General features: G+C 41.5%; 45 protein-coding genes, 3 tRNA genes and 1 pseudogene (2 of these 49 running past the window's edge). 18 read left to right on the top strand and 31 right to left on the bottom strand.

From position 1 onward, the window contains the following. The 5 genes from KPY62_RS12715 to uvrB form a co-directional block, all read right to left on the bottom strand. Positions 1-41: the beginning of a hypothetical protein gene (locus tag KPY62_RS12715; RefSeq protein WP_228730693.1), read on the bottom strand. The gene continues 340 nt to the left of window position 1, outside the view; the window shows 41 of its 381 coding nt (coding positions 1-41); the start codon lies at positions 39-41; its stop codon lies off the left edge, out of view. Positions 42-275: 234 nt separating this feature from the next. Next, a complete protein-coding gene (locus KPY62_RS12710) occupies positions 276-1,328 on the bottom strand; it encodes a histidinol-phosphate transaminase (protein WP_324033926.1) in 1,053 nt (350 codons plus the stop codon). Between the two features lie 264 nt (positions 1,329-1,592). Then, complete coding sequence (locus tag KPY62_RS12705) at positions 1,593-2,645, bottom strand: histidinol-phosphate transaminase (RefSeq protein ID WP_324033925.1); 1,053 nt, start codon at positions 2,643-2,645, stop codon at positions 1,593-1,595. A 153-nt stretch (positions 2,646-2,798) separates the two neighbouring features. Continuing rightward, a complete protein-coding gene (locus KPY62_RS12700) occupies positions 2,799-3,284 on the bottom strand; it encodes a hypothetical protein (protein ID WP_216582777.1) in 486 nt (161 codons plus the stop codon). A 106-nt stretch (positions 3,285-3,390) separates the two neighbouring features. Continuing rightward, positions 3,391-5,505 carry an excinuclease ABC subunit UvrB gene (uvrB, locus tag KPY62_RS12695; RefSeq protein WP_216582775.1) on the bottom strand — a complete coding sequence of 705 codons (2,115 nt, stop codon included), beginning with the start codon at positions 5,503-5,505 and terminating at the stop codon, positions 3,391-3,393. A 310-nt stretch (positions 5,506-5,815) separates the two neighbouring features. On the opposite strand from uvrB, the gene KPY62_RS12690 reads away from it, so the two are divergent. Together KPY62_RS12690 and dps are read left to right on the top strand one after the other, a co-directional pair. Beyond that, positions 5,816-6,235 carry a GFA family protein gene (locus KPY62_RS12690; protein WP_216582773.1) on the top strand — a complete coding sequence of 140 codons (420 nt, stop codon included), beginning with the start codon at positions 5,816-5,818 and terminating at the stop codon, positions 6,233-6,235. Between the two features lie 396 nt (positions 6,236-6,631). Continuing rightward, positions 6,632-7,114: a DNA starvation/stationary phase protection protein Dps gene (gene dps / locus KPY62_RS12685; protein ID WP_216582771.1), complete on the top strand. Its 483-nt coding sequence runs from the start codon at positions 6,632-6,634 to the stop codon at positions 7,112-7,114. Between the two features lie 133 nt (positions 7,115-7,247). Here the strand turns inward: dps and KPY62_RS12680 are convergent, their stop codons facing one another. The 10 genes from KPY62_RS12680 to KPY62_RS12635 form a co-directional block, all read right to left on the bottom strand. Further along, positions 7,248-7,820, bottom strand: a complete 573-nt coding sequence (locus KPY62_RS12680; protein WP_216582769.1) for a DUF2059 domain-containing protein — start codon at positions 7,818-7,820, stop codon at positions 7,248-7,250. Between the two features lie 91 nt (positions 7,821-7,911). Continuing rightward, entirely contained in the window at positions 7,912-8,664 is a 753-nt protein-coding gene (locus KPY62_RS12675) for a DUF2059 domain-containing protein (RefSeq protein WP_216582767.1), read from the bottom strand. Between the two features lie 91 nt (positions 8,665-8,755). Beyond that, entirely contained in the window at positions 8,756-9,886 is a 1,131-nt protein-coding gene (locus KPY62_RS12670; protein ID WP_216582765.1) for a cation diffusion facilitator family transporter, read from the bottom strand. Positions 9,887-10,185: 299 nt separating this feature from the next. Beyond that, entirely contained in the window at positions 10,186-10,737 is a 552-nt protein-coding gene (locus KPY62_RS12665) for an acyl-CoA thioesterase (protein WP_216582763.1), read from the bottom strand. 382 nt (positions 10,738-11,119) lie between these two features. Beyond that, on the bottom strand, positions 11,120-11,530 hold the full coding sequence (locus KPY62_RS12660; RefSeq protein ID WP_216582761.1) for a DUF2177 family protein: 411 nt from the start codon (positions 11,528-11,530) through the stop codon (positions 11,120-11,122). 31 nt (positions 11,531-11,561) lie between these two features. Then, complete coding sequence (locus KPY62_RS12655) at positions 11,562-12,980, bottom strand: SAM-dependent methyltransferase (protein ID WP_216582759.1); 1,419 nt, start codon at positions 12,978-12,980, stop codon at positions 11,562-11,564. A gap of 236 nt (positions 12,981-13,216) precedes the next feature. Beyond that, positions 13,217-13,759 carry a GlcG/HbpS family heme-binding protein gene (locus tag KPY62_RS12650; RefSeq protein WP_216582757.1) on the bottom strand — a complete coding sequence of 181 codons (543 nt, stop codon included), beginning with the start codon at positions 13,757-13,759 and terminating at the stop codon, positions 13,217-13,219. Between the two features lie 167 nt (positions 13,760-13,926). Further along, the gene (locus KPY62_RS12645; RefSeq protein WP_216582755.1) at positions 13,927-15,069 is read right to left on the bottom strand and encodes a DUF1365 domain-containing protein; all 1,143 of its coding nucleotides are present in this window, start codon (positions 15,067-15,069) and stop codon (positions 13,927-13,929) included. Between the two features lie 70 nt (positions 15,070-15,139). Continuing rightward, positions 15,140-16,984 carry an NAD(P)/FAD-dependent oxidoreductase gene (locus KPY62_RS12640; protein WP_216582753.1) on the bottom strand — a complete coding sequence of 615 codons (1,845 nt, stop codon included), beginning with the start codon at positions 16,982-16,984 and terminating at the stop codon, positions 15,140-15,142. A gap of 277 nt (positions 16,985-17,261) precedes the next feature. Continuing rightward, positions 17,262-17,999, bottom strand: coding sequence for an SDR family NAD(P)-dependent oxidoreductase (locus tag KPY62_RS12635; protein ID WP_216582748.1), 738 nt, complete (start codon positions 17,997-17,999; stop codon positions 17,262-17,264). Positions 18,000-18,516: 517 nt separating this feature from the next. Here KPY62_RS12635 and KPY62_RS12630 point away from each other — a divergent pair. From KPY62_RS12630 to KPY62_RS12610, 5 genes are all read left to right on the top strand, one after another. Continuing rightward, positions 18,517-19,734, top strand: coding sequence for a pyridoxal phosphate-dependent aminotransferase (locus KPY62_RS12630; RefSeq protein ID WP_216582743.1), 1,218 nt, complete (start codon positions 18,517-18,519; stop codon positions 19,732-19,734). Positions 19,735-19,981: 247 nt separating this feature from the next. Then, positions 19,982-20,057, top strand: a tRNA-Asn gene (locus tag KPY62_RS12625). 369 nt (positions 20,058-20,426) lie between these two features. Continuing rightward, a tRNA-Asn gene (locus tag KPY62_RS12620) sits at positions 20,427-20,502 on the top strand. A gap of 260 nt (positions 20,503-20,762) precedes the next feature. After that, positions 20,763-21,092, top strand: coding sequence for a CopG family transcriptional regulator (locus KPY62_RS12615; protein WP_216582741.1), 330 nt, complete (start codon positions 20,763-20,765; stop codon positions 21,090-21,092). A 406-nt stretch (positions 21,093-21,498) separates the two neighbouring features. Then, positions 21,499-22,242: a hypothetical protein gene (locus tag KPY62_RS12610; protein ID WP_228730692.1), complete on the top strand. Its 744-nt coding sequence runs from the start codon at positions 21,499-21,501 to the stop codon at positions 22,240-22,242. Between the two features lie 102 nt (positions 22,243-22,344). Here KPY62_RS12610 and KPY62_RS12605 read toward each other — a convergent pair. The 3 genes from KPY62_RS12605 to KPY62_RS12595 all read right to left on the bottom strand — a co-directional run bounded on the left by KPY62_RS12605 (position 22,345) and on the right by KPY62_RS12595 (position 25,914). Further along, a tRNA-Ser gene (locus KPY62_RS12605) sits at positions 22,345-22,435 on the bottom strand. Between the two features lie 155 nt (positions 22,436-22,590). Continuing rightward, positions 22,591-23,781, bottom strand: coding sequence for a type I glyceraldehyde-3-phosphate dehydrogenase (locus KPY62_RS12600; RefSeq protein WP_216582739.1), 1,191 nt, complete (start codon positions 23,779-23,781; stop codon positions 22,591-22,593). Between the two features lie 183 nt (positions 23,782-23,964). Further along, the gene (locus tag KPY62_RS12595; protein WP_216582737.1) at positions 23,965-25,914 is read right to left on the bottom strand and encodes an AAA family ATPase; all 1,950 of its coding nucleotides are present in this window, start codon (positions 25,912-25,914) and stop codon (positions 23,965-23,967) included. A 342-nt stretch (positions 25,915-26,256) separates the two neighbouring features. Here KPY62_RS12595 and KPY62_RS12590 point away from each other — a divergent pair, with 342 nt between their 5' ends. The 7 genes and pseudogenes from KPY62_RS12590 to KPY62_RS14050 form a co-directional block, all read left to right on the top strand. Further along, complete coding sequence (locus KPY62_RS12590; protein WP_216582735.1) at positions 26,257-27,783, top strand: aldehyde dehydrogenase family protein; 1,527 nt, start codon at positions 26,257-26,259, stop codon at positions 27,781-27,783. A gap of 97 nt (positions 27,784-27,880) precedes the next feature. Then, a complete protein-coding gene (gene adhP, locus KPY62_RS12585) occupies positions 27,881-28,909 on the top strand; it encodes an alcohol dehydrogenase AdhP (RefSeq protein ID WP_216582733.1) in 1,029 nt (342 codons plus the stop codon). Positions 28,910-29,074: 165 nt separating this feature from the next. Further along, complete coding sequence (locus KPY62_RS12580; RefSeq protein WP_216582731.1) at positions 29,075-29,401, top strand: DUF779 domain-containing protein; 327 nt, start codon at positions 29,075-29,077, stop codon at positions 29,399-29,401. Between the two features lie 143 nt (positions 29,402-29,544). Beyond that, positions 29,545-31,191: a GMC family oxidoreductase gene (locus tag KPY62_RS12575; RefSeq protein ID WP_216582729.1), complete on the top strand. Its 1,647-nt coding sequence runs from the start codon at positions 29,545-29,547 to the stop codon at positions 31,189-31,191. 521 nt (positions 31,192-31,712) lie between these two features. Beyond that, positions 31,713-32,312: a YceI family protein gene (locus KPY62_RS12570; protein ID WP_216582727.1), complete on the top strand. Its 600-nt coding sequence runs from the start codon at positions 31,713-31,715 to the stop codon at positions 32,310-32,312. Positions 32,313-32,471: 159 nt separating this feature from the next. Next, complete coding sequence (locus KPY62_RS12565) at positions 32,472-32,855, top strand: DUF4424 family protein (RefSeq protein WP_216582725.1); 384 nt, start codon at positions 32,472-32,474, stop codon at positions 32,853-32,855. A 14-nt stretch (positions 32,856-32,869) separates the two neighbouring features. Then, positions 32,870-32,932: pseudogene (locus tag KPY62_RS14050) on the top strand (hypothetical protein); the annotation flags it as partial. 285 nt (positions 32,933-33,217) lie between these two features. Here the strand turns inward: KPY62_RS14050 and KPY62_RS12560 are convergent. From KPY62_RS12560 to KPY62_RS12550, 3 genes are all read right to left on the bottom strand, one after another. After that, on the bottom strand, positions 33,218-34,858 hold the full coding sequence (locus KPY62_RS12560; RefSeq protein WP_216582723.1) for a hypothetical protein: 1,641 nt from the start codon (positions 34,856-34,858) through the stop codon (positions 33,218-33,220). Between the two features lie 180 nt (positions 34,859-35,038). Next, on the bottom strand, positions 35,039-35,767 hold the full coding sequence (gene murU, locus KPY62_RS12555; RefSeq protein WP_216582722.1) for an N-acetylmuramate alpha-1-phosphate uridylyltransferase MurU: 729 nt from the start codon (positions 35,765-35,767) through the stop codon (positions 35,039-35,041). Positions 35,768-35,790: 23 nt separating this feature from the next. Beyond that, positions 35,791-36,936, bottom strand: coding sequence for an aminoglycoside phosphotransferase family protein (locus KPY62_RS12550; RefSeq protein WP_216582720.1), 1,146 nt, complete (start codon positions 36,934-36,936; stop codon positions 35,791-35,793). A gap of 497 nt (positions 36,937-37,433) precedes the next feature. Here KPY62_RS12550 and KPY62_RS12545 point away from each other — a divergent pair, with 497 nt between their 5' ends. Together KPY62_RS12545 and KPY62_RS12540 are read left to right on the top strand one after the other, a co-directional pair. After that, complete coding sequence (locus KPY62_RS12545; RefSeq protein ID WP_216582718.1) at positions 37,434-40,484, top strand: LPS-assembly protein LptD; 3,051 nt, start codon at positions 37,434-37,436, stop codon at positions 40,482-40,484. A 247-nt stretch (positions 40,485-40,731) separates the two neighbouring features. Then, the gene (locus tag KPY62_RS12540) at positions 40,732-42,132 is read left to right on the top strand and encodes a peptidylprolyl isomerase (protein WP_216582713.1); all 1,401 of its coding nucleotides are present in this window, start codon (positions 40,732-40,734) and stop codon (positions 42,130-42,132) included. Between the two features lie 490 nt (positions 42,133-42,622). On the opposite strand, the gene KPY62_RS12535 is transcribed toward KPY62_RS12540, so the two are convergent. After that, positions 42,623-43,756, bottom strand: coding sequence for an endonuclease/exonuclease/phosphatase family protein (locus KPY62_RS12535; protein ID WP_216582711.1), 1,134 nt, complete (start codon positions 43,754-43,756; stop codon positions 42,623-42,625). Between the two features lie 307 nt (positions 43,757-44,063). Between KPY62_RS12535 and asd the strand changes: the two genes are divergently transcribed. Beyond that, complete coding sequence (gene asd, locus KPY62_RS12530) at positions 44,064-45,197, top strand: aspartate-semialdehyde dehydrogenase (RefSeq protein ID WP_216582709.1); 1,134 nt, start codon at positions 44,064-44,066, stop codon at positions 45,195-45,197. 182 nt (positions 45,198-45,379) lie between these two features. Here asd and KPY62_RS12525 read toward each other — a convergent pair whose 3' ends face one another. After that, on the bottom strand, positions 45,380-46,063 hold the full coding sequence (locus tag KPY62_RS12525) for an SOUL family heme-binding protein (RefSeq protein WP_216582707.1): 684 nt from the start codon (positions 46,061-46,063) through the stop codon (positions 45,380-45,382). A 265-nt stretch (positions 46,064-46,328) separates the two neighbouring features. On the opposite strand from KPY62_RS12525, the gene tgt reads away from it, so the two are divergent. Continuing rightward, complete coding sequence (tgt, locus tag KPY62_RS12520; protein WP_216582705.1) at positions 46,329-47,480, top strand: tRNA guanosine(34) transglycosylase Tgt; 1,152 nt, start codon at positions 46,329-46,331, stop codon at positions 47,478-47,480. A 136-nt stretch (positions 47,481-47,616) separates the two neighbouring features. Here tgt and KPY62_RS12515 read toward each other — a convergent pair whose 3' ends face one another. The 8 genes from KPY62_RS12515 to ispC all read right to left on the bottom strand — a co-directional run. Then, on the bottom strand, positions 47,617-47,748 hold the full coding sequence (locus tag KPY62_RS12515; protein ID WP_216582699.1) for a methionine/alanine import family NSS transporter small subunit: 132 nt from the start codon (positions 47,746-47,748) through the stop codon (positions 47,617-47,619). A gap of 28 nt (positions 47,749-47,776) precedes the next feature. Next, entirely contained in the window at positions 47,777-49,294 is a 1,518-nt protein-coding gene (locus KPY62_RS12510) for a sodium-dependent transporter (protein ID WP_216582697.1), read from the bottom strand. Between the two features lie 264 nt (positions 49,295-49,558). Beyond that, entirely contained in the window at positions 49,559-50,335 is a 777-nt protein-coding gene (gene lpxA, locus KPY62_RS12505; protein ID WP_216582695.1) for an acyl-ACP--UDP-N-acetylglucosamine O-acyltransferase, read from the bottom strand. Positions 50,336-50,536: 201 nt separating this feature from the next. After that, on the bottom strand, positions 50,537-51,052 hold the full coding sequence (fabZ, locus tag KPY62_RS12500; RefSeq protein ID WP_216582693.1) for a 3-hydroxyacyl-ACP dehydratase FabZ: 516 nt from the start codon (positions 51,050-51,052) through the stop codon (positions 50,537-50,539). 109 nt (positions 51,053-51,161) lie between these two features. Further along, entirely contained in the window at positions 51,162-52,178 is a 1,017-nt protein-coding gene (gene lpxD / locus KPY62_RS12495; protein ID WP_216582691.1) for a UDP-3-O-(3-hydroxymyristoyl)glucosamine N-acyltransferase, read from the bottom strand. Positions 52,179-52,339: 161 nt separating this feature from the next. Continuing rightward, complete coding sequence (gene bamA, locus KPY62_RS12490) at positions 52,340-54,784, bottom strand: outer membrane protein assembly factor BamA (protein WP_216582689.1); 2,445 nt, start codon at positions 54,782-54,784, stop codon at positions 52,340-52,342. Positions 54,785-55,048: 264 nt separating this feature from the next. Further along, the gene (gene rseP, locus KPY62_RS12485; protein WP_216582687.1) at positions 55,049-56,425 is read right to left on the bottom strand and encodes an RIP metalloprotease RseP; all 1,377 of its coding nucleotides are present in this window, start codon (positions 56,423-56,425) and stop codon (positions 55,049-55,051) included. A 45-nt stretch (positions 56,426-56,470) separates the two neighbouring features. Further along, positions 56,471-57,671, bottom strand: partial view of a 1-deoxy-D-xylulose-5-phosphate reductoisomerase gene (gene ispC / locus KPY62_RS12480; RefSeq protein ID WP_216582685.1) — the 3' portion only. It continues 2 nt past the right edge of the window; 1,201 of the gene's 1,203 nt are visible here — the last part of the coding sequence; the start codon is cut by the window's right edge — 1 of its three bases falls inside, at position 57,671; the stop codon is at positions 56,471-56,473.

Below are 57,671 nucleotides of genomic sequence, written 5' to 3'. Positions count from 1 at the left end.
TGTTTCTCTATACCTTTTTTAAATAACGAGGCAACGTCCATTATAGTTATATCCTTATAGTTCAAAATTTAATAGGTTAAATAAGGTCTGATACTTTAAATCAGTTTTAATTAGCACTCATTTACGTCATGAGAGAGTCTGTTATATAGTATTTGAAAGTCTATTATTTTTTAACAGCTAATATGTAAAACTACGTTTATGCTTAGTAAAATATGGCCTGTAGGCTAATGTTGATAGAAATTATTTGTCCTTTGCTAATAGCAGAAAACTTCCAATCAAACCCAGCCTTTTTTACGAAATGACTTTAGCACTTCGATAAATACTTCCATCTCCTCAGGTATGCCAAGCGTCAAGCGATTAAAACCTTTAACAGGAGGAAACTCGCGACCAACCTTGATACCATTTTCTCGCATTCTATCGATATAGGTTTTCAAATCCCCTTTTATTTCATGAAAGATAAAGTTGGCCTGTGAAGGTAAGTAGCGAAGTCCAAGCTCATCCAGTGCGCTTTCAATCATCTGGCGCGATTGATTGGTAGTGCGCAAACTTAGCGCTAAAAACTCTGCATCATTTAACGTTGCAATAGCGGCAATCGCACCTGACAAGTTGGTGTTATCCATCGACATGAAGGCTTCAACATCTTCAATAGCTTGCGGGTTGGAAATCGCATAGCCGACTCGCATACCGGCTAAAGCATATAGCTTTGAGAAAGTATGAATGACAATAAGGTTATCTGACAACTGTTGTTTTACCCACTCAATCCCACTCTCAAAACTTGGGTCTGTCACGTATTCTAAGTAAGCTTGGTCCAATAGAAAGTAGTGGTTATCTGGTGCATTACTTACCCAATCTTTCAGCTTTGCCGTTGATGTAATTGTCCCTGTTGGATTATTAGGGTTGCAAAGATAAAGCAAACTAATCCCGTCAAAATCGTTGGCAGCTTTTTGCAGTCTTTGCAGGTCTAAATCATAATTTTCGGCCGTTAATGGTATTTTGACTACAGGTGCGCCAATAGAGTCTGCATACATTTCTGCGCAATCAAACGTTGGCACAGGAATCACCATTTGAAACTTTCTGCCCTCTTCCAACGCTCTATGTTGCAGCATTTGTAAGATAGCTCGAATATTTTCAGTGGAGCCATTCCCTAGTGAGATCTGATTCTCTGCCACGCCATGGAGAGTAGCAATTTTGCTAATGAGAGCAGCGCTTGGATTATCTGGATACCGAAAACCTGAACCTAAAGAATCTGTAACGGCTCGTTTAGCAGAATCTGCCATGCCTAGTGAGTTTTCATTAGCATTTAGCTCTATGGGATTATTCGTATGCACAATATATGATCCGCCTAATTTGTTATTGGTTTATGAGCTTAACAATATTATTTGATATCATATTAAGCAGCATTTGGTATGAATACAAGTGTTGTATTACCTAAAAATTAGTTATTAATCCTAGAAAGTAAAAACTCATATTTTTCAATTACTTACTAGGCTATAAAAAAGGCGAGCTACAAATATGCAACTCACCTTTGTTAAGTTCTCTTGGCCTTTTTTAACCAGTCAGTCTTTTAAGACAGCCAATTTCTAAAGTAATAATTAAACCCAGCCCTTTTGCCGAAAAGATTGTAATACTTTGACGAATACTTGCATCTCATCAGGAGTGCCAAGTGTCAGGCGGCTGTAGCCAGTAATAGGCAAAAACTCTCGCCCCACTAAGATACCGTTTTCTCTCATTCTATCTATATAGGTTTTTACATCGCCTTTAATTTCATGGAAAATAAAATTGGCTTGTGAAGGCAAATAACGCAGACCTAGCTTCTCTAGCTCAGTCTCAATAATTTGACGCGATTGATTGGTAACCTGCAAACTTAGCTGTAAGAAAGCTTGGTCCTCTAACGTTGCTAACACTGCGACCGCACCGGCTAAATTAGTATTGTCCAACGACACAAATGAGCTGATGGCGGCCGTAGTTTGTACATTGGCAATAGCGTAGCCTATACGCATACCTGCTAGTGCACATAGTTTTGAGAAGGTACGGACTACGATAATATTGTCGGATAGCCCTTGCTTAACCCACTCGATAGCGCTCTCAAAACTTGGGTCAGTAATATATTCTGAGTAAGCTTCATCTAATAAAAAATAGTGATTATCAGGGGCATTCTTCACCCAAGCTTTTAACTCTGCTGTTGCAGTGATAGTGGCGGTTGGATTATTAGGATTGCAAAGATAAAATAGACTAATACCTTCAAATTCTTCGGCAGCTTGTTGTAGATTGTGAAAATCTAATTGGTAATCATCAGCAGTCAGCTGCACTTTTACTACGGCTACTCCTATAGATTCTGCATAGCGCTGTGCACAGTCAAAAGTTGGATCAGGCACCACAACTTGTAACTGCTGAGCTGTATTTAAGGCTTTATCTTGCAGCATATGTACTACAGTGCCAACGTTTTCGATTGAGCCATTACCCAAAGACACTTGGTCTTCTGCTACGCCATTTATCTCAGCGATTTTACTAATTAATTTAGCACGCTGATCGTCTGGATAACGAAAGCCGATATCTAAAGAGTCGATGATAGCTTGTCTGGCAGAAGCTGACATGCCTAGTGAGTTCTCATTAGAGTTTAACTCTAGTAAATGATTAGTATGCACGATGAATAATCCGTCTTAGTTTTTGGTAGGTTATGGGATTTAATTTGATTAGGAGCATTGCTGATATAAGGCTAACCTTATCGTAGGCTGACGCTTTAGGCTAGTCGTAGGGTGTGCCGCGCGCACCGAAACAAGCTGTTATAACTTACCACATCAATTCATATATTCTAAAGCAATAGTCTCAAATTCCAAAAAATGTTTGAAAGCAAACTCATGTTTCCTATTCAGTGCAAAATATTTATCTTTCATAAGCTCAGATATTTTTTTGAAGTCATAGTAAAACATTCGGACTAATTGAATTTTAGCGATTTGAAACTCCATAACAGCTTCTTTGTTTTGTGTAATTAGCTCTTTAGTATGAAACAGATAATCCTCGTTGAACTCTACTACCTTTAGCCAAATGTAATTTTGCTGTGTCGATATTTCATCTATTATTAGTCTTACCCCTCTAGGCTCGCCATGCCAATTAAAACTACTTGTTTTATCACCTCTCATTAGCTCAATTAAAGCATCAATACATTCTATAATAGGATCGTTAAAAGAGTGAGTTATCACAATCTTATACCAATCACGATTGGCATATAGCCAACAATAATTCCAACCCTGTTCTTCTAAGAAATAACTGATATTTATATTCACTGTTTTTACTCTTTTAAAATAACGAAATACAGCTGCCAAATAAATAAAGATAGCACAAAAAAGCGGGTCACTTTCGCAACCCGCCCTACTTTTCTAAACTCTAATGCTACTGTATTAAATGCGCTTTAAGCTCAAGCACTTTATCACGAGTCTTCGCCGCATCCTCAAACTTAAGATCACGGGAGAATTGCTTCATCAGCTTCTCAAGGCGATTAATCTCTTTTGCTAGCAAATCAGGGCTGCGTAAGATACTGATATCGACATCAGGCAGATTACTTTTGACCGGAATGGCTTGGTTATCATTGGCATCATGATCATCGCCAGTATCAATCTTATCTGTCACGTTACGACGTGCGCCTCTCGGGGTAATATTATGCTCAAGGTTGAAGGCAACTTGCTTTTCACGGCGACGATCAGTCTCCTCAATCGCCCGCTGCATACTATTAGTGATACGATCTGCATAGAGAATAGCTTTGCCATTGAGATGACGAGCTGCCCGACCAATAGTCTGAATTAAGGCGCGCTCAGAGCGCAAAAAGCCCTCTTTATCGGCATCAAATATCGCTACTAACGACACTTCGGGCATATCTAAACCCTCACGAAGCAAGTTGATACCGACCAGCACATCATGCACACCAGTACGCAACTCGTGGATAATCTGCGTCCGTTCAACCGTATCAATATCTGAATGTAGATAGGCGACTTTGATATCATATTCTTTTAGATAGCTGGTCAAATCCTCTGACATACGCTTAGTCAAAGTGGTAATCAGGACCCGTTCATCTTTTGCACTGCGTTTAGTAATTTCTGATAACACATCATCGACTTGCGTCAATACCGGACGGATCTCAATCTCAGGATCAATCAGACCCGTTGGGCGCACTAACTGCTCGACGATTTGCTCGCTATGCTCAAGCTCATAAACAGCAGGTGTGGCACTGACAAAGATAGTCGTCGGCTTGATACGCTCCCACTCTTCAAACTTCATCGGCCGATTGTCCATCGCACTCGGCAGACGGAAACCATAATTGACCAAGTTCTCTTTACGTGATCTATCGCCTTTATACATCGCCCCTACTTGCGATACAGTCACATGCGACTCATCGAGGAACAATAAAGCATCGTCTGGAATATAATCGAACAACGTCGGCGGTGCCTCTCCGGGTGGACGACCCGATAGATGCTGTGAGTAGTTTTCGATACCGTTACAGTAGCCAAGCTGCTGAATCATCTCTAGATCGTATTGGGTACGCTCTTTGAGACGTTGCGCTTCGATTAGCTTATTGTTCTGACGGAAATACTCCAAACGTGGCTCAAGCTCAGCACGAATAGTATGACTGGCAGCCTCCAGCTTATTGCGTGGCGTCACATAATGCGATTTAGGATAGATGGTAATGCGGGGCACGCTACGCACCGTCTTACCAGTGAGCGGATCGAACCAAGATATTTTTTCCACTTCATTATCGAATAAATGCACTCGCACGGCCAATTGTTCAGACTCTGCTGGATAGATATCTAATATCTCTCCGCGCAAACGATAAGTACCGCGGCCAAAGTCCAGCTCATTACGAGTGTACTGCATCTCAACCAGACGCTTAATCATCGCTGTACGATCAATCATATCGCCAACTACGATATGCAGTAGCATTTTTAGATAACTTTCTGGATCACCAAGACCATAAATACAAGATACCGAAGCTACAATGATCGCATCACGGCGCTCTAGCAGGGCGCGCGTCGCCGATAGACGCATCTGATCGATATGATCGTTGATGGCACTGTCTTTTTCGATAAAAGTATCACTAGCCGCCACATAAGCTTCCGGCTGATAGTAATCGTAATAGCTGACGAAATACTCGACAGCATTATTAGGAAAGAACGCCTTAAATTCACCATATAACTGCGCCGCTAACGTCTTGTTATGCGCCATAATGATAGTGGGACGTTGGCACTCAGAGATGACCTTTGCCATCGTAAAGGTTTTACCAGAGCCAGTTACTCCCAGTAATAGCTGCTCTTTCATGCCACTATTAATACCTTTTACCAGCTTTTCAATCGCTTGTGGCTGATCTCCTGCTGGCTCAAAGTCGGTAACCATCTCAAAGGCACGACTCGATATTTGCGTTCCTGACGCATTAACACCAACAATTTCAGCTTCGCCTTGCAACTGAGTGGCTAATTGATTTAACTGACGCGATGAACGCGGTTCGGGCATACGCATAAGGGCTTTCTTCGTCAATAGGTTTATAACAATGTGGGGGCTAAGGCATTATTTTTAAAGGTAGTTTATAGTGTTTATGAGGATTATAAGCATATAAATACCGTACTGTTTAAAGCTTGTTAATAGTGACTAGTAAGGGCGGTTAATGCTAACTTTCAAGCGCTATTGATATTAAGATCAACGTCACTAATATTAAACAATAACTAGGCCGTGCTGCCATTGTATAGGTGCTATATTATAAAAGAAGCGCTTAAAAAGTAAGCTATATTTTAGAGGGCATTGTTATTTAATAACCACCAAGGAATACATTATGAAAGGCCATTGTTTGTGCGGTAGCATCACTGTAGAGTTAGAAGACATCAATACTTTTGAAGCTTGTCATTGTAGTATGTGCCGACGTTGGGGTAGCGGCCCCCTGATGGCTATACATAGTAATTCAGAAGTCACTTTTACCGGTCAAGAGTCGATGACCGTTTATCAATCCTCAGCTTGGGCAGAGCGCGCCTTTTGTAATAAATGTGGTACTAACTTGTATTATCATCAGCTAGGCGCTGAAGGCTATGTATTATCTTTAGGCTTATTCCAAGATCATCCGAACTTCGATTTTGCCAGTCAAATATTTGTCGATCAAAAACCATCCTACTACGAGTTCGCTAACGACACCGAAAACCTAACCCAACAGCAATTGTTTGATAAGTTCGCTGATAAAGGCATTAGACCGCAGGATTAATACCCTCATTGATAGCTAAAATTATTTATAAGTTTAGTGGTTATATATTAAGCCTTATGTATTTTAATTAACCAGCTGTTCTTAGCTGATTTTATTACCTTGATTGGCTTACTTTGATTACATAGTATCTATAAGTTGACCGTCAAATTTACAAAGCTTTTCACGGTTAACAAAGTCATTACACGACCACTAACTAACTCCTAACGCTTAGGGGTTTAATCATCGATACAAGCTGCTATTATCAGTACTGAATTAATCAATGACAACAAAGCATTCTATTACGAGCTGCTTACTGCAATTATAAAAAGTGAGCATTATCTTAGCGTCTTTGTTGAGTTAACACGACAACCTATAATAATTTAAATTCTAATAATCTAATAAATAGTGGAGCTTAAAATGAGAGAACGTTACGCAAGTGGAATAGATGACGCAACTGCAGAAAAAATGATTAACTTATTGAATGCTAACTTAGCCAACTTAATTGACTTAAGTATGGATAGCAAACAATGTCATTGGAATTTGCAAGGTAAGGGTTTTATTGGTGTGCATCAGTTACTAGATGATACTTATAGCCGTTTGACTGAAGCCTTTGATACTGTCGCTGAGCGTATTGTTATTCTAGGCGGTAAGGCCAATGGTATCTCTAAACGTGTGGTTGAAGATTCTATTTTAGAGACTTATCCTACTGATATCACTGACGTTGATCAGCATGTACGTGAACTGACTAATCGTTATAAGCAAGTTGCTAAAACTTTACGTGAAGGTATTGATGCAGCGGGTGATGCTGGTGATGAAGATACTGCTGACTTATTGACTGAAGTTAGTCGTATAGTAGATAAAGACGCTTGGTTCATCGGTGCTAATGCTCCAAAAAAATAACTTTATTTTAATGGGCGCTTATTTCATCAATAACTGACCTAGAATGAAGCGTAGACAATAAAAAAGGTTATCTTAATTGATAACCTTTTTTTGTATTTTATATAATGACTGGCCATAAAACCTACTGGCTTTACTATTTAGCAGTTAGTGCTTTAATATCTGCAGCCATACGCGGCATGATATCCTGAGTTTTTTGTATACTAGTCTTCATAATAGTAGGCATAACTTGGCTAGTTACTTTTGCTAAGTAGTCTTCCATAATAGCTGGCTGTTTGTTAATAATGCTCTGACCTATAGCGCTACTATAAAAAGTAATTTGAGCATCGACTTCTTGTTGATTGAAATGCTGCTTAGCAGAGTCAATATAAAAACCCATAATTTGTTGATTAAAGCTCTGCATGTCAAAGCTACTAGCTATCTCTTTGCTATACTTATTCACAATATTATCGAACTGCTGGCGCTGACTTTCATTCAAATCATCCTTGGGCATCGCTGCTAATAATCCCTGCATAACTTGCTCAGTCACTCTGCTTTCGCTAGTCATATCATCCATCATTTCGACCACTTTAGTGACTTTTATTAGCTTTAATAAAGAGGCTTCGGTTGGGACAGCAGCTTGTGCAGACAGCGTTGGTACTGCCATCACCGTCATCGCACTTACTGTCAATGAGAGAGCGACTGCGCTATTTCTTAGTAAGGACTTCATAGTATTTCCTTGCTTTTATATCTGACTATTATTGGCTGTTAATTCTTAGCTTAGTGCTGTTTTTAGTTAAGCACAAATTAGTTAGCACTTGCTACAGTATATCTTTAATAATCTGCTTCATTTGCGGTATTAATTGACTAAGCTGCTCTTTAGTAGCACTCATATCCATCTCATTCGACAGCGACTGTTGCAAAAATGCAGCCGTTACTTGTGGTTGCTTGGCCAAGATACTTTGGCCGACTGGGGTATCATAAAACTTAATCTGCGCATCGACTTCCGTTTGGCTATAGTGAGCTTTTGCAGCAGTGATATAAGCTTGAGTCATAGTTTCAGAATCAGTGGCCTGATCGATACCCTCGCCCATAATCTTAGTATATTGACCTAAAACTCCTTGAATCTTAGTCTGTAGTTCACGCTGACGTTTATTTAATTTATCACCAGCTGTTGATTGCTTGGCATTAGTAGTTTGGCTATTGATCACATCAATAGCCGCTTGCTGACCATTAATGATGCCGGTTATTTGCTCATCAATATGCATCACTTGCATTAGCTTAATAATAGAAGTGTCTGAGGGCAGTTGCCTATCGCTAACTTGGGGAGCATAAACTTGAGAGCCAATGTTTTGCCCTACGCTATTGATCTTTTGACTGGGCTGATCATAAACAATCAACTCAGCATAGGCTGGGGTCATAACTGCTGTGCTGGCAAAAGCCAACCCTATCGACAGTAGCGACGCTGATCTAAATACTGTTTTTGCTGATGAAAATGAAGTAGTAACAGGACTAGCGACTACTGGCGAATAATCAAGACTAAAGTCTTGTGGCTGCTGAGTTCCATGGCTCATATCACTCTCTCACTTGGATGTTTTAACTAAAATTATTTGCCTGCTTTCAAGCCAATAAACTGACTATTAGTATAAGGAATTATTTTTATCGTTACACCAGCAGTTTATCCTCTTTTGTACATAAAGGCTTAGCGTTGGGTACCGATAAGGTCAAGATCGCCTCTTGAAATAAAGGATTGGCTCGGAATTGGTTTTCTATAGTTTCAAACTTATGAGCGATGCTATCTTCATGCTGATTACCAACAAAGTTTACCGCGGCAACCATAAATATCTTCTTCGGCCCGACCCATTCTAAATGTAAATAAGAGACGCTTTCAACGTCGTCTGACTCTAATAGCTTGTCTAATACATACTGATGAATACTATCTGATACTTTGTAACCGACCAAAAAATCCCGATTACGACTGATCAAAAATATCGCCACTGCTCCTAATAATATACCAACGATAATAGAACCTAAAGCATCCCAAATTGGGCTACCAGTATAAGCGTGCATCCCCATCGCTGCTGCAGCAATCAGCAAACCAATGACTGCCGCTGAATCTTCGAAGAATACCCCACGTAAAGTAGGATTAGAAGTATCGATCACATAATCAATAGCGCTAACGTTTATCGCTGCCCCATGCTCTTTGCTCTGTCGATAAGCTTGCAGCAATGAAAACCCTTCGAGTACAAAGGCGACTGCTAAAATCACGAAAGCGACAGTGTAATTGGTCTCGGTCTCGACCGCATTCCATTCGCTAATACCAGTATAGATAGAGACAATAGAGCCGGCCATAAATACGCCAAAGGCCGCTATCATTGACCAGACATAAGACTCTTTTCCATAGCCTAGGGGATGACTAATATCGGCAGGTTTTACCGCCTTTTTTTCAGCAATAAGTAAAAACACCCCATTACCGGTATCCGCCCATGAGTGTGCCGCTTCGGCAATCATAGAAGCAGAGCCCGTTATAAAAGCGGCAAATGATTTGGCAATAGCGATCAATAAGTTGGCACCAATAGCGATCAATACGGTGATTACTGAGCCTGAATGCCGTTGCTTGTTGCTGTGCGCATCGTTGGGCGCATCGTTGGGCGCATCATTGGACATATTGTCAGCACTGCCGACGTTATCCGACTCTTTATTAGAATCAAGGCCGCCTACGCCACGAGCACTATGGGTTAGTGCTGTATTATTAGCATGCAAATGCGGGTTAGCGACTGATGGTTTTAGACTCATGCTAGACTCAATAAAGTATGGTGATAAGACGAACTAAGCTTTATAGTTGCTTTAGCCTAAAATAAGTGGCAAATTTTATCAGTAACTTTTTAGTGACTCGTAGTTGATGATGCCACTTAAGGGGTCGAGCTAGCACTGTCTATCAGCAAGCATTTATTGCTGAATGCTTATTAGTGTAAGTAGTTAACGGTGAATGCTTAGCTGAATAAGACAAGCTTACACCGCTTGGCTGTTACTAGGCTATTAACTCTCTTAAGATATTAGTGACTATAGGTTTTAGTATTAGACTTATTATTGGACTAATTACCATTTTCATGACTGATAGCTAGTTCACCAACCATACTAGAGATATCACAGCTAGGGCGACTTGAATTTTGCATGTGCAGCTGTTTACGATCTAAGGCCGCATCAAAACGACATTTTTGCATCGGATTCTTAATATCTAGTGGCGGTATAGGGGTAGGCTTACCGTTATCATCGATAGCAACCATAGTGAAATAACAGCTATTAGTATGGCGAATAGTACGCGCTCGCACATCTTCTGACTCTACCCGAATACCTACTTCCATTGAGGTTCTACCGACATAATTGACACTAGCGGCAAAAGTCACTAACTCACCTACATAGATAGGCTCACGGAACATAACTTGATCGACTGATAAGGTAACCACATAACTACCGCTATAGCGGCTGGCACAAGCATAAGCGACCTGATCAAGCATCTTTAGCAAGTCGCCCCCGTGGACATTACCAATGAAGTTAGCCATATCAGGGGTCATTAATACTGACATGTAGAGTTCGTGATTGAGTGGCGCTTTTTTGGCAGTAGATGAGGTGTTGTATTGTGGCATAGCAGTCCTTAGGGAGGTTTAGGTAGGCTCAGATGGGCGCAGTTTAGCTTGGCTTTATTAATAGCTTGCAGCTGATTGAAAACTTAGCAATTTAAACAGTTATTAATTTGACAGCTTTGCAACTTTGGCAATATTGAATAAGGCTAACCATAAACTGCTTGCCAGCAGTGCTGCTATTATCACTAAGCTTTAATTTTACTATCCGCTATAAAACCGGACTAACGTTAGCGCACACTGCATAGAAAAAGCGTAACTCAGTTCCTTGAGCTACGCTTATTTTATTTAAGAGTGTAGTAAAGAATTTCCCATCATACAACTATTTAAGCGCTGCTACCACTGCTTAGCCTGCGCTAAGGACTATATAACTATTAAAAAACACTTTTTAGTTTAACCAATTGAAGTGATAGGCCAACCATGCCACAACTGCACTGACCGTACCCGTTAAGATACCACCCCAAGCAAAGTCTACTAATGCCGTATCGAGAGTGAAGCCTTTATATAGAGCTAAGTTAGTAAAGTCGTATGTACCATAAGCCATCAGTCCAATTAAGCCGCCTAATAAGAAAATATGGCCAATAGAAGCTTGAGCCTTAATCTGAGGATATAAGATGAGGATGCACAGCGCTAGAACATAGAATAGATAGAACACACCAGCAGCCATCATATTAGGCTCATCAGCAAGCAAATGACCAATACGCTGTTCATAGAAAGCACTTTTCATCGTCGTTAACCAAACGAAATCAACGCCCAAAAAGATAGCAACCGCAGCAAGATAAATAAATAAGTAACCCATAATAATATCCTTATATGATGACAACCTAGTGTCAATTATCAGTAGCGGTTAGAGCAAAGAGATGCATAGTGTCAATATTATCAGGTTTGACCGCCGTCACTTGTACCACCCCAATCGTGCGCTCTAAAAACCCTCCTTCGCAGTAACAGAAATAAAACTCCCATAAGCGAATAAAGGCTTCATCATAGCCAAGCGCTTTGATCTCTTGACGCTGATCCATAAAGGCTGCTCGCCAATCACGCAAAGTGTAAGCATAGTCAAAGCCATAGTCATGTAATTGCTTGATGACCATATCAGTCTGTTCAGTAAACTGAGTATTCAGCTCTTGATTCGATAGTAAGCAACCACCAGGGAAGATATGAGTCTGAATAAAATCTACCGAGCCTAAGTACTCTTGATAGTTTTGATCATTAAAGGTAATCGCTTGCAATACCATCAGGCCGGTAGGCTTAAGCAACTCATTACATTTGGCAAAAAACGTAGGTAAATACTCATGCCCTACTGCCTCTATCATCTCAATACTGACTAGCTTGTCATAGTGCCCAGTCAGCTCACGATAGTCTTGCTTGAGTAGAGTCACTTTGTCCTCTAGTCCTGCTAGCTGCACCCGCCGTTGCGCTTCTTGATATTGCGCATCTGAGATAGTAGTAGTCGTTACTTTACAGCCATAGTGCTGCGCGGCATAAATTGCGAAACCGCCCCAGCCAGTACCGATCTCTATCACATGATCGTCAGCACTGAGTTGCAGCCGTTGGCATATCAATGCCAGCTTGTGCTGCTGTGCTTGAGCTAACGAGGTCTCAGGCGTCGAATATACAGCGGAGGAGTACATCATCGTACTATCTAGGAAACGCTCGTACATAGCATTGCCCAAATCATAATGGGCTAAAATATTTGACTTAGAACCTAACTCATCATTATTACGCAGCTGATGTTTAGCCCTCTCAAAAGTCCGGCTAACCCCCGCAAAGCGGCTTTCAAGCTTGTTGAGTACTGCCAAGTTACGAGCGGCTAATCTTATAAGGCCAGTCAGATCTTCAGTATCCCATTCACCATTGATATAGCTGTCCGCTAAAGCAATAGAGCCACCAAATAACAGTTGACGATAGACACTACTATCATGGATCGTCAAGGTCACCTGCAATGGATGGCGGCCAACCGTCGAGCTGTTCAAGGTAGCGACAGTATCAGTTACCGCTTGCGCCTCAGCACTACCGAAATTTTGGTTGCTAGGCACGCCTTGCTCAAAATCTTCGATGAGAGTCAAACTACCAAACTGTAGGTGCTTTAACGCCTGAAATATCGCCTTTCTAGCCAAGTAATTGACACTAAGACTTACCGGCTTCAGCATAGGCTTAAGGACAGCGCTATCATTAACGGTTTGGCTTAAACGGGCATTGAGCTTACCTAGTTTTGAAGTGGGCGTACGATTAGTAGGGCGTGCTGGCATATGACTAGTATCCTGTCTAAGTTTGGCTAGGCATTAAAACAGCTTAGTACAAAGCTATAGTATGCTAAAGGAAGTATGAAAAAATACATATAAAACAAAGGTAATCAATAATTACAAAGGAAGTAAAAATAAGTGGTAACTACCCTAAGAGTAATTACCACTCGTCTATCTTAATCTTTTATAGTGATTCAATTCTGTCTCACCATTGAGCCTATAGGTAATCAGCGCTCGCTTTACTATTTTTGGTTTGGCAGAACTTTTTCGATACCTTGTAAGGCACAGCTTTCATCTTGTACAGCACCGCCAGCGCCACCACCAGCGATAGCGCCGATTACTTCACCACCAAATTTGATCGGTACACCGCCACCAATAAGTAGTAAGTCATGTACCGTATTTAAGTTGCTTGAATCTGGATTAGCACGAGCATTATCAGCCAAAGTACGCGATGGGGTTTTAGTAGATAGAGCAGTATAGGCTTTGCGAATAGCCGCATCAGTATTGTGCGGACCAACATTATCATCACGTTGTAAAGCTATTAGATTACCAGCACGGTCAACGACTGCTACCACAGCAGACTTACCTTCTGCATGACAAGCTTCCATAGTCGCTTCGACCAACTGATTGGCTAAGGCTAATGAAATATTTGACTGTTGTAATACTAATTTAGATTTGGCAACTGTAGTTGTAGTTGCTGCTACCACATTCGTTGCACTAGCTAATACAGCCGCAGCGAATAAAGCTTTAGATAAATGCTTAGGTAGTTTTGATAAAAGGGTCATAAAAATCCTAGGATTATTGCTTATTTATATAAAAGCACAAGTAAATGAGAACGCACTAAAAGGATACCTTATAACTGTTTAGTTTTAATTATCAAAAATGTAACTAAAGTAAGTGCTGCTAACAAATAGCCTGTGCCAGTTACACATAACAGTCGTAGATTTATTGGTTAGCGCTGTTTAGCTTGCTTACTATCGGCCAACTTTTCATCGTAGCCAACATAAGGTACTTTTTTGATAGCATAGAGTTTAAGGGCCTGCCAGTAGATTCGTGTTAGTGAGGTGGCGTTCATTAGGGGGTTTTTAGCCAAACTGGCCCGAACAGCAGGTGCGCTCATCGGTACTCCGATCATCTTGATACCCGTCTTCAATACCTCACCTCGCACATCACTAATATTAATAGCGATACGAACTTGTAAACCACCTAATAGCGACTTATTAGCTTGAGTGTCAATGTTAGTATTGGCCATTGTATTTTTCAGGGTACTGTTTTTAATATCCTCTAAGGTGTGTTTTATAGAAACTTGCCAGCAATACTGCTGATCGATAGGGTTAAAAGGTGACACATGAAAGTTTTTGTCATGACAAAACTCGCTATCTGCACCCTGTAATAAAAATCCATAATAATGACGCTTATCCCATGGAGTATTAGATACTTCAGCCAATAAATGACTCGGTATTTGCTGCTCATCAAAACCTAAATAAAAATTCACTGGGCTAAAGTACAAACCGGCATTGCGACAAACCACTAAGCCGAGCATATCACCTGTAGGGGCACTACCCGTCTGCTCAATAAATGCCGCATTTAAGCGTGCTAATAGCTGCTCATTGGCTGCTTGCAGTTGCACTTTGTTATAATAGCCAGTATGACGCTGAGCTTTACGCTTATCCTTATCTAGCTCGCCTTGCGGTTCTTCGTTGTCTGGTTGATGTAAATAATCGCTAGGACAAAACTGTTGGATAGCGCTGTGCTTTGCTGAAAATAACGCTAATCCGTTTAGTTTGCTATTAGTAAACAGCCGACTGCTTAGTAATTTAGACGTTAAAGAGTCAGGCCTTACTGTTGGCTCAGTGACTGATGTTGAGTCACTCACACTGTATAACCCTACTTCTGGCAATGGCTGTCCTGTTGCCAGAGCGCTGATATTGACCCCCCAATAGCGATACGGATAAGCAAATTTGTGCGCACTAGGTAGTAGCCGACTGTGCCATGTAGTGCCATGAAACAGTAAATGAGGCAAACTAGGAGCCGAGTCTAAGCAGCTGTTATTGTCTAGTAAAGTATCAGAGGTATAAAAGGTATCAGCACACATAAAACTCTCTCTTATAGCGATATTATTAGCTCAGATTCAAAGTAGGCTGACCTTTATTTGGCTAAACCTTTTATCTAGCTAGAGGTTTTTTATTAATAAGGCGGGCCAGCAATCCTCGTTTTTTCTGCTGAATCATCTTATCGGCAGTAGGTTTTAGAGCCGTTATATAGTCATTTAGCTCTTGGTTAGTAGTCGCAGTGACTACTTGACGCTTGCTAAGCTTACGAGCTGACTTGTCTGCCTTGATAGGTAAGTCTTGATAACGAAAAGGCGTGTGAGCGCTTTCGGCATCGGGTAAGTGACTAGCATCTACCTCATCTTCGATAGTAATAGTACTGCCTAGTGACTGGCAGACTCGTAGGCCGCTGCGTACCCCATCCTCATGAAATCCATTAAACCAGTACGCACCACAAAAGTGGCTATGTGAGCCATTGCCAGAGATCTGTGACCATTGTTTTTGCGCCTCGATCATAGGACTATCAAAGACAGGATGGCTATAATCAATACTCTTAATCACTTGCGCCTTATCAATGCCTTTACTTAATGTCGTATTGAAGGCCGCCGGATTAAGCGTCACTAAATAATTGTGCTGCTTCGTTAAGCGCTGCAAGATATTCATATGATAAGTCAGAACTGGCTTAGTAGCTGGTCTGCTAGCTGGCTGGCTGTTTTCATCGGCTGACTTCTCAAGCAGATAGTTCCAGCTCGCCCAAGCTAATGACCTTTTTGGTAATACGCTACTATCGGTATGCAGTACCGCAGTATTGCTAGTAAAACGGAAATGACTCAATATTTCTGACTCGATATTACTAGCATCAACTAACAAGCGTAGCGCTGTATCAGCGTGACAAGCAAAGATCACCTCATCGAATATAAGGGCTTGTGCTTCACTAGTATTAGCAGTAGGACTGTTGGTGTCCTTGTTAGCTTTGACATTAGTACTGGCAGTATGACTTTCCCTATTAGAGACCGTCTTTATAACGATAGCAACTTTACCATCGTGACGAGTGACTGACTGTACTGGGCTGTTGATCCGTACTGTGCCACCGGCTTTTATAAAGCGTGGAATCAGCTTATTAACATACTGTTTAGAGCCCCCTTTTATGGTGAACCACTGTGGACGATTGACCACATCTAACAAGCCATGATTATCGAAGAATTGCGCAAAGAATACTAAAGGAAAGTCGGCTACTTCCTCTAAGCTAGTTGACCAAATCGCTGAAACCATAGGCAATAGGTAGTTATCGGTAAATAGCTTGCCGTAACGTTTACTGGCTAAATAATCGCCGAGGGTTTGCTCAGTATACTGACTAACGTCTTGCCCTGCCATGCGGTCGCTTTCAAAGTCTCTACGTAACTGCTGGACATGCTTATTAAAGTGCAATATATCTTTTATAAAGCGCCAAAAATTAGGGTTCAATACGTTTTTTCGTTGTGACAATAAAGTATTAAGGGTATGACCATTATATTCAAAATTTCGAGCAGTGTTTTTTACTGAAAAGCTCATATCAGTAGCTTGAAACGGCACCTTTAACTCATGCAGTAAACGAAAAAAGTTCGGATACGTGCGCTCATTAAAGACAATAAAACCCGTATCAATTGCACTTTTTTCTACTTGCTTTGACTTCTTGCCTGCTTGCAACTCGACATCGATAGTATTGACATGACCACCGATATAATCGCTAGCTTCAAACAAGGTTACTTCATGCAGCTTAGCCAAATAGTGAGCACAAGTCAGCCCTGAGACCCCAGAGCCAATGATGGCGACTCGCTTTTTTTGGCCAGCATTACTGACTTTATTATTGCTACTAGCTATGGCGCTTGAAGACTTGCCCTGTTTATCTGTCGCTGCTATGGAAGCCGCTTTGTTAAGCTTATTTTTTTTAGAGTTGATTTTACCACCGATAAACGACATACCGACTTTTCCTTAATTGTCTTTAATTTACCACTCTAGCTAAGCTGGCTGGTTTTAACTTACTAAGACTATGGCTATGGCTATGGCTATGGCTATGGCTATGGCTATGGCTATGGCTATGGCTATGGCTATGGCTATGGCTATATTTCGATCCTTTAAAAAACTATAGTTACAGGGTTTTAAAAGACCAAATATAACTGTGAAACTTATTAGCGCATTTATTGGCAGTTAGAGCACTATAGTAATAATGTGAGCTAACAAACTTGTCATCCGCTAGTTACTTCTTATTAAGCTTTTGACTGACTTGTTGCCAAACCATATCAGGCAGTGTGCCTAAAGTTTTTAGTGGGATGGTTAATTTTTTAGGGAACTCAATGACCTCATTGCCTTTGTTAATACCGGCTCGAATAGCTTGACTGGCCTGTTCTGGGGTTTGTAAAAATGGCATTGGGAAATCATTTTGCTTAGTCATAGGCGTTTCTACAAAACCCGGCACTACTAGGCTCACAGCAACATCGTGCGGTGCTAGACTAATCTGCAAGGTTTTCATCAGATAGTGAATGGCGGCCTTTGAGCTACCATAAGCTTCTGCACGCGCAAAAGGCACATAAGCGGAGGCTGAGCCGATACCAACTAAGCGCCCTTTTGAGGCAATAAGCTTCGGTAAAACACCTTCGATAGCATGCGATAATGTGCCCATATTCACCGACATGACCTTCATAAATACTTCACTATCGAAGTTTGGCATATCCAAATACTCACAAGTACCCGCCCCACAAATTGCTAGATCGATTTGCTCAATTTTTGCAAAAGCGGCAATCACCTTCTGGCGATCCATTAAATCTAGAGCAATAGGTACTGCCCCTAAGTCTTTAAGCTCCGCCAAGGCCTCCTCATCACGCCCAACAGCGTAAACTTTATGACCTGAGCTAAGATAGTCTTTTGCTAACTGCTTACCTATGCCAGAAGTGGCACCGGTAATAACGATGTTGAGCTTATTGCGAGAGTCAGTCATTATAATTCTCCTGTTAGTGGGCGGTTAAGACGGTCACGCTATCTTTCGTTAAGGGTCAAGCCGGCAGAGCTAAATAGCTAAATAGTCTCAACCTTTATTTCTAATTTGACTATGGTTTATCATAGCCAATTAATCTCGAGTGAAGGTGTCGTTATTGTAGTCACTTTGCAGGCAATCATGAGCGGCCAATTATTTGGCCTATAGTTTGAATTCATACTATGAATTTCTGTTTTATATTTACTATAAAACTATGACCGTTTGCCGATATATTGCCCAACTTGGCTACATTGTTTTCTGTCAGTAGCAACTTAAGACAGGGTAATATCTACATGCTACAATATGGCGACCTAAAAACTATAGGGTTATTTACAAGGGTTTCGCCTTGGTTAAAAGGCTCATATTATAGTCTGCTAATTCTGCAGCGCGTTTATGATCTTTTGCCAATATCTAAGTCCCTATAAGCCGTATCTACAGCATCCAAATCCATCCACTTTACTGATTTTTACAAGGATTTCTCATGAGCGAATTGCAACTGTCTGACCGTGTTAACAGTATCAAACCATCCCCTACTCTTGCCATCACTAATAAAGCCTCAGAGCTTAAAGCAGCTGGCAAAGATATCATCGGTTTAGGGGCAGGTGAGCCTGATTTTGATACGCCAGAACACGTTAAACAAGCAGCGATTGAAGCAATTAATAGCGGTTTTACTAAATATACGGCAGTTGATGGTACTCCAGGGCTTAAAAAAGCGATCATCGAGAAGTTCAAACGGGATAACGATATCAGCTATGAGCCCAATGAAATCTTAGTATCCGTAGGGGGAAAACAGTCGTTTTTCAACTTAGCCCAAGCTTTTATTAATGCTGGTGACGAAGTTATTATTCCAGCACCGTATTGGGTCAGCTATCCAGATATGGTTATCATCGCCGAAGGCGTGCCAGTCATCGTTAAATGCCCAGAAGAGCAAGATTTCAAAATCACTCCTGAGCAGTTAGAAGAGGCTATCACTGATAAAACTAAAATGTTAGTACTTAACAGTCCTTCTAACCCAACGGGTATGATTTATAGTTTAGAAGAGCTTAAAGCGCTTGCTGAAGTCCTTAAAAAGCATCCGCATGTCTATGTAGTGTCTGATGATATGTACGAGCATATCCGCTGGACTAAGGACAAGTTCTATAACATCTTAAACGCAGCACCTGAGCTTAAAGAGCGCGCTATTATCTTAAATGGGGTCTCTAAAGCTTATGCAATGACTGGTTGGCGTATCGGCTACGCCGGTGGCCCTGCCAAATTGATTGGTGCGATGAAAAAAGTTCAATCACAGTCTACTTCATGCCCAACTTCAATCAGCCAAGTGGCAGCAGAAGCCGCTATCAGTGGGGATCAAAGCGTATTAGAACCTATGATCGAAGCTTTTGAAAAACGCTGCGACTTAGTAGTGAACGGCTTAAATGCTATCAAAGGTATCACTTGCTTACGTCCGGACGGTGCTTTTTATGTTTACCCTAACATCAAGCCGTTAATTAAAGCTGCTGGCTTATCTTCTTGTACTGAATTCTCAGAATGGTTACTAGAAAAAGTAGGCGTTGCGGTAGTTCCTGGTGATGCTTTTGGTCTAGGTGGTTTTATGCGTATCTCTTATGCCACTGATGAGGCGACTTTAAAAGACGCACTAGCCCGTATCGAGAGCGCAGTTGCCGATCTAGACGTTCCTAGCTTTAAAGTTGTTGAATAACTAGTAGTAGGATTTATCAGCTATTACTACGATAATTGTATCAGGACGCCCTAAATGGGGCGTCTTTTTTTGCTGAATATTAAGTCATTAAAATCAATGGATTAACTAGCTAGAGGGATTAATAAATCCTAAAAATATTTAAAAGGGAAAAAAAAGGCTTGACCTATTTTTTATCTTTGCTAGAATACGCCCCACTTAGCAACAACTCATAACAGCGGTTACTAAGCTTAAGGTAATAACCTTTTATTCCTCAATAGCTCAGTTGGTAGAGCGTCGGACTGTTAATCCGTGTGTCCCTGGTTCGAGCCCAGGTTGAGGAGCCAAATTTTAGCAGTTATTTATTAGCTGCATTGAATCATATTTGATTCGATTATGGCATATGCCAAGACCCTCATCACTTTGATGGGGGTTTTTTTATGGCTATTTTTTACAGTTGTTGCTTACCGTTATCTTTTATTAGATATCACCCTGCCTATACAGGCTATTTATTAACTTTAAACTACTCTGCTACCACCTCGCTATTTAAGGTTTTCGCCTTATAAAAGCGAATTATTACCAGCTACAGCTAGTTTTTTATAATTAATGCATTAATAAGGTTGACAGTCTGTGCCTACTTGGCTAAAATGTGCCTCACGTAACGAGGACTAGATCATATTTCTGCGTCTATTAAGTTCTTAGTTATGACCAGTTATTCCTCAATAGCTCAGTTGGTAGAGCGTCGGACTGTTAATCCGTGTGTCCCTGGTTCGAGCCCAGGTTGAGGAGCCATATTATAAAAAACCTTCATCAAACTATGATGAAGGTTTTTTTATGGCTGCTATTTTAGCGGCTGCAGTATTTTTTTGTCTGATTTTGTTGTATGGTAACTAAGAGCTGTTTATTAGCACCTTTATTCATACTGTATATTTTATGGCGCAGTCTCAATATATTTGAGACTACCAATTCAATAGCTGCCTAAAGTATAGTGGTAGCTACCACCATTTTCGCTGAAGATATTTATTCCTACTCATCAATAGTAATGGTTTATTATGATACCTGTACGTATAAAAAATAAGTTCTCTGATCATCCGCAAAAAGTCATGCGCCCTATTAGTATTCGTCTATCTGAGGAGATGATTGAGCTATTGACCGCTACTTCATCAGAGCTTGGTTTTAAACGTATCCAAGGTTTGATTCGCTTGTATATTCGTCAAGGTCTCGATCGTGACCATCAGGACTATACCTTAGCGCATGACGAGGTATTTATTGAGACTCTACGTAAGCGCGGAGTTAGCCAACGTATCATCGATGAAGCTATCGTCATAACTCACAATAACAACATTACTCACCCTCTATCTGAGCTACAAGACTCCAAGTGATAGCTGTAGCTGAGTGTTATCTATTGCTGTCAAATTTAGGCATAGGTATAGGCATACGTACAATTACAATGAGCGTCTCAAAAAGATAAATAATAAGGCTAAGTTTGCTTAATAGTGCTTAGCCTTTTGTTTGTCTATCTTTTGATAAATTTAGCCATTTAAAGCTAGTAGCAAACTAAGGCACCTACCTAGATAATTCAACAAAATATATAGTTACAGCTAAATGCTAAAAACACGGTATATTGAATAGCAGCAGCAAAATATCTAGATGCTACTTATGGTTACTGATTTAAAAGAATTATTGATTTAACTGAATATTGAATATACTTAGCATCATCTTGAACCGCTTAATACCCGTAAATAATAAAGCACTGGCAAAAGCTAATAATAATTTATAAGGAGAGTGATGATGGCGGTCTTAAAACAAGGTTTGGCTACGGCATTACTACTCGCTTGCGGTTTAGCATTAATACCAGCCATCAGTGGCTGCTCGACGTCAGAATCCGATCCTAGCAAACAAACCATTCCTACTGACTCTAATCAGTGGCAAAAAAAGCTCGGCGATACTTTTGAGAAGCTCTCTGAGGCCGATAGAGGTCTGCTTAGCCGCTATATGATACGTATGAAGCTAAGTGATGCTTATGAGTCAGGAGCCATGCCAAGTACGACGATAAAGCAGGCCTTAGTGCAGCAGCGCGAGTATGAGCGTCTGCATCCTAATAATCCAACTGGTAAAAAGAGTCCTGTAGGCGCTAGCCAGACAGTAGCTAAAGTTGATACTCAGATTTATCCTATCGCCCTACTCTCGGTTAAAACTAGTGATAACGATAGCTTAACTCAAGTCAAGCTATCGTTTATGCTATCCAATCATGGCACTGTGCCTATCAAGAGTTTTAAAGGTAAGCTGCTAATGAAAGATGCTAAGCTTACTAAGGGCAAACGCTTTAATGTCCCCCTTACTCTGTTTGAAACTCCTATTACCCCTGAGCAGTCAGGTAAGATCATTATTGAAAGCAGTATCGAAGATATCAATGTGATGCGCGCTATTAAAAACGCGCAAGACGTAACCATTGAAATAACTGAAGGTACGCTAACTTTGGCTGATGGGCAAAAGATAGAGTTCGCTGAAAAGCTGATACCTCGAAGCTAAAAACCTTCTTACATACATTTATTAGCTAATAAAAGCACAGAAAAAAAGCCCCAGTCAAATAATGACTAGGGCTTTTTAATTATACTAAGTACTACTTAAATTTGGCGGAGACGGAGAGATTCGAACTCTCGAAGGGCTATTAACCCTTGTCGGTTTTCAAGACCGGTGCATTCAACCGCTCTGCCACGTCTCCATTTGTGCATCATTATAGCGATATGAAATGAGAATGCAAGAGGTTAAATAAAAAAAGTGAAATTATTTTGCGAATAGGCATTATTTATTAGCTTATTGCCGACTTTAGGCCTGTCTACTGGACATTTAGTAGTCAAATACCGGTTTAACAACCTTCTATTTAGTATCGGCTTGTTTGCTAGAGGAAAGATGCAAGCACATATCGAGTAGACGATTAGCATAACCCCATTCATTATCATACCAAGCAAACACTTTATACTGAGTGCCAACTTGCATCAGCTGCTGACCATCGATAATCAGCGATTCGGTTTGATGGATAAAGTCACTGGATACCAAAGGCTCATCGGTATAGGCCATGATATTGATTAAATGGGCTTGGCTAGCTGATTTAAGGACTTCACGCATATCTTCTACAGTGACATCTGCTTTGCCAAATACAAACGTTACATCGATAGCCGCCACATCAATAGTTGGCACTCGAATGGAATGACCATTTATTTTGCCTATCATCGCTGGTAGTACCCGCTCAGTCGCTGCAATGCTACTAGAAGTAGTCGGGATAATATTATAGCCTGAAGCCCGTGCGCGTCTTAAGTCACGATGGGCTTGATCTAGCACCGTCTGATCAGCAGTAACCGCATGAATCTCAGTCATCATCGCTGACTCTACCCCAAAGGCTTTATCTAAAGTGTCAATCAGCGGCACTAGGGCTTGAGTAGTACAAGAGACACTAGAGATAATCGGCAGATCCAAAGTCAGCTCATCGCTGTTAACACCCATAATAATACAAGCATCGACATCATCGAAGGGCGCGGCTCCTATGATGACTTGTTTCGCACCTGATGCGATGTGCAAACTCGCTTGTTCGTAAGAGCGAAAATTTCCGGTACACTCCAGTACTACATCGATATCGAGGTCATCCCAAGGTAGCATCTTTGGATCACTTCTCGAGAGCAAGCGAATACAATAAGTTAAATCATTTTTGCTTAAACACAGCTCAATCTCATTCTTTGCGCTGGGAGATAGTTTTTGCTGCTTATCAGTAATGCCGTTTTGGACAATTTTGGCATCAATACCCAGTCGGCTCAAACGCCCATGAGTACTATCAAACTTTAATAAATGCAGTAAGGTTTCAGCGGGTGCCAAATCGTTAATTGCCACTACATGAATCGATCGACCTAGCACTTCAAATCGCTCAAGTAGTGCACGTAATACGTTTCGGCCTATACGTCCAAAGCCATTAATAGCGATACGTAGGGGCTTAGTATTCCCACCTGTGGCACGCAGAGATGAGTTATCGGAGTCACTATTGACACGGCGATAGGTAGCGTTGGCAAAATCAGACATAACAAAGGATCACTATAGAGAAAGGGCGAAAGAACCGAGATTGTCGAAGAATAGAGCTCGAGGCTGAGCAACCGCTTGGTTGTTAGCGCACAAGCTTGTATACAGGCAGAGATATAAAATAGCTGTCTATCAAGATGCTGATAGACAAGTGCCTAGCGATAACAATATCTAATTATAAAGGCCTTAAGGGGTGATAAAAATCAGCGCCAAACGAATGGTGTTGTAATCGACGTTTTGTTTAAGGTAATCATAAATAGGTCGCAGCTTGGCAGTACCATCATCATTGAAATCATTAGGATTATTAGCAACTTTGATGGCCACGTAAGCATTACCAACAGCAGTCATTATCTCATCATTAGGGCGTAGATGATCGCAAGCAAGGCTAGGGTCTTGGTGTTTCAGCTCACTAATATGGCGCATAATAGTCGATTGTGCAAGCTCTCTCGACTCTGCAATCTCTGCAATAGTTAGGCTTTCCTCTAACAACTGCCGTGTCACTAGCAAAGTGCCGTCGGATTTATCAGCGACTTGATTGCCCTGCTTTTGCTTTTTATCTTGCAGTTGTTGCTGCTGCTCACGGCGTTTCTTTTGCAAAGTGGCATAAGCATCAATAATAGTTTGATTGTTCGTGCCGCCTGATTTTGTGACAAATTTTTCATGGTTTTGCTGCATGCTTTTTTCATCGAGCATAGCATAGTTAGCATCCGCTTCCGCTGAAAGCGCTAAGAAGCGTTTATCAGCCCCACGTGCCAATGGATCTAGCTGCAAGCTCATATTATTCATGCCTAGTAACTGCAAGCCTGCTAGCGACTTAAGGCGTGATAGTGCTACATAGCCTTGTCCCAGCTCAAAGGTACGTGATAGATCGATCTCAGCGGCGTCCAATGTCATTCCTTGCGACTTATGGATAGTAATCGCCCAAGCTAGACATAGCGGCACTTGCTGGTAGCTTGCCAGCACCTCGCCAGTTTCATCTTCAATAATCCACTCTTCAGGCTCAGCTATCACTTCACGCCCCGAATTCAACCTTACTACTGGCATTTTTTGGCTAGTTGGCTGTTTGCTGATGGCTTTTGCTGCTTTTTTTGCTTGCGGCTCAACAATACTATCGCTCTTATCATCATCACTAGCTACGACGGTTTCTTTACTCTCTAACGCATGGCTTATAGCATCTTTTTCAGCTTTTGCTTTAGCATGACTATCATCAACTTTTACAGTGGCATAGCCAATCAGCTCGCCCATAGTGCCGTTTGAAACGTTGAGCTCCGTGTTGTTTTTGATAAACATAACTTTCGCGCCCACTTTGAGTACCAACTCATCTTGGGTGCGTACCGTTTTTTTCAAAGTTTCGACTAGCTTTTCTTCACCAATAGAAATAGCCTCGTAACGCTTCATCTCGCCAGACAGCTCAGCGAGCTCTTTATCGTTTATCTTATTGACGTTGAGATTGTGAGTATATAGCCGAGTGCGCTTGATATCGACATCTTGATCATAAGTAGCTTCTAGAGCTGCAATAGCCTCAAAGCTCACTTCTTGGCGACGAATTTGGTTGAGAATGTCATCCAAGTCCAGACCGCCATTAGCAGCTTCACTGACTTGTCGATGCTGCTCGCTTAAATAGCAGATATGAAACTGCGCATCCAGCCAAGCCTCTGACATAAAGGCAAACTTCTCACGGTTACTCTCACCCCTACTACCGATAGGCGGCAACTGAAAAAAGTCTCCGGCGACTACTACTTGTATACCACCAAAGGGTTGATCGCTTTTACGCACATGCTTGAGCACTTGATTGACTAGATTAAGCTGCTTGGCATGCAACATCGATACCTCATCAATGATTAATACTGCGGTCTCTTTAAGTCTGTCTGCCAAAAACTGCTTACGAGCTAGAGTGGTTAAATCCCGCTCTGATAGCTCATCTTTGATCCCTATGCCCGACCAGCTATGAATAGTAGTGCCACTCATGTGAGTGGCGGCAATACCAGTGCTAGCGGTAACCGCTACAGACACACGCCGAGCACGCAAATAATTAATATATTGGTTGAGGGTATAAGTCTTACCGGAACCTGCTGAGCCAGTCAAAAAAACATTTTGACCTGTTTGTAAAATATCAAGAGCGGATGATTGACGCATATATCTAAACCAATTAATAAGCTGATGAGAAGAAAACGGCTATCAGCAAATCAATAACTGTAATAGCCTAAAATATTTGCTAACAATTATAACAGCTACCTGACCTTTGCAAACTACTTTAAGCGGATAGTCATACATAACTTAAATTTATGTATCATTAGGTGAAATATTATTAAAAGTAACTATCGCTCTATATCAAAGCTGAGTACGATAGAGCTATTGCTTGATCAGGAAGATCTAGTAGTCAGTGCATAGGTATTTATTTTTATAAGGTTTTAAACAGCCACTCAATAACTACTCATGCTCTTGTTTTACCTTATATAACGCAACAAGGAGAAGTTAATGTTATACCCTTATCCTAATACTGCAGACAGTACCGTCCATTTCCGTGAAAAATACGATAACTTTATTAATGGCGAATGGGTAGCTCCTATCGATGGTGAGTATTTCGATAACCCCAGTCCCATTAATGGTAAGACTATCTGTCAGGTAGCCCGCTCCAAAGCCGCTGATATTGAAAAAGCCCTAGATGCCGCTCACGCCGCAAAAGATGCTTGGGGAAAAACCAGCGTTACTGAACGTGCCAATCTACTGCTGAAAATCGCTGATAGTATGGAGGCTAACTTAGAGTCTATCGCTATTGCCGAATGCTACGAGAACGGTAAACCGGTTCGCGAAACCCTTATCGCTGACATTCCATTAGCCATCGACCATTTCCGCTATTTTGCCAGCGCCATTCGTGCTCAAGAAGGGGGTATTAGTCAAATAGATGAAGACACAGTTGCCTATCATTTCCACGAACCACTTGGTGTCGTCGGTCAAATTATTCCGTGGAACTTCCCTATCTTAATGGCCGTATGGAAACTGGCTCCTGCGCTTGCTGCTGGTAACTGTGTGGTATTAAAACCTGCTGAACAAACACCAGCCTCTATTCTTTATATGCTGGATATCATAGGTATGGCAGATATCTTACCTAAAGGCGTTCTCAACGTCGTCAATGGCTTTGGTGTTGAAGCCGGTAAGCCGCTAGCCTCTAACCCACGTATCAATAAAGTTGCCTTTACTGGTGAGACCACTACTGGTCGCCTGATTATGCAGTACGCCAGTGAAAACATTATCCCAGTAACTTTAGAGCTTGGCGGTAAGAGCCCAAATATATTCTTCGCCGATATTATGGATGAAGATGACGACTTCTTAGACAAAGCAGTGGAAGGCTTAGTCATGTTCGCACTTAACCAAGGTGAAGTCTGTACTTGTCCTTCACGCGCTTTAGTACACGAAAGCATCTATGATGAGTTTATCAAGCGCTGTATCGCTCGTGTTAAAGCTATCAAAATGGGTAACCCACTAGACACCGAAACCATGATTGGCGCACAAGCTAGCTCAGATCAATTAGAGAAGATATTATCTTACCTCGATATCGGCAAAAAAGAAGGCGCTAAAATTCTAGTTGGCGGTGAACAAGCTAAGCATGAAGGCGAGAACTCAGAGGGCTATTATGTACAGCCGACGATCTTTGAGGGCACCAACGACATGCGAGTGTTCCAAGAAGAGATCTTTGGTCCAGTACTGGCGGTCACTACCTTTAAAGATGACGAAGAAGCTATGAGCATTGCCAATGACACTTTGTACGGTCTAGGCGCTGGGGTTTGGACTCGTAGCGTACATAAGGCCTATCGCTTCGGCCGTGGTGTTCAAGCGGGCCGCGTATGGACCAACTGTTATCACATCTATCCTGCTCACTCTGCATTTGGTGGTTACAAGCAGTCAGGTATTGGCCGAGAAAACCATCTAATGATGCTTGACCATTATCAACAAACCAAAAACATGCTGGTCTCTTATAGTCCAAAGGCGATGGGTTTTTTCTAAGCTTTTTGCTTGAGCTGTATTATTGAGCAAGTCCTGGAATTACGAAGTAGGTGTTTTTTAATGATTAAAACTGAAAAAAATAACTAGGAGTAATATCGTGAGCAATAAAATGAAAGCAGCAGTGTTACATGAGTTTGGTCAAGCCTTGGAGATTGAAGAAGTGGATATCCCAACCCCAGGTGCTGGCGAAATCTTAGTAAAGATGCAAGCATCAGGCGTTTGTCATACTGACTTGCACGCTATCGAAGGCGATTGGCCAGTCAAACCTAGTCCACCTTTTATCCCTGGACACGAAGGCGTAGGACTGATAACTGCCGTTGGCGAAGGTGTCACTCATGTCAAAGAGGGCGATCGAGTTGGGGTTGCTTGGCTGTACTCCGCTTGTGGTCACTGTACCCATTGTCTAGGTGGCTGGGAAACTCTGTGTGAGAGTCAAGAAAACTCTGGCTATTCAGTTAATGGGAGCTTTGCAGAATATGTATTAGCCAATGCCAACTATGTCGGCATTATCCCTGATAGCGTTGACTCCGTTGAAATTGCGCCAGTTCTATGCGCAGGTGTTACGGTATATAAAGGTCTTAAAATGACTGAAGCTCGCCCAGGGGATTGGGTGGTGATTTCAGGTATTGGCGGACTGGGTCACATGGCGGTGCAGTATGCTATTGCTATGGGATTAAATGTCGCTGCTGTAGATATAGATGATGAAAAGCTAGATTTTGCTAAAAAGCTAGGGGCTACTGTTACCGTTAATGCTAAAAACACTGATCCTGGTGAATATCTAAAACAAGAGATTGGTGGTGCTCATGGGGTGCTAGTGACTGCGGTATCGGCTATAGCGTTTGATCAAGCTCTTAGTATGGTACGACGTGGTGGTACGGTAGTGTTTAATGGTCTGCCAACAGGGGATTTCCCAGTATCGATCTTCGATACGGTTCTGAATGGTATTACTATTCGCGGCTCAATTGTTGGTACGCGTCTGGACTTGCAAGAGTCATTAAACATGGCAGCAGCAGGCAAAGTAAAAGCTACTGTGACCGCTGAACCGTTAGAGAATATCAATGATATTTTTGAGCGTATGCGTCAGGGAAAAATCGAAGGTCGGATTGTTATCGACTACACTATGTAAGCATTTAAGCCGTCGGTATCTGTATAGATACATTCCATCATAAATAATGGGTCGTATTATTTCTAGTGACATGCTATTAATGGTGTAACTGGATTTGATGCGACCTTTTTTATTAACTATTCATATTAATAATTAATAAGCACTTTTAATGACAAGGAAACTGTTATGAGACTCACCGCTACCCAATCTTGCGAAGCACTGATTGAGCTACTAAAATCTAAGCATGGCGAGCTGATGTTTCATCAATCAGGCGGCTGCTGTGATGGCAGCTCTCCTATGTGTTATCCATTAGGCGAGTTCAAAGTAGGCGGTCAAGATGTCCTACTCGGTGAGCTGGCTGGCTGTCCTTTTTATATGGGTAAAGCACAATATAAACTCTGGCAGCATACTGATTTAACCATCGATGTAGTCAATGGTCGTGGGGCAAGCTTTTCGTTAGAAATACCAGAGGGCAAACGTTTTATAGTACGCTCAGAGGTATGTGCACTATGAGGTTATTTGCGCAAATAAGTAGACCGTAGTGAATATTTACAAGTAGACACTGCTGTGGTCAATGGTTCAACACGCCCTATTTTAATGAAATAAATACAGTATACGACCAGCTTAATTAGCAGGGACGCTACGAGGAATAAAAAATGGATTTTGATTATGTCATTGTAGGGGGCGGTTCAGCAGGTTGTGTACTCGCCAGCCGTCTTACAGAAAACCCAGATATCAGTGTCTGTCTACTAGAGTATGGTGGAGATGGCAAAGATTTAGCAGTGCGGGTGCCTGCTGGTCTCATCCTGTTAGTACCCGGAAAGCCGCTAAAATTAAACAATTGGTGCTTCCATACTACCCCACAAACTCATCTAAACGATCGGCGTGGCTTTCAACCTCGTGGACAGTGTTTAGGAGGCTCATCGGCTATTAATGCGATGGTTTATACTCGTGGTAGTCCGCTAGATTATGAGCGTTGGGTCGAACAAGGCTGCGTAGGTTGGGGGTTCGACGACTTACTACCCTATTTTATAAAAGCTGAAAACAATGTCCGTGGTGGCGATGACTTGCATGGTGATAGTGGGCCATTAAATGTCAGTGATCTGTTGAGCCCTCGCGATATCTCTAAAGCTTTTGTGCAGGCTGGCATCGCTAACGGACTCGAGCACAACCAAGACTTCAATGGCCCTAAACAAGAAGGCGTAGGTCTATATCAAGTTACCCACTTTCATGGAGAAAAACAAGGCCAACGCTGTTCAGCAGCAGCAGCTTACCTTCATCCAGTACAAGAGCGCCCGAACTTGACCGTTGTCACTCATGCGCAAGTCAATCGAGTAATCATCGAGGATCATAAAGCCACTGGCGTTATCTACGAAAAACACGGTGCTGAGCAAATTGTCAATGCCCGTCACGAAGTTATCCTGTCTGGCGGTAGCTTTGGCTCGCCTAAAGTGCTGATGCTATCTGGTATTGGGCCAAAAGCTCAGCTTGAAGCTTTAGATATAAAAGTAGTCGTAGATGCCCCTGAAGTAGGTGAAAACCTACAAGACCATTTGGATGTAGTGTTTGATTATGAAGTCAATACCACTGACGTATTCGGCGTTGGCACTATCGCTGGGATGAACTTCTTTAAGGCCATGCGGCAATGGCGTAAAGATGGCACTGGTCTGCTATCGACGAACTACGCTGAAGGGGGCGCATTCTTTAGCGTTGGTGATGCGCCGCAAGAGTGGCCGAATACTCAACTGCATTTCGCCATAGCTCGAGTGATGAATCATGGCCGTGATCTCAAACGTGGCTACGCCGTCTCTTGTCACGCTTGTTACTTACGTCCAGAGAGTCGTGGCACGGTCAAGCTCGCCTCTAATGACCCCGCTGCTGCACCGCTAATTGATCCAAACTACCTGTCACATCCCAAAGATGTGGAATATATGATCGCAGGTGCCGAGCGTACTCGCGCTATCATGGCGGAGGCGCCCATGGCTAAGTATATTACCGAAGACTATCCTGCTCCTTATATCGAAAAAGACGGTATGCTTAGTTTTATTCGCAATAGATCAGATACTATTTATCATCCTGTCGGTACTTGCCGTATGGGTGCTGATGAGCAGTCAGTAGTTGATCTAGAGTTAAAAGTCAGAGGCGTAAGTGGATTGCGAGTCATTGATGCCTCTATCATGCCCACGCTAATCAGTGCTAATACCAATGCGCCGACTATCATGATCGCTGAAAAGTTAGCAGATATTATTAAGGCGGAATATATCAGTGCTACTGAATCTATAGAGCAGTCAGTTCCAGCCTAGTTTCTTTAGCTGTTTCAAGGTATAGAAAGTATAAGGGTTGGTCATAACAGGGCGAACCCTTATTGTTTAATGGCAGTCTGATAGTATTTAGCCAATGTCAAATGGCATTATCTAACGTTAGTCGAATGACTACTTTGATGATAGCCGCGCTTAAGATACCTCTAAAGATAACTCTTATAGAAGTTAGTTTTATCAGCATAAGTTTTATATTATCAAAAACGTATAGCAAATAAGACCTTAGCTCTGTAATATTTGCTATATTTATTGAATTATTTAAGCCTTAAACCTTAGCCTCCAAAGGTTAAGCACCAGTCAGTCATAGCCATAGCCCATTAGCGGTTTGCTACTACTGCACAGTTGTCATAAGATATAACTTTAATAATACAGGGCAACCAAATAGGTGTAGTACGCTAGCGCCTTATTACTGGCTTTAAAAAGACTATTAAGTTTTTATAGCCTTATAGAGATCACTTTATCTTTGCCTACCTGCTAACTTTAATATTGCTTCTTGGAACATTCGTATGAATACCCTTACTACCTCTTTACTCAAGACCACCTTAACTGCCAGTTTATTACTCTCATTACCAATGATGGGGTTAGCCGCAACGCCACAAAAATGGAAGTTAGATGTCCCAAAAACTAATGTAGATTTTCAGGTGGCTTATTTGGGAAAAGGTTCTGTTGAAGGTCAGTTTCATAAGATGGATGGTGCTATCAATTATGATGTAAAAAATCCTACTAACACCACCATTAACTTCACCGTAAATACTAACAGTGTTGATGCTGGTGGCAATCTGCGCAATGCTTTTTTACGTCGCAAAGAGCTGCTTAACAGTGCCCAATATCCTACTATGACTTTTGTCTCAAAAAAGGTCAGCATGATTAATGCTAAAGAGGCTAATGTCACTGGTGATTTTACGGTACTGGGTCAGACTAAACCTCTAACCGTAAAAGTTACTCTAACAGATGTGGTAAATGATCCTGCGACTAAAAAACCTATCTTAAAATTCAAAGCGACAGGGTTAATCAATCGATATACTTATGGGGTCACGGCTTTTCCAAAAGTGATCGGCAATATGATCCCGCTTGAGATATCAGGCAATCTTATCGCTGCTAACTAATTTTAAATGGCTTAAAAAAAACAATAAAAAAAGAGTGGCTAGGATTATGTTGTAGTCACTCTTTTTTTGTCTTAAATTAGCCACTATTAAACCGTACGGCGAACACTATTCGGTATAAACTATTTAGTCTTATACCTAAAAATAGCAAGGATGCCTACTATGCTAAATAATAATAAGTTGATTAAGTCGTGCCTTAATGCAAGCCTTAAGCTCGCCTGCACAGCTGTACTAGCCATAACGACAGCACAAGCCAACGACTCTACAGGTTATGTAGGTACAGGCGGCGTTGCTTACCTTAAAAACAAAAATATCAGTATGCACAGCGAAGATTTATACATTTCTAAAGATAAGATTCGGGTCAATTATGAGTTTAAAAACTTAAGCAATAAAGATATCACCGAGACGGTATTATTCCCTATGCCTGCTGCGCCCTCACGATTAGAGAGTGACTTTGCAGATACTACTAAGCTGGTTGATAGCTTTAAGATTGTGAGCAATGGCAAGCCTATTGCTGGAGAGGTAAGGGTAAAGTTAAGAAGGTAGGCCCGACGACGTTTGAGATTAAAGAGACTAATTTTGTTCCCACCCATGATTTTGAGGTGGCTTTTATTTGGCGGTAGTTGGTTTACAAGCAAGAGGATAAAAAGATGAGCCTCTAGATAGGTGTTCTTTAATAGTCGTGAAATATGCGAGGCATGGGCTATTAATTTTTAATGATCTTTGCCTACCTAACTCAAGCAAAGCTTTCGCCTTGCACTCAGGCAGAGCAGTACTCTGCTTAATCTTCGCTCACCCTCGGCAGATACTTGCATCTTGCGCAGAGTACTACTCTACTTAATCTTCTCTCACCCTCGGCAAAGAGCTTGCGACTTGCGCTTGGACAAAGCAGATTTTGGTCATAATACTCACCAATCAAAACCCTGCTGCTCTCTTGATTCTTTAGCTTCCTCTTCTTGCGCCAGTTCAATGTACTTTTGAAACTCTACTTTTTTCTGCTCAACCACTGGAATGAGATTATCATGATTATGATTTTTGAGATATTGTTTCAGACTGTCAAAAAAAGGTAACCTTTTACTTAATGCTTCTGAAAATCTACCACCGTGACTAAACATTTCAAAAAGATGGGCGATTGCATATGACAAATGAACGTTAGGGTTATTACTCTCTGATAGTAACTTATGTAAAATTTCTAGCCATTCGATACCATCTTCGTTGTATTGATAAAATTTTGAATTAGTAAACCAAAAATTTATTTTATCTTGGTCATCGCCTATCCAAGTCAACACTTCAGCTTCGTTAGCTTTGAAAAAAATATCTTCAAGCTCTCTAATGCTAAGAACGTATTTAAACAAGTTATTGCCATAGATAAAATCTAACGATTCTATAGTACTAATTTCAACTAGATCTTCTATGACCCTTCCAACTTGACTGCTACCTAAGCTTATAAAATAGTCTATATTTCTTATAGCTTCTTCAACCATTGCGAAAATACTTGATCGTGTAACTTCAGAATAGGATAGAAGGAACCGTAGTGCAAATTTATAATCATAGTATTTCTTAGAATCTAACGCATTAGGTAAAAGCTCTAAAATTTTATCAATATATTTATAAGCAATTACCTTATTTTGCCTACTATCGAACAATAATGCATCAAGTACTATATTATCTTGATTCAAGCTAATCAGCTTATCTAAGGTAAACTCAAACAATTTAGGCGATATATCTTGACATAGCTTTTTGAAAGCTAAACTTCTACCTAAACTAGAGAAATCTAGATAAGGAAACTGAATAATATTTCTAAATAGGAAGTTGAAATGCTTCTTATTTGTACTTACACTTATTATTAATTGTGGTGTTATATTTGAAAACATCTTTTCTGATATTAAAAAATTCACTAAATTAGTGTAACTAATCCAATCTGTTTTTATTAGATTCTCTAAGACGCTAAAAAGAAACCTAGTATTTGGTAATTCCTCAGTACTATCCATATAACTTGCTACGTTTTTCAAATCAGCAATAAAATCATTGTTTTCCTTGTAAATATTGATTATAGAACGTCCTATCTGATGTAAATTTTCATTCTGAGAGGTGAGTAGCTCTTTTAAGGTTTCTTTAATAACTTTTGTATCCAAATTTTCTGAAATATACTCTATGAAATCCTCATAGTCATTAAAACCTTCTATAGTCAGACCATACTCTTCATTCTCATAACGTCTACTTCTATATTCAAATGGATCACTTGATAGAATATGAGTTTCTAAGAGAAGTTTTATTTGGTTTTTATTTGGTTCTAGCCAGTGTTCAACCTCTTTTAGTTCTCTTAAAATGTTCGAAAAATCTTTTAACTGGTAACTACGATTTTTTATAATTTTTTTAACTTCTAATAATCCTAATATGAACGGTCTCCTATCATGAAGTAATTTTAAATATTTTACTGCTTCATCTGTTCTTCTACTAATAAAAATTATTCTTTCTAAATTACTTGAGAAAATTCTACGGCATTCATCAGTGTAGTCAATATCTAAAAAATACAATTTGCTTAGCAAGAAATCAAACCAATCCCAAATTTCATTATAGGTTGCTCTATAACTATAAGTTGATCCTAGGATCAGCGCTGCTTTTTTTTATTCATTAATTAGTGGCTAACTATAAACTAGCTGTTAGGTAATTATTACATAGTTATAAAACATTCTGGTTATCAAACTTATTGGCTCACTATGATCCCATTAAGCGCCGCGATGAGCACCTACGCCTTTAGTGTCAATAAAAGTGTTAATCTGCTCTAGACGTGCCGCTGTACCGACATCTATCCAGTTATCAGGAATAACTTCAGCCGTGACTTGAAACTTGATCATAGCTCTGCGTAGCAAAGGTGCCAGCGCTGCAGCTTGACCAGTCACTAGCCCATCGAGTAGCCGTGGTGACAGCACGCTAATGCCAGCAAAAGTATATTTATCAGCACCAGCCACTGCCTGCTCGCTGGCTAAACCATTATTGATAGCAAAATCACCGTCATCATTATGCTCAGGATTATCAATCAATAGTAGATGAGCCTGTTGATCAGGCCCTAAAGTATAGTCGACCAGCTGCGAAAAATCATAGGTTGTCCATACATCAGAATTAACTAAGACAAAGGGGGCATTTTGCAATTTTCCCGTTTGTAGTGCCTGGAATATACCACCAGCAGTTTCAAGCGGTTCATCTTCCTCGACTGACCACTGCAGATTAACGCCATACTGCGCGCCATCGCCTAGCGTGGCCATTAGCTTATCAGCAAGCCAAGAAGCATTAATAGTGATGTCGGTAATACCTGCCGCTTGCAATGCTTTGATGTGCCAAACTATTAGCGGCTGCCCCCCTACCTCAACTAAAGGTTTTGGGGTCTCCAGAGTCAGTGGCCGTAAGCGTGTACCTTTACCAGCTGCCAAAATCATTGCTTGCTTTATTACCGACATAAGCGCTCCTTATTTTTGTGAAATTAGATATATTGCTGAGCAAACCTACTTTGATAAGCGGGCAGAACGCTATCTATTAACCAAGTATTAAATGGCAATACCGCGCGTTTGCTGTCATCTGTACCATGAGCACCCAGCCATTCAAGCTCGAATATTAGATCAGTCATCACTTTTGGGATATCAGCTAAGTAACGGCTCTTACCATCACGCTCATATAGACGAATAAAAATCCCCAGCACTTTTAGATGGCGCTGAACCCCCATAACATTCACGTCATTTTCAAATTGTTTAGCACTAGACGTAGTAACTAATTGCGCTTGCTGCTGGCGCTGCCAAAAGTCGTGGATCCATTGGGTTATTTGAGTCTCTGGCCATTCAACATAAGCGTCGCGCACTAGTGACACTAAGTCATAGCTATAAGCACCTACTACCGCATCCTGAAAGTCGATAATACCTAACTTAGCAGGGTCTGCCTGATCTTGCATTAGATTGCGACTGTGATAATCACGATGAACGATCACTTGCGGCTGTACCAAAATATCTTTGATCAAAGCCAGCTTTAAAGTATCCCACAGCGCTTTGTCCAGCGTAATCCCAATATAAGGTATAAACCAGTCACTGAACAAGTCCATTTCACGATCTAGCAGTGCGGTATCATAATCTGGCAATTGATATTGATTTTTAGCGACCTCTACGGGCACCTGTTGTAACTCTATTAAGGTTTGCATAGCCAACTGATAGTACTCATCGATTTGCTCGGCCCTAGCATCCGTCAGCAGATGGGCAAACTCTGTCGAGCCAAAATCTTGTAATACTAAAAAACCTTGTGCTAAGTCTTGAGCAATAAGCTTGGGTACATTTACTGCTGGACTCATTAGCTTAGCGACGGCAATGAACTGCTGCATGGCGTCTTGTTCATCAGCCGAATCCATAACCATATAATGCTCTGGCGGTTGCTGACCAACATCGAGTAATTGCAGACGATGGTATTGACGAGCGCTGGCATCCCCAGGCAAGCTGACTAAAGTGAAAGATTGGCTGCCAAATACTTGTTGTAGCCAAAGCTGTAACTGCTGTAAGCGATTATCGTCTGTACAGTCCACACTTTTACTAGAGGAAAGCGCCGCTGCACTAGGGGTAGTATCAATACTAAGGGGTATATTAGTCATAAAGAACATCGCCGGTTAAATATAGTGATAAATCAGGCAAATACTTGCTAAAATGGCAAACTATCTAAAAATAGTTAATGGTTTAATTTGGCCTTGATAATAAAGGTGTAAAATTAAAAGCTTAGTCAGTAATGCTTGCTAATAATATCAATTATAAAATTTCAGTTATAAAAATTGATGAATAGTGTAGCTGATTTGATTTTTTTTGACTATCATAAGTCGTCAATAATCATATATTGGCTAATCGTTAAATAGCTGCCGGTTAATTATTTGATTCAATATTGGCTCATTAACTATATAATCCTCAAATAGAGGACTATATCAATATAGACTAACACTGTTTGCTATTGCAAACAGTATAGATAGCATATAGCCGTTGTTGGAGCGCAAATAACCGTTAAAGCTTGTTAAATTTGTGGTTAATAAACAGTACTTGCGGCTAATAAACAGTAAAAGTAAGTCGTCATCCATTAGACTTTGTAATCATAGGTGTGCCCTTGTTATATTCTCCGCTTTACCAAAGCATTCGTCTGATTTTATTTGGCGCCTTAAGTTTGACTGGGTTGAGCGTAAGCGCAGCTGAGTTAGCAGCTGCAAATCCGCAAATAGCGGCAGCTTTAGTGGCGGATAGTCCTACTATTGCCAGTACTAACTTGCAAAAAGACTCTAATGCTAACCGTTCATACACGGATAACAGCTACTTTGATCAATCCTATAATCAAAGCAATGCTAATACTGTGGCGCTTGCTACTGAAGAGCTAAACGCTGCTGAAGAATTGAGCGCTGAAAACAATATAGCAGTGACAGCTATTACAGAGGACACTAGCGAAGCTAATGTTAATACTAACGATATAGCTGAGCAAGCGAAGCGCTCTTCTACCCCTAAAGCACCGACTACTGCTGCAAGTAAATCGTCGACTACCACTAGCAGCCGTCTCAATGTAAAAGATGAAAGTGTTCAAGAGAGCTTAGTGCGTTTAGCAGAGTTCTATGAATTAACTCCAGATTCGAAGTTCGATAAGGGCTTAAATAAGCCTACTACCAATATCCAGTCAAATAGTGAAACGTTACGCCCATTAGGTTCTGACCTAAAGCTACTTCCCAACTCGGTAGATAGTGCGCAACGTTGCGAAGGCCAATGGGTCTATCCTACTAACAACCCAAACTACCAACGCGCGGTTAATGAAGCTAATGGTAATTTAAACAATAATCAAGATAACTTTGCGCCGAATGCCAATTCCAATACGGCTTCTGATGGTAAGTCTGCGCTATTTGCAGAAGCTGATTACGGCTATTATGACAATATTGATTATGCTGAGCTTTCAGGGAATGTGATCATTGACCAAGGGATGCAGCATATTGAGGCCGACAAAGTAGTACTAGACTTGACTACCGGTGTAGCTGCAGCTCAAGGCAAAGTGTTGTTCACCAATAAAGCGACCAGCAACAATAGTAATAGTAATAACAGTGTTGGCAGCAATAGTGGGCGAAATATCTTTGCTAACCGCAATAGCCAACCTACGCTTACCGAAAAAGCTTCTGATGGTGGCCTAATTGGGGTAGCCGATAGCTTAGCTTATAATACAGAATCGGGACAATCGACAGCTTACGGGGTTGCATTTGCTAGTGTACCTCTACAAGCGCACGGTTATGCTGAGCGTCTTAATCGTCCTAACGATAGTCAATATGAGCTGGACAATGTAATGTTCAGTACTTGTCCGCCTACTGATCGTAAGTGGCAGCTGGAAGCTAAGAGCATTGATTTAGATACTGATACTGGACGTGGTAAGGCTTATGACACCACCTTCCGCATAGCTGATATTCCAGTATTTTATCTGCCTTATTTTAACTTCCCTATCGACAGTCGTCGCAGTAGTGGCTTCTTGCTTCCTAGCGCTAGTATCGGTAGTGAGAACGGTCTTGAGATTGATATTCCTTATTATCTCAATCTAGCTCCTAATTATGATGCCACTATTAATACTCATATTTATACCAACCGTAATCCTATGCTATCAGGTGAATTTCGCTACCTGACTGAAGGCTATGGTGAAGGGGTATTCAGCGGTTCTTACTTACCCAATGATAAAAACTATGACGGCGAGGATCGCAGTAGCTTTTTTTATGATCATTACTGGTCCTCCTCTAGCATTCCACGCTTAAGCGGTGATGCTAAATACAGCTACGTCTCAGATTCAGATTACCTGAACGACTTCGATACTTTAGGACTGTCAGACAATACGGTCAATCTACCTACACGGGCACGACTCAACTATTATAATGACTATGTGAATGGTGAGCTTAAGGTTGAAACCTTCCAGACTCTAGATGCCTTTACTGATAATGGTCAGGCGCTACAAGACAAAGATAAGCCCTACTCACGCTTGCCACAGTTGACTCTGGATTATCGTTTGCCTTGGGCGAAGAGTTTCGACATTACTGGAGTTCACGACTCCGCCTACTTTAAAAAATCTATCGATGATGGCTCAGAGGCGGAAAAAAGTGGATTGCGTGTATATAATAAACTTAGCGCCGCTTATCCGATAGAAAAATCTTGGGGCTATATCAAACCTAAAGTTAGTTTGCAGCATTTATATACCTCCTACGATCAAGACAGCTTAGCCGATAACTCGCTAGATCAAGAGAATGGCAGTCAGTCAGTGTTTGTACCTCAAGCCAGTATCGATGCAGGGCTGTATTTATATCGCGCAGGCTCGCCGTTTGGAGCTTTTGACAACACTATGGGTGGCTACCAGCTAGTAAGCCCCCGTTTAAAATATACTTATTCACCGTTTAAAGATCAGAACGATATTCCCAACTTTAATACCCGTATTGCCTCAGTCAACTATGACCAACTGTTTTCCGACAGCTGGTTCTTAGGCCATGATCGCTTGCAAGATTTGCATGCTATCACCCCTGGAGTTAACTATCGTTACATCGATGCAACGGGTGTGACACGTTTTGATGGTAGCATTGCAGAGCAGTTTTACATCGATGATGGTCGTGTTACCCTCGATGGAGATAACCAGCTGTTTAATACTTCATCATCAGGAATGGTTTGGAATAGTAGTTTGCAACCTTACAACAATGTCTGGGTTGATTTGAGTGGGGCACTCGACAACAGTTACGATCTAAACTTTATCACTACTGAACTACGCTATCAGCCTTCTAATAACAGTCTATTCAACATCGGTTATGTCAAACGTCAAAGCGATGAAAACACTAATCAGCTGCCGTTATCAGCCGTTACCGCTTCTGCTATCTTCCCTGTAAATAACAATTGGCGGGTGATAGCACAAGGTCAATATGACCATCGCCGCGATAAAATACTAGATGCTTTAGTTGGGGTGGATTACGAGGATTGCTGCTTTGGTTTTGCAGTTTATGGCCGTCGTTATTATAATGACTTGAATGTCAGAGATGAACCTACGCAAGCAGTAATGGCTGAAATTAGATTGAATGGTTTAGGTAGTGGTAATAGTCGCTTGACGCGTCTACTCTCTGACAAAGTGTTAGGCTTTGAGCCAGTACAAACCGCTTGGAAAGATTAATAAGCCGCTAAAGGATGGTTCAATAGCTATAGGCTTATAAAATAGCTAAAGTCTCATTGACGAGCTAATAGTCTATAAAAAGTACTAATGTTATGAGGGTTGCCAACCTTTAGCGATTAAATGCGTTTGTTATACTAAGTTATACTAAATATTTTTAATAGCTAGCTAAGCACTGATAGTTAATTCAGCCTTTATAGATACAGTCACACAACTCCCATCTTATAAGATGATAGTGATTAGGAGCATTATGAGAATTTTTTGTTTACGTCAGACCAGTAGTGCGGTTTTATTAGTAATGAGCGCTGGACTTGCTTTGAGTCTTAATGCTCAAGCAGCAACCGTCAAGAACCAGACCGCTGCAACCAGTAGCAGTACTAGCACTAGTCAAAACACTAGCAATCGTCTTACCGCTGGTAACAGTACTGACGGTATTATTGCGCTGGTTAATGACAATGCTATCTTAAAGAGCGATTTAATCAACGCAGTCATTCAGACTCAATTGCGGGCAAAAACTGCCGGTCAGCCGTTAGCTAATTCTGCTCAGCTCCAATCTGAAGTACTAAACGCCTTAATCCTGCGTGAGTTACAGCTGTCGTTAATTAACCGTGTTGGTATCAAGCCTGATGAGGCGGCTATCAATCAGCGCCTAGTGAAGATTGCTGAAGCCGAAGGCCTCGATAGTCTTAGCGCTCTGCAACAACGTATGGATTCCCAACAAGCTGGTGGCTACGCTAGTCTACGTAGTAAGCTGATTGAGGATGCTGCTATTCAAGCATTACAGCAACGCCAAGTTAGCAATCGTGTGCGCATTAGTGAACAGGATATTGATTCATTTTTGGCCTCACCTGAAGCCAAACGTCTCAATCAAAGTGAATATCAAACTATTCACGTGCGTGTGCCCTATATCGATGATTATAGCCGCCTATCACCAGCACAACGTTCTGAAGCCTTAGCAGTAGCAGAAGCACTGCGTAAGCGCTTGCAAGCACCAGATGTGGATGTAGATGCTGCTGTTGCCGCTGTTCAAGGTAGCTATGCTATACCATTACAAGGTGGCGATATGGGCTTTCATAAAGCAGCGGCTCTACCTACTGAGCTATCTAGTGAAATCACTAAGCTTGGCATAGGTGAAGTTAGTGCACCGCTTGTAACCCCTGAAGGCATCGATATCATAAAGCTGGCTAATAAAAAAGACAGCGATAAAATGATCGTGCCCCAGTGGCGTACTAGTCACATCTTAATTAAAGTCGATGAATTACAAACTGATGCCCTCGCTGAACAAAAAATTAATGACCTCTATAATCAGCTGCGCCAAGGAGCTGACTTTTCAGCACTAGCGGCCACTTATTCTGATGACCCCGGCTCAGCAGGACGCGGTGGTGATCTAGAATGGGTTAGCGAACAAGATATGATTGGTCCCTTTGAAGCGGTAATGAAGAATACTAGCATTAATGATTATTCTGCGCCCTTTAAGACTCAGTTTGGCTGGCATATCTTAAAAGTGGCAGACAAACGTCAGTATGATGCTAGTAGCGAGTATCGCCGTAATATGGCTCGTCAAGCTCTGTACCAGCGCCTAGCGCCACAAGCCCAAGAAGATTGGTTGCAAGAGCTACGAGCCAGTGCTTATATTCAAGTGCTCGAGTGATAGCTAAGCCGTGTTGAACATTCACAACTAGACACTGCCGATAGTTAACGAATAGAGCCTATATTAATATATAGGCTCTTTTTTTATTCTAAGAACTATCACCCTAAAGCTATTTAATGCCATCAATTAACTGACAAGAAAAAACCCAAACCTTGGGCAATAGGTTCGGGCTTTAGTTCATTTAGCAGATTGTTATTATTTTATCCTTGCTGACTCATCCTAAGTCATACACGCTAGTTTATAACACAATAGACTACTCTATATCCATGCTACCAGCGTCTCAACACCGTATCCTTACTTATCCTTGTGTCGATGAGGGTATTCTAATGCAAACCTAAGGATTCGCCTAGACGTTAAAAGCCCCAATTGATGTAAGCATTTGCTTACAATATTTCAATAAGCTTCTAATACTGTTTAGTCGATAAAATAAAGCATAGTTAATCTTAATTAGAATTGTTATTTATTAATGATTATCAATAACTTAAGATTATTATTGGTTTTTTTCTTTAGCTTCTTCTGCATGCTCTTTAGAGACCTTACGTCCCTCTGCCTTGCCAGCCTTGATCTTATTTTCAGTCTCTTTAATATCTTCAGCTTCGGGAGTTGGGGCGTTCTCTTTTTGCTTGGCGGTTTCTTCAGGCTGGTACTGTAAGGTGGTCAATACTGGAAAGTGATCTGAGCCAATAGAGGGAAGACGTTTTATATCAACCACAGTAAAACAAGCACTATGAAAAATATGATCCAAGGCCCATCGTAAAAACGGATACTTTACATGAAAAGTGTTGATAAAATGCCGACCGATACGGGGATCTAATAGCCCTGAGATACGTTGGAAACGACGAGTAGTCTTTGACCAAGCCACATCATTTAAGTCACCCGCTAAGATGGCGGTTTGTTTATTTTTCTTGATATGTTGACCAACCATCAGCAGTTCAGCATCACGAGTAGTAGATTTGTCCGCTTCAGTTGGACTCGGCGGCATAGGGTGTAGACAATATAGCCAAATGACTCGACCGCTCTGTAGACGTAACTGAGTGTGGATCGAAGGAATATCATCAATCATCAGGTACTTCACTTCAGGATCTATCAACTCCAGCTTAGAATATAAGTGCATACCATATAAATTATCTAATGGCACTTTGACTGTATAAGGGTAATCAACTTCAATCACGTTCATTGCCTGCTGCCATTCAGCATCAGTCTCAAGAGTAATCAAAATCTCAGGCTGTTTTTGGTTGACTAAATCAACTAGCTTTTGCTTATTCTCATTAGGAGTCAGCACATTTGAGACCATAATTTTAAGCTGGTTCGCTTTAGCTTCAGAGCTATCTTTAGCGCTCTGCACTTCCTTTTTCCACAGCCTTGTGTAAGGCAGTATCATTCTGATCTGAAACGCGACACTAGTAGTTAGCGCTATAAATAGTAGCCATTGCCACAGCGACCATTGTGCCCAAAATAGCAATAGACCTAGCCAAGCTGAGAACCCCAGCACCATAATTTGGATACGCGGAAACTCAACGCCGCGCACCCACCAATTGTCTAATGGTAGCCAGCCCCAAACCGTCACAAAAATAATCAGCCCTGCGAGCAGCTGGATACCATAATATAGGGCAGATAAATCCATAAAGTTGTTTAACCGACTATCAGGTGAATAATGAATACCATGTTTTGAATAACTATAATATTTTTAACGCCTATTGTGCACTATGTTTGGACTTGATTGTATAGCTATTAAATAAATACTCTACAACTTATATGGGAGCACTTCTAAAGCATTAGCGGCTACTAATAACCCAAAGTTATAATATCTATAGCGAATAGTAGTCAAAAAATCGTTAAAATAGTGGTAAACGCCTTGCTTTTTATAGCTATTCACGGCATTGTTATTGGTTGACATAGCAATAAATAACTGTAAAAAAGGATTACAATCGATGAGCAACTTAACAGTAGGTTTGGTAGGCTGGCGTGGTATGGTCGGGTCAGTGCTAATACAGCGTATGCGCGATGAGAATGACTTTTCTGGTATTACCCCAGTGTTCTTTTCGACTAGTAACGCTGGTGGCGATGCGCCAAGCTTCGATGGTATTGAAACTAGCCAACTTAAAGATGCTCATGATATTGAGGCACTAGCCGCTTGTGAGGTGATTATCACTTGCCAGGGTGGTGACTATACGCAAAAAGTACATCAGCCTTTACGTGATAGTGGCTGGAATGGCTACTGGATTGATGCTGCTAGTACTCTACGTATGGAAGATGACAGTATCATCATTCTTGATCCGGTCAATCGCAAAGTGATCGACAGCGCTTTAGCTGCTGGTAAAAAAGACTTCATCGGTGGTAACTGTACCGTATCGTTGATGCTGATGGCTATTGGTGAGCTGTTTAATAAAGGCTGGGTTGAATGGGTCAGCGCAATGACTTATCAGGCTGCTAGTGGCTCTGGTGCTAATAATATGCGTGAGCTGATCGAAGGTATGGGCGTATTACGTGATGCGGTTGCTGATGAGCTAGCAGATCCTTCAAGCGCTATCCTTGAGATTGACAAAAAAATAGCCGCCACCCAGCGCTCAGCTGATTTTCCGCAGCAGTATTTTGGCGTGCCACTCGCGGGTAGCTTGATTCCTTATATCGATGTGCAATTAGACAATAAGCAATCTAAAGAAGAATGGAAAGGCGGTGTTGAGACCAACAAAATCCTTGGTAATGACAGTGATAACGCTATCGCTATCGATGGCATGTGTGTGCGTATCGGTGCGATGCGTTGTCATGCGCAAGGCCTTACTATCAAGCTTAAAAAAGATATCCCGTTAGCCGAGATTGAAGCCGCGCTAAAAAACAGTGGTAATGAGTGGCTAGATGTAGTGGAAGATGACAAACAAGCCAGTATGCAGCGCTTAACACCCGTTGCGGTCACTGGGACACTCACTGTAGCTGTTGGCCGTCTGCGTAAGCTCAATATGGGTCCTGAATACTTAGGCGCCTTTACTGTCGGTGATCAGCTGTTATGGGGCGCAGCAGAACCTTTACGTCGTATGCTAAATATTATCCGCGAACAAAAAAGCTAAAATGTGCTATAAAAAACTTAGTTAGCAATAAAATCAAAAAAGACAGCTTAGGCTGTCTTTTTATTGGGTTAGATCGATATATTTAAGCTTAAGTTATTAGCGACAACACTTTATTTATAGCGATGATGTCTCGCTTACCAAACTGATTCACTAGTAAAAGACCCTCTTATTAATAAAAATTGCTATTTTGCTTGGTACTCAATCATAATCTCATTACGACGCATAAAGGGTAGAGTCCAAGGTGGATTATAGCGGGCCATTTCAGCAGTACCTACTATATTTAAGTTTTGCATCCAAGCCTCTAATTCTGCTGTCTTAGCAGCGACTTTTTTACTACCAGTCAGTCCTGAAAACTTGATAACCCCATAAGTCTTCGCCGGCACTTCGATAATACTGACTGCAGGATTGTTAGGTTTTGGTAGAGTCTGCATAGTGTATTTGTTTGGCATCACAAACCTTACTCGCCACTTACCATCGTTCTGTTGCTGAGCTTTTTGCATGGATACAGGCGCAGTCATAGCAATCTTCTCTGACCCGCTTTTATCTGAGTTCCTGTTATTAGAACTATTGTTACTAGAGCTTTGCGGCTGCATTTTAACCGGTGTTGTCATGCTTATTTTGCTACTCTCACCACTTGGGGCGGTATTATTACCAAAAATATAGTCAGCCAAAATTCTAAACCCTTTATTACCAGCTTGCTTCTGATCACCTGATACCCAAGTTTGGGCGATAATTTGTGGATCATAGCGACGCAGCTCGAAGTCTTCAGTTTTATTGAAGATAGCATAGTTAGATTCTTCGGTAGCCATAGCCTCTCCTGGTAATATTAATAAGCTGCCTAACAGCAGACAAGTAGTAGCTTTCATAATCTATCTCCCCATCAAAGTAGCAGTGGTTAACTTTTAGATAACAGCTGCTATTTTAATAGCCTCTCACCATAGCAACAACCTAACCCTACTGTCTGTATTTTTTTCGTTATGGCTTAAGCTAACTGTTAGCCGTTTATCCTATTAGCTTAGTACATTCGTCGCTTAGTACATTATTGACAGCTTATAAAGCATCAACGTCCCAATAAACAGTCAGCAATGCTATAATTAGCGCTATTTTTATTGTTTAGACAGTGACTACTATATGCAATTTACTTTACACAAAACCGCTAGTGGTGAGACTCGTGCCCGTCGTGGTACGGTTCATCTCAATCATGGCGAGGTACAAACCCCTGCCTTTATGCCAGTCGGTACTTATGGTACGGTCAAAGGTATGCTGCCTCGCGATATCGAGGCCATAGGCGCTGATATCATCTTAGGTAATACTTTTCACTTATGGTTACGTCCAGGTACAGACATCATCGATAAGTTCGGTGGTTTGCATAAATTTATGCATTGGGATAAACCAATATTGACCGATTCAGGCGGCTTCCAAGTATTCAGCTTAGGAGCCATGCGCAAGATTACTGAAGAAGGCGTCAACTTTAAATCACCTATCGATGGTGCTAAAGTGTTCCTGTCGCCAGAAAAATCAATGCAAATTCAATACAGTCTCAATTCCGACATCGTTATGCAGTTCGATGAGTGCACGCCCTATCCGGCTACTCATGACGAAGCTAAAAAATCATTGGAGTTATCGCTACGTTGGGGTCAACGTTGTGTTGATGAGCATAATAAATTAGGCAGCACTAATGCCCTATTCGGTATTATCCAAGGCAGTATGTATACTGATTTGCGTCAACAGTCGCTTGAGGGTCTGCTTGAGATTGGCTTTGATGGTTACGCAATTGGTGGTCTGTCAGTTGGGGAGCCAAAAGACGAAATGATGGATGTGCTTGATTACCTTCCTGATGATATGCCAGCCGATAAACCACGCTACTTGATGGGCGTAGGTAAGCCTGAGGATCTAGTTGAAGGTGTCCGTCGTGGTGTGGATATGTTCGACTGCGTAATGCCCACTCGTAATGCACGTAATGGCCATTACTTTGTCACTGGCAACGCAGACAATGTCGGTGTAGTGCGTATTCGTAATAGCCAATATAGAGAAGATGAAGGTGCACTAGATCCTGAATGCGATTGCTATACTTGCCAGAACTTTAGCCGTGCTTACTTGTATCATCTTAATAAGTGTAAAGAGATGCTAGGCGCGCAATTGGCAACCATTCATAATTTGCGTTATTATCAGCGCTTAATGGCAGGTATAAGAGAAGCTATTGAACAAGATAACTTTGATCAATTCGTTAGCGAGTTTTACGCTAAGCGCGGTCAGAGTGTACCTGAATTAAATTTACGTTAAATCGTTGTTAAGATTTATCTGCGAAAACAAAAATGCCAGACAGTGAAAACTGACTGGCATTTTTATTAAACTCATAGTGCTAAGGGTAAAGACTTTGATGCTCTAGAACCTTACACTGTTGATCTTAACTCTAATATTAAACCCGATCGTCTGGTAGTTGATCCATGGGAATATCAGGATGGTTCTTTAGGTGAATGATAGAGAAAAGTAAGCCGCCCCATATAAGCACCATGGAGATAATCATAAAAATAATTGCTGAAGTACTCATAATAATTTCCTATTCAAATATCATTTTATTAAGGTGCGTCATCAAGTAAACGAGCCTTGTCATCTTCTTCGTCATATACCCCTTTCATACTACTAAGTACAAATGCTCCTAAGGCAAAGAATACTACAATGCCCCAACCAAATAATAATAGGATGGTTGTAGAGTAGCCCTCATAAGGAGTTTTAACTAGATCGACAATTTTTAGACCCAAAGCAATAGTTAGCACAGTTGGAGTAATAACGGTTAGCATAAATACCCAAGCACCACCTAGTTTGATACTAGAAATACTATTGATATGAGCAAGTAAGCCTGGAATTTTACGGCGATTAAACCAAGTCAACCAAATAATTGACATCAAACCACCAGCCACGATACCGATATTATTAGCAAAGTGATCGATCACATCTACTAGTACCAAAGAGCTGCCCGTAGAGAAAGCAGAGATAGATATGATCGCACAAACCCCTCCTATCACTGCAACTGCTTTTTTGCGTGACCAATCGAACTTATCTTGGAAAGCAGAAATAGGGACTTCAAGGATACTGATTAGAGAACTGATCCCGGCAACTACTAAAGAGCCAAAGAATAAGAAACCAACAATATCACCGCTTGCGCCCATAGTAGAAATGATTTTAGGGAAGACGAAGAACGCTAGCCCAACACCACCACTAGCAACCTCTGATACATCTTGACCGGTTGATTGGGCCATAAAGCCGATAGCAGCAAAGATACCAATACCAGCAATAAGCTCAAAAGAAGAGTTGGCAAAACCAACCACTAGGCCTGCGCCCGTTAAGTTAGTATTCTTTTGCAGGTAGGAGGCATAAGTGACCATAATACCAAAACCTACTGATAGTGAGAAAAATACATGACCATATGCCGCTAGCCAGACGTTAGGATCACTCATTCTCGCCCAGTTTGGCTCAAAGAAAGCGTTTAAGCCGATAACCGCACCCGGTAAGTTGACTGCTTTGAATACCATAATGCCAAATAATATGAGCAATAATGGTAGACAAATTTTATTAGCTAGTTCAACTCCTTTACGAATACCGCCAAACATAATTAACATAGATATTGCCCAAACGATGAGCAAACCGACGAACATCTGTGGTACAAACACTGAGGTTAGGTCACCGGTGTGGTGTACAAAGTCGCTGACAAAGAAGGTGGTAGTATCTTCACCCCACTTCTGGCCAAACGAGAAAAACATATAACTGCCGGCCCAAACGATAACTGCTGCGTAATAAATGGCAATGACGAAAGAAACTAGTGTCTGCCACCACCCTACAAACTGGGCAGAAGGCACCATCTTTTTATAAGCACGAGGGGCAGCAGCACGGTATTTATGCCCAATAATATAGTCCAAGAATAATAGTGGAATACCTGCGGTTAATAAGGCAATAAGATAAGGCACCATGAACGCCCCACCACCATTATCATAAGCCACATAAGGAAATCGCCATATGTTACCTAAGCCTACCGCTGAACCGATAGCGGCTATAATGAATCCAGTTCTACCGGACCAGTTTTCCCTTTGTTGTGCCATGCAAGACTCCTAAAATTTAATAATAATCTCTTTGATCATCTTTAACTATTGCATTGAATGGCGCAAAATAATCAAAGAAATCATAAGGTAGCTGTTGGTTAAAATAAGTTACTGCAACCTTACTTCACATAATTTCAAAGTTTCTGCTAATCGACACCAAAAGTCAAGCAATCATAAATACAAAAAGCCATAACAATTAGTTATGGCTATAGTAAATTAAAGTATTGGCACGATTAATATCGGCTAACAATGACAGACTATTAGTTAGCGAACTACCCCGCGTTTACTATTTGCTAACGAATCAATTAGCAACTGGATTTTAGGCTCTTGTGGTAATTGCTGATGCAATTTTGCCAGTGCTTGGGCAGTGGTTAATCCTGATCTAAAGATAGTGACATAAGCTTGGCGCAAAATATTTATAGTCTCTTGCGTCCAACCTTTGCGACGCATACCCTCGACATTGAGTCCATGAGTACTGGCAGGATTACCTGATACCATAGTGAAGGCCGCTACGTCTTTTAAAATTAAACTGGCACCGCCAATCAAACTATAATCGTCGACTCGGCAAAACTGATGAATACCTGAGTTACCTCCTACTATAGTGTGGTTGCCAATAATCACGTGCCCAGCGAGACCAACATTATTCGCAAAAATATTATTATCACCAATCATACAATCATGAGCAATATGGGTATTGACCATCAACAAATTATGATTGCCAATTTTAGTCAAGCCATTATCTTGCACTGTGCCACGATGCAAACTGCAGGCTTCACGAATAGTATTATGATCGCCAATCTCAAGCCAAGTACGCTCACCGACATACTTTAGATCTTGTGAATCCTCACCGATACTAGCGAACTGGTAGATTTGATTGTGTTTACCAATACGGGTAAGTTTAGTGACCACTACATGTCGATGCAATACAGTATGAGCGCCGATCGTCACCTCATCACCAATGACACAATAGGGTCCAATAACAGCGGTTTCATCAATGGTAGCTGATGGCGAGATGAGTGCGGTAGGATGAATCTGACTCATAATGTAGGCCTTTGTATTCTTTAATACGAAAAAGTAATGCAAATTCGCATTATAAACTGGTTTGATAATTATTTACAGGCATCCTACAGTCACTTTATTGACTCGCAACTTGAGAATGGATAATAAAATGAAAGCCAACTAACCCTCATGGCCATCAATAAATAGAGCAATTAATAATAATAGCCATTATTAAAGATAAGATTAAGCAGGCTGTTGTTGGCGAGCAATCATTACTTGCGCACTGGCAGCTAGTTCAGTACCTACATGTACTGTGCAGTCGAACTTATAAATACCTTGTTTTTGCATGATCGTTTTAGCGCGAATAATCAGCTGATCACCAGGAATAACTCGGCGCTTAAAACGCACTTTATCTACTCCTGCAAACAAGTACAGATAACCATCTTCAGCGGTTAGCCCTGCACTGATAAAGCCTAACACTCCTGATACTTGCGCCATCGACTCTACCATCAATACACCTGGCATAATCGGCTCATCAGGGAAATGCCCATTAAAAAACTCTTCATTAATAGTAACGTTTTTGATACCAGTAATACACTCACCAGGTTTACAGGCAGTGATTCTATCGACGAGCATAAATGGATAACGATGTGGCAAATAATGTTTAAGGGTATGATAATTTAGCGGCAAGGTTAAGCCTTGCTCAGCTAATGACTTAATATCTTCGTCTGTAATAGTCTCGATGTCGATGGCGCTCATACCTTGCTTCCTTGCGATTGTTGCGGGCTGTTAATAAAAGTAGGTAATAATAGATTATTTATAGTCAAACGTATTAATATTTTATAGAAGTTAATAATAACGATCAACGTCAGCTATCCCCAAGTTGGCGAAAGCGTACCGCAGCACGTCGCCATTTGGCAGTGGGCATAGCCGCTGTTCCAGAAGAATAGGAGCCAGCGGTCTGAATAGATTTAGTCACCATGGTCATACCTGATAATGTCACATCATCAGTAATCTTAACATGACCATTGATGCCGACTGCTCCGCCTATAATGCAGCGCTTGCCGATGGTAGTGCTACCAGCAATACCTGTATTAGCGGCTATAGCCGTTCCGTCACCGATATGCACGTTATGCGCAATTTGTACTAAGTTGTCGATAATGACATGGTTGCCTATGATAGTGTCATCGATGGCACCACGATCCACACAGCTATTGCTGCCGATACGGACATGATCGCCAATAATAACTCGACCAAGCTGCGCAATCCGCTCCCAACCACTGCTGCTACGATCACTAGTAGGTGCAAAGCCAAAACCTTCGCTGCCAATAACTACTCCAGCATGTAGACGCACATGACTACCAATGACACAGTCGTGCGCTACTACTACTTGAGATTTGATCACTGCATAATTACCAATGCTACTGCGATCTTCTATCACCACATGCGCGTCTAGACAACTGCCTGTGCCGATCTGTACTTGTTCGCCGATAACACAAAAGGCCCCAATGCTGACTCCAGTAGCAATAATCGCACTATCAGCGATTACGGCAGTAGGATGAATAGCTTTAGCGGGTATGTTGGGGGCGAATAGCTGACTGGCACTAGCGTAAGCTAAGTAAGGCGTAGCTACTACTAAGCCAACAGAGCTGGTAGGTACTTGAGCGCTAAATGGCTCAGTGATAAGCACGGCTCCTGCTTGGCTACTGGCTAGACGAGAGATGTAATGCGGATCTGCTAAAAAGCTTAATTGCGTGTTTTTAGCGTCAGTTAGGCTACCAATACTGGTCAGTTGCACCTGTAATTGCTCAATACTCAAGGCAGCCTTATTTAATACGGGCTGGCGCTGCTCAATATGGCTGATAAGTTGTTCAATCGTTATCATAGTCAACGTTAGTATTATTAGTATAAGAAAGTAGGCGCCAAGTTGAGTAGTCAACTTACCGCCTATCGAATTTCGATGTTAGATATATTTCCTAACATCTATTACGCCTATGTTCTAAAGCTAGCGGTCTGTGCTATGTATTGCCTGTACTAACAACTGTCTTAGAACGTACTACCGATCTGGAACTGGACTTTTTCTGTCTCATCGCCTTCTTTGTCACCAAACGGCACTGCATAACTGATTGAGATTGGCCCAATCGGCGTGTACCAAGTGACACCTACACCCGCACTAAAGCGAAATTTATTATCTTGAGTTAAAAGTGGGACTTTTTTTGTTTTTGTAGGGTTATTAGGATCGCTGCGATCAGGTAAATTATCAGTCTGAGAAACGGGATCCGTAAAGTTACGATCCTCTCTACCTGAAGTGTCAAAGACTTGTCCACCCTCGGCGAACAGCACTGGCCGTACTTGATCGGCCCAATCAGCCTTAAACGGTAGGGGCAAAATCAGCTCAGCACCGAAGCTAGCTAAAGCATTACCACCAACCTCTTCATCTCTAATACGATCCCGACCATTGACCGCATCGCTATAACTTTTAGATTTAGGACCTAAACTTGAAGACTCATAACCACGCACTGAACCATAACCACCAGCATAGAAATTTTCATAAAACGGTAAATCATTACCGTAGCCCAGCTTAGTATAACCGCGCGCTACCCAGTCTTTATAGATAGGATAATAGATGTTGCCGCGATAAATGAGCTTTTGGAAGCTAGAATCACCAAGACCGATAGTACCATCTACTGTATGACTCATACCTTTGGTTGGGAATACCGGACGATCTAGAGTGCTATAGTCCCATCCTAGTAATAAATTATAGGTGGTATAGTCATTCTTAAAGGTAGAAATACCATCAGCAGTAGTGACTTCACCACCATCTTCGAGGATACGATCAACGTTGACTACCCCAAGGTTACGACCGCCACGTACCGTGGTGTTATCGATGTTAAGACCAGCACTAACTCTTTTAGTCTCATCAACTGGGTAGCTGTAGTTAAGCGTACCACCGTACGAATCAGTCACATAATTGCTTACGTTTCGATCATCGAATTTGGTTTCGCGATAATAAGCACTAATTCCTTGCGAAACACCATTTTCAGTAAAGTAAGGGTCAGTGTATCCTAAGCTGTAAGAGTCACGAGTTTCTGAACGTGATAAAGCCGCTTTTACTCGGTTACCAGTACCCATAAAGTTATTTTGAGTTAAGTCTAACTGGAAAGTCACACCGCCACTTTGCGAGTAACCAGCAGCAATCGTCGAGCTGCCAGAAGGCTGCTCAACGACAGTATAGTTAATATCGATCTGATCGGGCTGATTAGGTACTGACTTCACATCAGCTTTAACGTCTTTAAAGAAGCCCGTGCGTAACAGGCGAGTACGTGACAGCTGGATTTTTTCATTAGAGGCTAATGCCCCTTCTAACTGACGCATCTCACGGCGCAATACTTCATCTTTAGTACGTAGATTGCCATTAAAGTTAATACGACGCACATAGATAGGTCGTGCCGGATCAATATAGTAATCAACATCGACGACCTTAGTCTCATCATTGATGCGCGGGACAGGACGGATTTGGGCTAAGTAAAAGCCTTCATTACCATAGCGGCTTTTTAACGCTGAAGTTGTCGCGTCTAGCTGAGCTTGTGAGTATTTATCTTTAGGGGCAAAAGTTACTAGCTCCTTGAGCTCTGCTGTATCGAATGTTGGCTTACCTAAGAAACTAATATCACCGAACTGGTATTGAGCGCCTTCTGTTAAGCTGACTTCAATGAATACACTACTCTTATCTTCACTGATATTTAACACAGCGTTATCTACTGAAAAGCGTACATAACCATCATTCTGATATAGCGCAGTCAAATTCTCTAGACTAGCCGCCAGCTTCTCTTTCGCATAGCGATCAGACTTAGATAATGCGCGCGTCCATGAAGACTCTTTTAACGCAAACGCATCTCTTATCTGTTTGTCACTAAAATGGCTGTTACCAATAATATTGATATCAACTACTTTTGAGGGCTTGCCTTCAATAAAGCGTATGTCTAATTTGACACGGTTACCATCAAGTACCGTTTGATCAACCTCGATATTACTATTGTAATAGCCTTGGCTGATATATTGCTGCTGTAGCTCATTAGCAACCCCTTGTAGCGTGGCTTGTTTCAGCACGTCGCCTACAGACAGACCAGCGTTATCTAAACCTTGGGTCAGGCCTTCTTTAGGGATAAGCTTGTTACCCTCGAAGTTTACTTCAGCGATGACTGGACGCTCAACCACTTCAAAGCGCAGCTGATTACCTTCAACACGGCTTTGAATATTGGCAAAGTTTTCGGTAGCATACAAGGCTTTAATACTGGCCGCAAGACTGCTATCAGTGACGGTATCACCCACTGAAATAGGCAACACAGGATAGAGGCTATCAGGGGTCAGACGCTGTAAGCCTGTAAAACCAATATCGGTTGCTACAAAATCTGCAGCTTGTGCCGATACACTCATCATTGCTACCACTAACGGCAACCCAGCCGCACTCATAAATAAAGGCGTACGCATAAACACTATCCGTCAATAAAAAACTTGCTAAAGTTAAGTTAAAAAGCGTATTTCGTCAGGCTCGATAAGTGCAAAATCAGCAACTTGTCGAAGTAAGACTCAAGACACTGTATATAAAACGCAGGATAAAATAAACTAAAAATTATTATTAGTACAGTTTTAGGGATAGATTTTGCCAAGCTTATCGCACTTATCAGTCCAGCATTATACCTACTACAGACGTTAATGTGGCGCATTTTGACCGCTTCTCATCGCTAGCAATGATCAAAAAAGCCGACTAATATCATTACCAATTGCTAACACCATGAAACCTAACAGTAAGAGTAGACCGATATTAAAACCAGCGATCTGGATACTCTCTGACAATGGCTTACCACGGATCAACTCAATAACATAATAGACAATATGACCACCATCTAATACCGGAATAGGTAATAGATTAAGTACTGCCAAACTAAGACTGATTAAAGCTGCCGTAGATAATACCATCTCCCAGCTGATGTCGAAGCTTTGTTTAGCTACTTTGGCAATAGTAATCGGACCGGATAAATTATCGAGACCGATCATTCCTGAGACCATTTTGCCCATAGAGTCCACGGTCATTACTGCTAGCTGCTCAGTCTTTTCGAATGATTTAACTAGTGCTTCACCAGGACCATAGACTATAGTAGTTTTATATTGATCAGGAATAACGATTTCAGACTGAGCAACCATCGCCCCAATCTGACCAAAATCATTACCTAAATTGTCTTTTTTACCTTGCGGCATAATCTTTAGCTCTACTGGCTTATCATTACGCAATACGCTAAAGCTCAATAATACCTCAGGGCTATCGCGAATGATGCGGGTAGCGCTAATCCAATCCGTTATAGGGCTACCATTAATCGCTATGATTTTATCACCTACTTGCAGACCTTGTAGACTAGCAGCACCATCAACGCTCAACTCACCTATGATCGGCTCAATATCAGGCTGCCAAGGTAACATACCAAAGCTGCTCAATGCATCCTTACCTTGGTCATTGCCTTGCATAAATCGCTTTACAGGCGCTTGATAAGTAGTAGCTGGTTTATTAGCATCAGTAGCTGATTGTAAGGTGACACTGACGTTATCAGTCTCGCCCATACGTCCAGCCAGCCGATAATTAATACCTTCCCAAGTCTGTACCTTATGACCATCAATGGCGACAATCTTGTCTCCTGCTGGCAGCTGTGCACTCGCTGCTGGCGTATTGGGCAGTACTTGGCCAATAGTAGTGGCTAGCTGCTCTGATGGGGTCATAAATAACACCCAAAATAGGCCGATAGCAATAATAAAGTTCATGATCGGGCCAGCGGCGACAATAGCTATTTTCTTTAGAGGATGTTGCCTATTAAAGGCCAAATGCAGCTCTGCTTTTGCTACCTCACCCTCGCGCTCATCGAGCATTTTTACATAGCCACCTAAAGGCAATGCAGAAATACGATAGTCGATACCACTGCGCTTACTAGTCCAGCCCGCCAGCTTAGGACCAAAGCCAATAGAATAGGTCAGTACCTTGACACCGCAAAGTCGAGCGACTATGTAATGACCCCACTCATGCAATGCAATCAGAGGGCCTAGCACAAAAATTGCCGCTAATAGCGTTAACAAAAATGTCATGAGCCGCTCTCAATTAAAGGACTTAAGGGTAACAAAAAATGAGCTTTAAAGCATTTGTCTAACTAAGATTTCAGTATAGTGCCTAGCCAAACTATCTATCGCTAAAATATCATCGATATCCGCATCAGCACTTAAGGTTGACGCTTTTACTTCGCTCAAAGCTTGCTCGTTAATGCTAGCAATATCGGTTAAACGCACTTTACCTTGCAAAAAAGCCTCTACTGCAATCTCGTTTGCCGCATTTAGAATAATAGTCGCTTGAGTACCTGCTTGCATAGCTTGACGAGCCAAACGCAAACAAGCAAATTTCTGCAAGTCGGGCTTGATAAACTCAAGATTGCTTAGCGTGTACAAATCTAAGGGCTGTGAGCCACTAGCGATACGTTGCGGATAGCTGAGCGCATGGGCAATAGGGGTTTTCATATCCGGACTACCTAGCTGTGCTAAAAAGCTACCATCGCTATATTCTACCATTGAGTGAATGATACTTTGTGGATGAATCACTACATTTATTTTACTTTCTGGCAGATCAAAGAGATGACAAGCTTCTATTAGTTCAAGCCCTTTGTTCATCATCGTCGCTGAATCAACAGATATCTTTTGACCCATTGACCAGTTTGGATGCTTGACCGCTTCGGCTACCCCTGCTTGCTGCATCTGCGCAAACGACTGCTGTAAAAATGGTCCACCAGAAGCAGTCAACCACAGCTTACGTACTCCGTGGCTACCGTCATGAATTTGGGTATTGTCTTGCTGAATAGTAGTAGGTAAACACTGAAAGATAGCATTGTGCTCAGAGTCTATCGGTAATAAGGTAGCATGATGAGTCTTGACTGCTTTTATCATCACTTGTCCTGCCATCACCAACGCTTCTTTGTTAGCGAGCAGAATACGCTTGCCAGCGCGAGCCGCCGCTAGTGTAGAAGGCAATCCTGCGGCACCAACTATAGCGGCAACGATAGTATCGACTTGGCTGTCAGTGGCAACATCGATCAAACCCTGCGCGCCACCGACTACTTCAGCAGTCAATCCAGCCTGCTTGAGACGTTTGGCGAAATCATCAACTGCTTCGGTCGGCACTGCTACCCGCTTAGGCCTAAACTGCTGACATAACTTGAGGAGCTTATCCAAGCGTTGATAGCCTGATAAAGCATAGACTTCATAGTCTTGTAAATGTTCAGCCAATATCGCTAAAGTGCTGTCGCCTATTGAGCCAGTTGCGCCTAGTACCGCGATGCGTTGGGTC

It is taken from the genome of Psychrobacter sp. TAE2020, assembly GCF_018919485.1.
Lineage (GTDB): Bacteria > Pseudomonadota > Gammaproteobacteria > Pseudomonadales > Moraxellaceae > Psychrobacter.
Note: the sequence above shows the minus strand (reverse complement) of the source record. Positions and strands in the feature narration are given on the sequence as shown.

Bases quoted from the DNA above. Each gene is read 5' to 3' on its own strand.
- uvrB (WP_216582775.1), bottom strand. From the start codon at position 5,505: ATGCGTATGCCCGAACCGCGTTCATCGCGTCAGTTAAATCAATTAGCC.
- KPY62_RS12690 (WP_216582773.1), top strand. From the start codon at position 5,816: ATGAAAGGCCATTGTTTGTGCGGTAGCATCACTGTAGAGTTAGAAGAC.
- dps (WP_216582771.1), top strand. From the start codon at position 6,632: ATGAGAGAACGTTACGCAAGTGGAATAGATGACGCAACTGCAGAAAAA.
- KPY62_RS12680 (WP_216582769.1), bottom strand. From the start codon at position 7,820: ATGAAGTCCTTACTAAGAAATAGCGCAGTCGCTCTCTCATTGACAGTA.
- KPY62_RS12675 (WP_216582767.1), bottom strand. From the start codon at position 8,664: ATGAGCCATGGAACTCAGCAGCCACAAGACTTTAGTCTTGATTATTCG.
- KPY62_RS12670 (WP_216582765.1), bottom strand. From the start codon at position 9,886: ATGAGTCTAAAACCATCAGTCGCTAACCCGCATTTGCATGCTAATAAT.
- KPY62_RS12665 (WP_216582763.1), bottom strand. From the start codon at position 10,737: ATGCCACAATACAACACCTCATCTACTGCCAAAAAAGCGCCACTCAAT.
- KPY62_RS12660 (WP_216582761.1), bottom strand. From the start codon at position 11,530: ATGGGTTACTTATTTATTTATCTTGCTGCGGTTGCTATCTTTTTGGGC.
- KPY62_RS12655 (WP_216582759.1), bottom strand. From the start codon at position 12,980: ATGCCAGCACGCCCTACTAATCGTACGCCCACTTCAAAACTAGGTAAG.
- KPY62_RS12650 (WP_216582757.1), bottom strand. From the start codon at position 13,759: ATGACCCTTTTATCAAAACTACCTAAGCATTTATCTAAAGCTTTATTC.
- KPY62_RS12645 (WP_216582755.1), bottom strand. From the start codon at position 15,069: ATGTGTGCTGATACCTTTTATACCTCTGATACTTTACTAGACAATAAC.
- KPY62_RS12640 (WP_216582753.1), bottom strand. From the start codon at position 16,984: ATGTCGTTTATCGGTGGTAAAATCAACTCTAAAAAAAATAAGCTTAAC.
- KPY62_RS12635 (WP_216582748.1), bottom strand. From the start codon at position 17,999: ATGACTGACTCTCGCAATAAGCTCAACATCGTTATTACCGGTGCCACT.
- KPY62_RS12630 (WP_216582743.1), top strand. From the start codon at position 18,517: ATGAGCGAATTGCAACTGTCTGACCGTGTTAACAGTATCAAACCATCC.
- KPY62_RS12615 (WP_216582741.1), top strand. From the start codon at position 20,763: ATGATACCTGTACGTATAAAAAATAAGTTCTCTGATCATCCGCAAAAA.
- KPY62_RS12610 (WP_228730692.1), top strand. From the start codon at position 21,499: ATGATGGCGGTCTTAAAACAAGGTTTGGCTACGGCATTACTACTCGCT.
- KPY62_RS12600 (WP_216582739.1), bottom strand. From the start codon at position 23,781: ATGTCTGATTTTGCCAACGCTACCTATCGCCGTGTCAATAGTGACTCC.
- KPY62_RS12595 (WP_216582737.1), bottom strand. From the start codon at position 25,914: ATGCGTCAATCATCCGCTCTTGATATTTTACAAACAGGTCAAAATGTT.
- KPY62_RS12590 (WP_216582735.1), top strand. From the start codon at position 26,257: ATGTTATACCCTTATCCTAATACTGCAGACAGTACCGTCCATTTCCGT.
- KPY62_RS12580 (WP_216582731.1), top strand. From the start codon at position 29,075: ATGAGACTCACCGCTACCCAATCTTGCGAAGCACTGATTGAGCTACTA.
- KPY62_RS12575 (WP_216582729.1), top strand. From the start codon at position 29,545: ATGGATTTTGATTATGTCATTGTAGGGGGCGGTTCAGCAGGTTGTGTA.
- KPY62_RS12570 (WP_216582727.1), top strand. From the start codon at position 31,713: ATGAATACCCTTACTACCTCTTTACTCAAGACCACCTTAACTGCCAGT.
- KPY62_RS12565 (WP_216582725.1), top strand. From the start codon at position 32,472: ATGCTAAATAATAATAAGTTGATTAAGTCGTGCCTTAATGCAAGCCTT.
- murU (WP_216582722.1), bottom strand. From the start codon at position 35,767: ATGTCGGTAATAAAGCAAGCAATGATTTTGGCAGCTGGTAAAGGTACA.
- KPY62_RS12550 (WP_216582720.1), bottom strand. From the start codon at position 36,936: ATGACTAATATACCCCTTAGTATTGATACTACCCCTAGTGCAGCGGCG.
- KPY62_RS12540 (WP_216582713.1), top strand. From the start codon at position 40,732: ATGAGAATTTTTTGTTTACGTCAGACCAGTAGTGCGGTTTTATTAGTA.
- KPY62_RS12535 (WP_216582711.1), bottom strand. From the start codon at position 43,756: ATGGATTTATCTGCCCTATATTATGGTATCCAGCTGCTCGCAGGGCTG.
- asd (WP_216582709.1), top strand. From the start codon at position 44,064: ATGAGCAACTTAACAGTAGGTTTGGTAGGCTGGCGTGGTATGGTCGGG.
- KPY62_RS12525 (WP_216582707.1), bottom strand. From the start codon at position 46,063: ATGAAAGCTACTACTTGTCTGCTGTTAGGCAGCTTATTAATATTACCA.
- tgt (WP_216582705.1), top strand. From the start codon at position 46,329: ATGCAATTTACTTTACACAAAACCGCTAGTGGTGAGACTCGTGCCCGT.
- KPY62_RS12515 (WP_216582699.1), bottom strand. From the start codon at position 47,748: ATGAGTACTTCAGCAATTATTTTTATGATTATCTCCATGGTGCTTATA.
- KPY62_RS12510 (WP_216582697.1), bottom strand. From the start codon at position 49,294: ATGGCACAACAAAGGGAAAACTGGTCCGGTAGAACTGGATTCATTATA.
- lpxA (WP_216582695.1), bottom strand. From the start codon at position 50,335: ATGAGTCAGATTCATCCTACCGCACTCATCTCGCCATCAGCTACCATT.
- fabZ (WP_216582693.1), bottom strand. From the start codon at position 51,052: ATGAGCGCCATCGACATCGAGACTATTACAGACGAAGATATTAAGTCA.
- lpxD (WP_216582691.1), bottom strand. From the start codon at position 52,178: ATGATAACGATTGAACAACTTATCAGCCATATTGAGCAGCGCCAGCCC.
- bamA (WP_216582689.1), bottom strand. From the start codon at position 54,784: ATGCGTACGCCTTTATTTATGAGTGCGGCTGGGTTGCCGTTAGTGGTA.
- rseP (WP_216582687.1), bottom strand. From the start codon at position 56,425: ATGACATTTTTGTTAACGCTATTAGCGGCAATTTTTGTGCTAGGCCCT.